The sequence below is a fragment of the Clostridium sp. AF02-29 genome (assembly GCF_934835585.1).
Lineage (GTDB): Bacteria > Bacillota > Clostridia > Lachnospirales > Lachnospiraceae > Otoolea > Otoolea fessa.
In genome coordinates this window covers 1-57,671 of sequence record NZ_CAKVZK010000008.1, presented here as the reverse complement: position 1 = coordinate 57,671, position 57,671 = coordinate 1, and the positions used below count along the sequence as shown (strand labels likewise).

The 57,671-nt window shown below is 46.4% G+C and carries 55 protein-coding genes, 1 pseudogene and 1 other annotated feature (1 of these 57 running past the window's edge); of the genes and pseudogenes, 5 read left to right on the top strand and 51 right to left on the bottom strand.

Annotation, left to right across the window (positions count from 1 at the left end; translation table 11 throughout):
* From PUQ60_RS03695 to PUQ60_RS03615, 17 genes are all read right to left on the bottom strand, one after another.
* A protein-coding gene (locus PUQ60_RS03695; protein ID WP_117796079.1) for a replication-associated recombination protein A crosses the window boundary here: on the bottom strand, window positions 1-469 show its beginning. Its footprint begins 854 nt before the window's first position; 469 of the gene's 1,323 nt are visible here — the first part of the coding sequence; the start codon lies at window positions 467-469; its stop codon lies off the left edge, out of view.
* Window positions 470-478: 9 nt separating this feature from the next.
* Entirely contained in the window at window positions 479-1,195 is a 717-nt protein-coding gene (locus PUQ60_RS03690) for a polysaccharide deacetylase family protein (RefSeq protein WP_273379222.1), read from the bottom strand.
* A 234-nt stretch (window positions 1,196-1,429) separates the two neighbouring features.
* Window positions 1,430-2,269 (bottom strand): undecaprenyl-diphosphate phosphatase, encoded by an 840-nt coding sequence (locus PUQ60_RS03685; protein WP_022360611.1) that lies wholly within the window; start codon window positions 2,267-2,269, stop codon window positions 1,430-1,432.
* A gap of 12 nt (window positions 2,270-2,281) precedes the next feature.
* Window positions 2,282-2,956, bottom strand: a complete 675-nt coding sequence (locus PUQ60_RS03680; RefSeq protein WP_273379220.1) for a uracil-DNA glycosylase — start codon at window positions 2,954-2,956, stop codon at window positions 2,282-2,284.
* 165 nt (window positions 2,957-3,121) lie between these two features.
* The gene (locus PUQ60_RS03675; protein WP_273379218.1) at window positions 3,122-3,784 is read right to left on the bottom strand and encodes a hypothetical protein; all 663 of its coding nucleotides are present in this window, start codon (window positions 3,782-3,784) and stop codon (window positions 3,122-3,124) included.
* A gap of 165 nt (window positions 3,785-3,949) precedes the next feature.
* On the bottom strand, window positions 3,950-4,321 hold the full coding sequence (rplL, locus tag PUQ60_RS03670; protein ID WP_107001383.1) for a 50S ribosomal protein L7/L12: 372 nt from the start codon (window positions 4,319-4,321) through the stop codon (window positions 3,950-3,952).
* Window positions 4,322-4,425: 104 nt separating this feature from the next.
* Window positions 4,426-4,914, bottom strand: coding sequence for a 50S ribosomal protein L10 (gene rplJ / locus PUQ60_RS03665; RefSeq protein WP_022360614.1), 489 nt, complete (start codon window positions 4,912-4,914; stop codon window positions 4,426-4,428).
* A 47-nt stretch (window positions 4,915-4,961) separates the two neighbouring features.
* Window positions 4,962-5,096, bottom strand: a sequence feature (ribosomal protein L10 leader region).
* 37 nt (window positions 5,097-5,133) lie between these two features.
* A complete protein-coding gene (gene ispD, locus PUQ60_RS03660; protein ID WP_273379215.1) occupies window positions 5,134-5,901 on the bottom strand; it encodes a 2-C-methyl-D-erythritol 4-phosphate cytidylyltransferase in 768 nt (255 codons plus the stop codon).
* Window positions 5,902-6,015: 114 nt separating this feature from the next.
* Entirely contained in the window at window positions 6,016-7,185 is a 1,170-nt protein-coding gene (tsaD, locus tag PUQ60_RS03655) for a tRNA (adenosine(37)-N6)-threonylcarbamoyltransferase complex transferase subunit TsaD (RefSeq protein WP_273379213.1), read from the bottom strand.
* 5 nt (window positions 7,186-7,190) lie between these two features.
* Window positions 7,191-8,102 carry a ribonuclease Z gene (locus PUQ60_RS03650; protein WP_022360617.1) on the bottom strand — a complete coding sequence of 304 codons (912 nt, stop codon included), beginning with the start codon at window positions 8,100-8,102 and terminating at the stop codon, window positions 7,191-7,193.
* 221 nt (window positions 8,103-8,323) lie between these two features.
* Window positions 8,324-8,566, bottom strand: coding sequence for a hypothetical protein (locus tag PUQ60_RS03645; RefSeq protein WP_181357235.1), 243 nt, complete (start codon window positions 8,564-8,566; stop codon window positions 8,324-8,326).
* Between the two features lie 116 nt (window positions 8,567-8,682).
* Complete coding sequence (locus PUQ60_RS03640) at window positions 8,683-9,087, bottom strand: ACT domain protein (protein WP_022360619.1); 405 nt, start codon at window positions 9,085-9,087, stop codon at window positions 8,683-8,685.
* Window positions 9,088-9,172: 85 nt separating this feature from the next.
* Window positions 9,173-9,661 carry a ribosomal protein S18-alanine N-acetyltransferase gene (gene rimI / locus PUQ60_RS03635; protein ID WP_273379209.1) on the bottom strand — a complete coding sequence of 163 codons (489 nt, stop codon included), beginning with the start codon at window positions 9,659-9,661 and terminating at the stop codon, window positions 9,173-9,175.
* Window positions 9,661-10,410, bottom strand: coding sequence for a tRNA (adenosine(37)-N6)-threonylcarbamoyltransferase complex dimerization subunit type 1 TsaB (gene tsaB / locus PUQ60_RS03630; RefSeq protein ID WP_273379207.1), 750 nt, complete (start codon window positions 10,408-10,410; stop codon window positions 9,661-9,663). Before tsaB ends, rimI begins: the two co-directional genes overlap by 1 nt.
* Before the next feature lie 23 nt (window positions 10,411-10,433).
* Window positions 10,434-10,859, bottom strand: a complete 426-nt coding sequence (tsaE, locus tag PUQ60_RS03625; RefSeq protein ID WP_022360622.1) for a tRNA (adenosine(37)-N6)-threonylcarbamoyltransferase complex ATPase subunit type 1 TsaE — start codon at window positions 10,857-10,859, stop codon at window positions 10,434-10,436.
* A complete protein-coding gene (locus tag PUQ60_RS03620) occupies window positions 10,856-11,353 on the bottom strand; it encodes a YcxB family protein (protein WP_273379204.1) in 498 nt (165 codons plus the stop codon). The genes tsaE and PUQ60_RS03620 overlap by 4 nt, the downstream gene beginning before the upstream one ends.
* A 93-nt stretch (window positions 11,354-11,446) precedes the next feature.
* Window positions 11,447-13,600 (bottom strand): Tex family protein, encoded by a 2,154-nt coding sequence (locus PUQ60_RS03615; RefSeq protein ID WP_118652073.1) that lies wholly within the window; start codon window positions 13,598-13,600, stop codon window positions 11,447-11,449.
* Between the two features lie 232 nt (window positions 13,601-13,832).
* Between PUQ60_RS03615 and PUQ60_RS03610 the strand changes: the two genes are divergently transcribed.
* Window positions 13,833-14,213 (top strand): hypothetical protein, encoded by a 381-nt coding sequence (locus PUQ60_RS03610; RefSeq protein WP_118492426.1) that lies wholly within the window; start codon window positions 13,833-13,835, stop codon window positions 14,211-14,213.
* Window positions 14,214-14,306: 93 nt separating this feature from the next.
* On the opposite strand, the gene PUQ60_RS03605 is transcribed toward PUQ60_RS03610, so the two are convergent.
* The 5 genes from PUQ60_RS03605 to PUQ60_RS03585 form a co-directional block, all read right to left on the bottom strand.
* Window positions 14,307-15,524, bottom strand: a complete 1,218-nt coding sequence (locus tag PUQ60_RS03605) for a homoserine dehydrogenase (protein WP_273379201.1) — start codon at window positions 15,522-15,524, stop codon at window positions 14,307-14,309.
* A 5-nt stretch (window positions 15,525-15,529) separates the two neighbouring features.
* Window positions 15,530-15,973, bottom strand: coding sequence for an ACT domain-containing protein (locus tag PUQ60_RS03600; protein WP_273379200.1), 444 nt, complete (start codon window positions 15,971-15,973; stop codon window positions 15,530-15,532).
* A gap of 204 nt (window positions 15,974-16,177) precedes the next feature.
* Window positions 16,178-17,305 (bottom strand): peptide chain release factor 2, encoded by a 1,128-nt coding sequence (gene prfB, locus PUQ60_RS03595; RefSeq protein WP_273379198.1) that lies wholly within the window; start codon window positions 17,303-17,305, stop codon window positions 16,178-16,180.
* A 212-nt stretch (window positions 17,306-17,517) separates the two neighbouring features.
* The gene (gene secA, locus PUQ60_RS03590) at window positions 17,518-20,100 is read right to left on the bottom strand and encodes a preprotein translocase subunit SecA (RefSeq protein ID WP_022360628.1); all 2,583 of its coding nucleotides are present in this window, start codon (window positions 20,098-20,100) and stop codon (window positions 17,518-17,520) included.
* A 145-nt stretch (window positions 20,101-20,245) separates the two neighbouring features.
* Window positions 20,246-20,629: a hypothetical protein gene (locus tag PUQ60_RS03585; RefSeq protein WP_273379196.1), complete on the bottom strand. Its 384-nt coding sequence runs from the start codon at window positions 20,627-20,629 to the stop codon at window positions 20,246-20,248.
* Between the two features lie 372 nt (window positions 20,630-21,001).
* On the opposite strand from PUQ60_RS03585, the gene raiA reads away from it, so the two are divergent.
* Window positions 21,002-21,529, top strand: coding sequence for a ribosome-associated translation inhibitor RaiA (gene raiA / locus PUQ60_RS03580; protein ID WP_022360630.1), 528 nt, complete (start codon window positions 21,002-21,004; stop codon window positions 21,527-21,529).
* Window positions 21,530-21,641: 112 nt separating this feature from the next.
* Here the strand turns inward: raiA and PUQ60_RS03575 are convergent, their stop codons facing one another.
* The 4 genes from PUQ60_RS03575 to trxB form a co-directional block, all read right to left on the bottom strand.
* Entirely contained in the window at window positions 21,642-23,309 is a 1,668-nt protein-coding gene (locus PUQ60_RS03575; protein WP_118652079.1) for a formate--tetrahydrofolate ligase, read from the bottom strand.
* Between the two features lie 128 nt (window positions 23,310-23,437).
* On the bottom strand, window positions 23,438-24,082 hold the full coding sequence (locus tag PUQ60_RS03570; protein ID WP_273379194.1) for a cyclodeaminase/cyclohydrolase family protein: 645 nt from the start codon (window positions 24,080-24,082) through the stop codon (window positions 23,438-23,440).
* A 255-nt stretch (window positions 24,083-24,337) separates the two neighbouring features.
* Complete coding sequence (locus PUQ60_RS03565; RefSeq protein WP_337955591.1) at window positions 24,338-25,885, bottom strand: SH3 domain-containing C40 family peptidase; 1,548 nt, start codon at window positions 25,883-25,885, stop codon at window positions 24,338-24,340.
* Between the two features lie 211 nt (window positions 25,886-26,096).
* A complete protein-coding gene (gene trxB / locus PUQ60_RS03560) occupies window positions 26,097-27,014 on the bottom strand; it encodes a thioredoxin-disulfide reductase (RefSeq protein WP_273379235.1) in 918 nt (305 codons plus the stop codon).
* Between the two features lie 237 nt (window positions 27,015-27,251).
* On the opposite strand from trxB, the gene PUQ60_RS03555 reads away from it, so the two are divergent.
* Window positions 27,252-27,983, top strand: coding sequence for an SDR family oxidoreductase (locus PUQ60_RS03555; protein ID WP_118629342.1), 732 nt, complete (start codon window positions 27,252-27,254; stop codon window positions 27,981-27,983).
* Here PUQ60_RS03555 and PUQ60_RS03550 read toward each other — a convergent pair.
* The 7 genes from PUQ60_RS03550 to PUQ60_RS03520 form a co-directional block, all read right to left on the bottom strand.
* The gene (locus PUQ60_RS03550; protein ID WP_337955608.1) at window positions 27,980-29,353 is read right to left on the bottom strand and encodes an MBOAT family protein; all 1,374 of its coding nucleotides are present in this window, start codon (window positions 29,351-29,353) and stop codon (window positions 27,980-27,982) included. The two genes, PUQ60_RS03555 and PUQ60_RS03550, sit on opposite strands and share 4 nt — an antisense overlap.
* Before the next feature lie 506 nt (window positions 29,354-29,859).
* Entirely contained in the window at window positions 29,860-30,915 is a 1,056-nt protein-coding gene (locus tag PUQ60_RS03545) for an electron transfer flavoprotein subunit alpha/FixB family protein (RefSeq protein WP_022360637.1), read from the bottom strand.
* 29 nt (window positions 30,916-30,944) lie between these two features.
* Window positions 30,945-31,736, bottom strand: a complete 792-nt coding sequence (locus tag PUQ60_RS03540; protein WP_022360638.1) for an electron transfer flavoprotein subunit beta/FixA family protein — start codon at window positions 31,734-31,736, stop codon at window positions 30,945-30,947.
* Window positions 31,737-31,807: 71 nt separating this feature from the next.
* On the bottom strand, window positions 31,808-32,959 hold the full coding sequence (locus tag PUQ60_RS03535; RefSeq protein WP_107001362.1) for an acyl-CoA dehydrogenase: 1,152 nt from the start codon (window positions 32,957-32,959) through the stop codon (window positions 31,808-31,810).
* Window positions 32,960-33,089: 130 nt separating this feature from the next.
* On the bottom strand, window positions 33,090-33,926 hold the full coding sequence (locus tag PUQ60_RS03530) for a 3-hydroxyacyl-CoA dehydrogenase NAD-binding domain-containing protein (protein ID WP_273379186.1): 837 nt from the start codon (window positions 33,924-33,926) through the stop codon (window positions 33,090-33,092).
* A gap of 40 nt (window positions 33,927-33,966) precedes the next feature.
* A complete protein-coding gene (locus PUQ60_RS03525; protein WP_022358585.1) occupies window positions 33,967-34,743 on the bottom strand; it encodes an enoyl-CoA hydratase-related protein in 777 nt (258 codons plus the stop codon).
* Window positions 34,744-34,844: 101 nt separating this feature from the next.
* Window positions 34,845-36,026: an acetyl-CoA C-acetyltransferase gene (locus PUQ60_RS03520; RefSeq protein WP_022358586.1), complete on the bottom strand. Its 1,182-nt coding sequence runs from the start codon at window positions 36,024-36,026 to the stop codon at window positions 34,845-34,847.
* A 505-nt stretch (window positions 36,027-36,531) separates the two neighbouring features.
* Between PUQ60_RS03520 and PUQ60_RS03515 the strand changes: the two genes are divergently transcribed.
* Entirely contained in the window at window positions 36,532-37,875 is a 1,344-nt protein-coding gene (locus tag PUQ60_RS03515) for a butyryl-CoA:acetate CoA-transferase (protein WP_273379183.1), read from the top strand.
* A 165-nt stretch (window positions 37,876-38,040) separates the two neighbouring features.
* Here PUQ60_RS03515 and PUQ60_RS03510 read toward each other — a convergent pair whose 3' ends face one another.
* The 6 genes from PUQ60_RS03510 to PUQ60_RS03485 form a co-directional block, all read right to left on the bottom strand.
* Window positions 38,041-39,720 (bottom strand): DUF5722 domain-containing protein, encoded by a 1,680-nt coding sequence (locus PUQ60_RS03510; protein WP_273379181.1) that lies wholly within the window; start codon window positions 39,718-39,720, stop codon window positions 38,041-38,043.
* Window positions 39,721-40,006: 286 nt separating this feature from the next.
* Window positions 40,007-42,010 carry a heavy metal translocating P-type ATPase gene (locus PUQ60_RS03505; protein WP_273379179.1) on the bottom strand — a complete coding sequence of 668 codons (2,004 nt, stop codon included), beginning with the start codon at window positions 42,008-42,010 and terminating at the stop codon, window positions 40,007-40,009.
* A 168-nt stretch (window positions 42,011-42,178) separates the two neighbouring features.
* The gene (locus PUQ60_RS03500) at window positions 42,179-42,397 is read right to left on the bottom strand and encodes a cation transporter (protein WP_273379177.1); all 219 of its coding nucleotides are present in this window, start codon (window positions 42,395-42,397) and stop codon (window positions 42,179-42,181) included.
* A gap of 127 nt (window positions 42,398-42,524) precedes the next feature.
* Window positions 42,525-42,884: a metalloregulator ArsR/SmtB family transcription factor gene (locus PUQ60_RS03495; protein WP_022358591.1), complete on the bottom strand. Its 360-nt coding sequence runs from the start codon at window positions 42,882-42,884 to the stop codon at window positions 42,525-42,527.
* Between the two features lie 503 nt (window positions 42,885-43,387).
* A complete protein-coding gene (locus tag PUQ60_RS03490) occupies window positions 43,388-43,585 on the bottom strand; it encodes a tautomerase family protein (protein ID WP_117796107.1) in 198 nt (65 codons plus the stop codon).
* Window positions 43,586-43,602: 17 nt separating this feature from the next.
* The gene (locus PUQ60_RS03485) at window positions 43,603-44,772 is read right to left on the bottom strand and encodes an iron-containing alcohol dehydrogenase (protein ID WP_022358593.1); all 1,170 of its coding nucleotides are present in this window, start codon (window positions 44,770-44,772) and stop codon (window positions 43,603-43,605) included.
* A 716-nt stretch (window positions 44,773-45,488) separates the two neighbouring features.
* On the opposite strand from PUQ60_RS03485, the gene PUQ60_RS03480 reads away from it, so the two are divergent.
* Complete coding sequence (locus PUQ60_RS03480; protein WP_273379173.1) at window positions 45,489-45,755, top strand: phosphopantetheine-binding protein; 267 nt, start codon at window positions 45,489-45,491, stop codon at window positions 45,753-45,755.
* Here the strand turns inward: PUQ60_RS03480 and PUQ60_RS03475 are convergent.
* The 12 genes and pseudogenes from PUQ60_RS03475 to PUQ60_RS03420 form a co-directional block, all read right to left on the bottom strand.
* Window positions 45,752-45,976 (bottom strand): annotated as a pseudogene (locus PUQ60_RS03475) (SAM-dependent methyltransferase); the annotation flags it as partial. The gene PUQ60_RS03480 and the pseudogene PUQ60_RS03475 sit on opposite strands and share 4 nt — an antisense overlap.
* 45 nt (window positions 45,977-46,021) lie before the next feature.
* Window positions 46,022-46,489 (bottom strand): low molecular weight protein-tyrosine-phosphatase, encoded by a 468-nt coding sequence (locus tag PUQ60_RS03470; RefSeq protein WP_118522463.1) that lies wholly within the window; start codon window positions 46,487-46,489, stop codon window positions 46,022-46,024.
* Window positions 46,490-46,668: 179 nt separating this feature from the next.
* Window positions 46,669-47,703, bottom strand: a complete 1,035-nt coding sequence (locus PUQ60_RS03465) for a hypothetical protein (protein WP_273417083.1) — start codon at window positions 47,701-47,703, stop codon at window positions 46,669-46,671.
* Window positions 47,704-47,756: 53 nt separating this feature from the next.
* Entirely contained in the window at window positions 47,757-48,398 is a 642-nt protein-coding gene (locus tag PUQ60_RS03460; RefSeq protein ID WP_273417084.1) for an MAE_28990/MAE_18760 family HEPN-like nuclease, read from the bottom strand.
* A gap of 2 nt (window positions 48,399-48,400) precedes the next feature.
* Window positions 48,401-49,438, bottom strand: coding sequence for a DUF262 domain-containing protein (locus tag PUQ60_RS03455; protein WP_273417085.1), 1,038 nt, complete (start codon window positions 49,436-49,438; stop codon window positions 48,401-48,403).
* Window positions 49,439-49,627: 189 nt separating this feature from the next.
* Window positions 49,628-50,899 (bottom strand): tyrosine-type recombinase/integrase, encoded by a 1,272-nt coding sequence (locus tag PUQ60_RS03450; protein WP_273417086.1) that lies wholly within the window; start codon window positions 50,897-50,899, stop codon window positions 49,628-49,630.
* Between the two features lie 185 nt (window positions 50,900-51,084).
* Window positions 51,085-51,474, bottom strand: coding sequence for a hypothetical protein (locus PUQ60_RS03445; RefSeq protein WP_273417087.1), 390 nt, complete (start codon window positions 51,472-51,474; stop codon window positions 51,085-51,087).
* 297 nt (window positions 51,475-51,771) lie between these two features.
* Window positions 51,772-54,915: an N-6 DNA methylase gene (locus tag PUQ60_RS03440; protein WP_273417088.1), complete on the bottom strand. Its 3,144-nt coding sequence runs from the start codon at window positions 54,913-54,915 to the stop codon at window positions 51,772-51,774.
* The gene (locus PUQ60_RS03435; RefSeq protein WP_273417089.1) at window positions 54,899-55,084 is read right to left on the bottom strand and encodes a DUF1778 domain-containing protein; all 186 of its coding nucleotides are present in this window, start codon (window positions 55,082-55,084) and stop codon (window positions 54,899-54,901) included. The genes PUQ60_RS03440 and PUQ60_RS03435 overlap by 17 nt, the downstream gene beginning before the upstream one ends.
* Window positions 55,085-55,535: 451 nt before the next feature.
* Complete coding sequence (locus PUQ60_RS03430) at window positions 55,536-55,931, bottom strand: hypothetical protein (protein WP_273417090.1); 396 nt, start codon at window positions 55,929-55,931, stop codon at window positions 55,536-55,538.
* A 27-nt stretch (window positions 55,932-55,958) separates the two neighbouring features.
* Entirely contained in the window at window positions 55,959-56,963 is a 1,005-nt protein-coding gene (locus PUQ60_RS03425; protein WP_333493364.1) for a PDDEXK nuclease domain-containing protein, read from the bottom strand.
* A gap of 110 nt (window positions 56,964-57,073) precedes the next feature.
* A complete protein-coding gene (locus tag PUQ60_RS03420) occupies window positions 57,074-57,628 on the bottom strand; it encodes a type IV toxin-antitoxin system AbiEi family antitoxin domain-containing protein (protein WP_273482843.1) in 555 nt (184 codons plus the stop codon).
* Window positions 57,629-57,671: the final 43 nt, after the last annotated feature.

The window sequence follows — 57,671 nt, the reverse complement described above, 5'->3', positions numbered from 1 at the left end:
TCAGCGCCCCATTGACCTCAAAATACGGATTTTCCGTCGTCGCACCAATGAGCAGAATCGTACCATCCTCAACAAACGGCAGAAGATAGTCCTGCTGCCCCTTATTAAAGCGGTGAATCTCGTCGATAAACAGGATCGTGCGCTTTCCGTACATCCCCAGCGCATCCTTGGCATCCTGCACGACCTGTTCCATATCTTTTTTCCCCGCCACCGTCGCGTTGAGCTGCTCAAAACGCGCGCTCGTCGTGTTGGCAATCACGCGCGCCAGCGTCGTTTTGCCCGTTCCGGGCGGTCCGTAAAAAATCAGCGATCCGAGCTTATCCGCCTTGATCGCCCGGTACAAAAGCTTATCCTTTCCTATGATATGCTTCTGTCCCACCACCTCGTCAAGCGTGGACGGGCGCAGCCTGGATGCCAGCGGTGCCTCCTGCTCGATCGTATTTTTCCGCATATAATCAAATAAATCCATCGTATCCTCTCAATCAATCAGACATTCTTCTATTGTAACAAAAGTATATCCCTCCGCCGTCAATGTGTCAATCGTTTCAAGCGCTGCATCGACCGAAGTCTGATATGCATCATGCATCAGCACCACCGTGTGAACCGCCGCATTTTTACAGATATGCTTCACAATCCGCGCCGTATTCCGGCTTTTCCAATCCAGCGTATCGACGTCCCAGAACACCGGCGTCATCGACACTCTCTCCTGAAGTTCCGTACTCCATGAACCATACGGCGGACGTATGTATTCCGGACGTTTTCCCGTGACCGCCTCGATCCAATCGGCCGTCTCCCGAATCTCCTCCACGCTCTTTTCAATCGGCTGGTGCGCCAGATCCACATGTGCCATGCAGTGAACCCCGATGAGATGACCGTCTTTAGACATCTGTCGCACCAGTTCCTCATTACCCGGAATATTTTCCCCGACCAGAAAAAAAGAGGCTTTCACGCCCCTCTCGCGCAAGCCGTCCAGCAGCTTTTTCGTGTACACCCTGTGCGGTCCGTCGTCGAAGGTCAGCGCCAGCTCCCCGCCGGAAAAGCATTCCGGGGAGGAAACCGTTTGGTTCGTCTGGTCCGCCTGCTCCACTTCCGCCAAATCTTCCCACTGCATCCCCACTGCCAGCCTGCACACGATTCCTAAGAAACACAGATCCAGCAGCACTGCCGTGCACAGGCAGAGCAGTTTTTTCCTCATGGAACCCTTATTTTGAATGATCCGATTTACCATTTTAGATGTATCAGCCCTGAACTGTGACAGGGCATCCCCTTTATATTTGCGTTTCCGCTTCCATGTATTATATGAACGCAAAAAAGGATCCAGACCTCCGCATTTCTGTCAGGTCTGAATCCTCTTTTTCTATTTAATGTGCTCTCGGAATCTTTCCGCCAGCCGCAAAAGCAAGTGCAGGAAAGACTCCGAGCGTACATTTTAACCTACTAGCGCCGAAATACCAAAGTAGGACAGCACCACGATACCAAGCACAATCCGATAATATCCGAAAAACTTGAAATCATGCTTGCGGACATATCCCATCAGGAACTTGATCGAGTACACGGACACGCCAAATGCGACCACCATACCAAGAACCAGATAAATGAACTCCGCGAAAGAAAATCCGCCGCCCTGAATGAAAAATTTCACAATCTTTAAAAAACTCGCACCGAACATAACCGGAATCCCAAGGAAGAATGAAAACTCTGCCGCCGCCGGACGTGAACAGCCGATCAGCATCGCGCCCAGAATCGTCGCGCCCGAACGGGAAGTACCCGGAATCATCGCCAGCACCTGGAAACAGCCGATCAGCGCCGCTGTCTGGAACGAAATCTGCGTCACGCGCTCAATCGGAAAATGACGGTGCACGTTTCGATTTTCCAGTACGATAAACAAAACGCCGTAGAGAATCAGCATCGCTGCTACGACATAGCCGTTCATCAGCTTATCCATGAAATGGTCAAGCGGAAGCCCAATCACCGCTGCCGGAATGCAGGCTATAATAATTTTTATCCACAAACGGATTGTACCGCGCTTCTGCGCCATCGATTTGTGCGGTGAAAACGGATTCAATTTATTGAAATACAGCACCATAACCGCCAGAATCGCACCCAGCTGGATGACAACCATAAACACTTCCCGGTACGCCTCGCTGACATCCAGATGGATGATCTCATCCACCAGAATCATATGCCCGGTACTGCTGATCGGAAGCCATTCCGTGAAACCTTCCACGATTCCCAGTACAATTACCTTTAAAATCTCAACAAAACTCATGTCTGCTCCTTCCTACACGTTTTCTATCTGCCAGTCGATCGGGGCAACACCATGCTCTTTTAAAAATTCATTGGTCTTGCTGAATGGGCGGCTGCCGAAAAATCCGCGGTACGCAGACAGCGGGCTCGGATGCGGTGCTTCGAGAATCAGATGCTTCGGATTATTAAGCATCGATTTCTTCGCTTGTGCCGGACGTCCCCACAGAATAAATACCATCGGACGGTCCTGCTCATTTAAGATCTTGATCGCAGCGTCCGTAAACTTCTCCCAGCCGATTCCACGGTGGGAATTTGCCTGATGTGCGCGGACGGTCAGAACTGTGTTCAGCAGCATGACTCCCTGCTTCGCCCATTTCGTCAGATAGCCATTGTTCGGGATGTAGCAGCCGAGATCATCGTGCAATTCCTGATAAATATTCACCAGGGACGGCGGGATTTCCACATCCGGCTTTACCGAAAAGCAAAGCCCATGCGCCTGTCCCGGACCATGGTAGGGATCCTGACCTAAAATAACCACCTTTACCTCGGAAAGAGGGGTAAAATCAAATGCATTGAAAATATCATTCGCATCCGGATATACAACATGCGTCTCATATTCCCGTTTCACAGTATCGTATAACTTTCTGTAATATGGCTTTTTAAACTCTCCGCTGAGCGGAGCCAGCCAGTCATTACTGATTGCTCCCATTGCCCTATCCTCTCGTCCATGTCATTTTCTGTCGTTTTCTGTCAAACGATGGTTCCATTTTAGCACAATCGAAGCGGTTTCTCAAGTTTTGCTTCCCAAATGTCCCCTCCGCAGATAAGTGGACGTTACTGTTCACGCATACGTGCCCAGTAACTAAGTGGACTCTCAATCGCAGGAAGCAAAATTGCGGATAAAGCCGACCGAATTCTGCGGAATCGATACGGTCCTCTCCTGAATATCTCCGACAATCTGGTAAAACTTCTGGTTTATCCGATACATATGCGATTTGCGGTTAAAAAAGACCGTCTTTTCAAAGGGCCAGCGGATGACGGTCGGCGTCTTGAAATCCACTCCCAGCTCGAGAATCAGAAGCGCATGGTTTAAGGTTCCAGCCAGCCATTCCCGGTAGAGATTCCAGCTTTTCAAATAACCTTCCTCGATATACGGATTCGCCAGAACTGTGTTTTCTGTCAGCGGTGCCCCACAGTGCGGGCAGATACCATCCGCCACCTCGCCGCGCTCCCAGATATCCTTCGTACAGCCTTTCGAACACTGAAGCCAGTTCACATTACCGCACGGCGCCGTGATTTTCGCTTCATCCAACGAGCTTTCAAAGATGCGCGCATCCTTTGCGGTTGTCACGATAAAATAATCCTTCCCCTCTGTCATCGATGCCAGCGCCCGGTATGCCTCCTGTACCTCCGCGCCTCCCGCCTTTTCCCATTCGCTTCCAAGCCCAATCAGCAGAAGTTCGCACGCCTTAAGCCGTTCCCGAAGCGTTTTAAGTTCCTCATCTGCTGCCGTTTCATTTCTTGTCTTCTCTGCCATCTTGATTTGATTCCCCCGTTTAAAAAAGAGTCTGCATCTTCGCGGAGCGTTTTTTTATTTCATAGGACGCAATTTCCCATGAAATAAAAAGAGCCTGGCATGCGCTCACGCACACGCCAGACTCCCCATCTGTAATGCAATTAGCTCTATGCGAAATTACTTAAATTACTTTAAGGTAACTTTAGCGCCTTCAGCCTCTAATTTAGTCTTGATGTCCTCAGCCTCTTCCTTGGAAGCGCCAGCCTTAACTACCTTCGGAGCACCGTCAACTACTTCCTTAGCCTCTTTCAGACCAAGACCTGTAGCTTCACGAACTACCTTGATAACTTTAACTTTGTTCGGGCCAACCTCTGTCAGCTCTACGTCGAACTCAGTCTTCTCTTCTGCTGCCTCAGCTGCACCTGCTGCTGCTACAACAACGCCTGCTGCTGCGGATACACCGAACTCTTCCTCGCAAGCTTTTACTAAATCGTTTAACTCTAATACGGATAATTCTTTGATTGCCTCAATGAACTCAGCTGTTGTTAACTTTGCCATTTTAATATTCCTCCTGTGATTGAATTTTAAATCGGCCTTATGCGGCCTCTTGCTTTACTATGCGGCTCTCACGCACCTTACACCCTGCTTTGCAGGTAAGGGTCTTATGCCTCCTGCTGCTCTGCGATCTGTTTGATAACACGAGCGAAGTTTGTGATCGGAGACTGCATGCTTCCAAGAAGTTTTCCAAGAAGAACTTCTCTGGACGGGATGGTTGCGATAACCTGCATGCCCTTTGCATCGTAGTAAGTATCCTCTACAACGCCGCCCTTGATCTCAAGCTTGTCTGCTTTTTTAGCGAACTCAGCTAAAATTCTTGCCGGAGCTGTAGCATCCTCTTTGGATACAGCCAGAGCGGTCGGACCCTCCAGATTCGGCTCCAGAGCCTCGAACGCGGTACCCTTAGCAGCGAAACGAATCATGGTGTTCTTATATACTTTATAAGTAACACCAGCTTCTCTTAACTGCTTACGGAGCTGTGTGTCCTGCTCAACTGTCAGTCCACGGTAGTCAACTACTACTGCGCCCTTAGCGCCGTTGAATAATTCTGCGATTTCAGCAACAACCGGCTGCTTTAATTCAACTTTTGCCATGATTGGTTTACCTCCTGTTTTATTTCTATAACCGCCTGGTAAACGTTTTCTGTAAAATAAAATCCCTCCGTCACTCGCAGGACAGGGGGATAGAAATATACAACGATATCAGTTCCCTCGGCAGGCGTATTAACCTTATGCCTTTCGGCACCTGCTGTCTTCGGCAGTTAAACACGATAAGTACTATAACATAGAAGTCAAGGGTTGTCAATAGACCTATTAACTTTTTTTATTTTTTAAAAATGCAGCCGCAACCTCCATATCCTCCGGCGTTGTCACCTTGATATTCCGGTAAGACCCTTCGGTCAGGCGTACCTTGTGATCGGTCATCGTCTCGACCACCATCGCATCATCCGTCACTCCCTGCTGGTACTCTTCCCGACTCATCATCTTGTCATACGCCGCGCGGATCAGCGGGTAAGTAAATCCCTGCGGTGTCTGAATCATCCAGACATGCGCCCGTTCCGGCGTCACAGAGGCAAATCCGTCCGCATCCGCCAGCTTGACCGTATCCTTTGACGGCATGCCTGCCACTGCTGCGCTATAACTTCGTATATCTGATACGATACGTTCAATCATCGACTCATCCACAAACGGACGCGCCCCGTCATGAATCAGGACGCAGTCCCCCTCCCCATAGGAAAGCTGGCTGCCGAGCGCCTTTAAACCCTCGTAGACCGAATGGTAGCGCTCTTTTCCGCCCGCAACGATAGCGCGCACCTTGGAAAATCCATATTTTCCTACAATCTCGTCCCGGCAGTACGCGATCTCATCCGCCCCGGTCACCAGAATCACATCATCGACCCGGCTCTCCTCAAACGCGTGAAGTGCATACCAGATGACCGGCTTTTCCTCCAGAAGGAGAAACTGCTTCTGAATCTTGCTTTTCATCCGTTTTCCCTGCCCGGCTGCCAGAACGATAGCGGCGGTGCGGGTCGGATGCGGTGTAATTTTCTCTTTCCCAAATTGATCCAATGTATGTTCCATCTCGTTTCTCCTCCATGCCAGAACGATCTCTTAAAACACTCTTTTTCCACTTTTTGTCAAATCAATATTTTAAAAAAACTAACCGCAAAACAATTCTTCCTGAAAAAATTTGTATTATCTCTCGCCCAGCTTCAAATTCGGCACCGCATTCAGATCCCAGCCTGCACGCGCGCCCTTCTTATATTCATAGTACGCCGCCGCGCCGATCATCGCCGCATTGTCCGTACAGAAGATCGGTGACGGATGGAAGAACTGGATGCCCGCCTCTTTACAGGCCTTCTCCATGCCCGCCCGGAGAGCGGAGTTGGATGCCACACCGCCGGCGATCGCCACGCGCTTATAGCCGTGCTGTTTCGCCGCCTCGATCGTGCGCGATACCAATACTTCCACAACCGCATTCTGGAACGAAGCCGCCAGATCCGGCACGTTGATCTCCTCACCCATCATTTTCGCATGGTTAATATAATTTAAGACCGCCGATTTTAAGCCGCTGAAGCTGAAATCATATGGATTGTCGCCCACTTTTGCCCGTGGAAACTCAATCGCATGTGGATTTCCCTCTTTTGCCGCCTTATCGACCTTCGGGCCGCCCGGATAACCGAGCCCGACCGCGCGTGCCACCTTGTCAAACGCCTCGCCTGCTGCATCGTCTCGGGTGCGTCCCAGAATCTCAAATTCGCCATAATCTTTCACAATCACCAGATGTGTATGTCCGCCTGACACGATCAAGCACATGAACGGCGGTTCCAGATCCGGATTTTCGATGAAATTTGCCGATACGTGCCCCTCGATATGGTGTACGCCGACCAGCGGCTTCTTCGCCGCATACGCGAGTGCTTTGGCTTCCGCCACACCGACCAAAAGCGCGCCAACCAGCCCTGGACCGTAGGTAACTGCAATCGCCGTCATCTCCTCCAGACTCATATGTGCCTCTGTCAGCGCCTCTTCAATAACCTGGTTGATCTTCTCGATATGCTTTCTCGACGCAATCTCCGGCACAACGCCGCCAAACAGCGTGTGAAGATCGATCTGGGAAGATATGATATTGGAAAGAACGGTACGTCCGTTTTTCACGACTGAAGCTGCCGTCTCATCACAGGAACTCTCGATTGCAAGAATGTAAACATCTTCTGATGGGTGTCCGTTTTCTGTATCATGCACGGAAATCTCTGCCCCCGATACCGGAGCTTTCCCTAGTCCCCGTTCCAATGCTCCTGAAACTGGCATTTCCATCCGTTCGTCCTTCTTTTCTTCTATATTCTCTCTCTTTTCTTCCGTCTGCATCGCCCTTACTCCTCATCAAATCCCAGCTCTGCCGTCCAGCCATCGCGGGCGGCTTTCGCTCTCGGGAATATCTCACGCACTTTATCCATATAATCATCCGGACGGATGAGCGACGGGCTGTAATGAGTCAGCCACATTTCCTTCGGCTGGGCCTCCTTCGCCAGGTGCGCCGCCTCCTGGAATGTCATATGCTTGTATTCTCTCGCCTTGGCTTCTTTCCCGTCCTCGCCGTACATGCCTTCACAGATAAACAGATCCGCATCCTTCGCGTACTCCGCAATTACCGGAAGCGGTCTCGTATCGGTACAGTATGCCACCTTGATTCCCTTCCGGTCACCTCCGAGCACCATATCCGGTGTCAGCGTTCTGCCTTCCTCCTCGATCGTCTCCCCCTTCTGCAGGCGGCTCCAGAACTTCTGCGGAATCTCCTGCGCCCGCGCGCGTTCCACATCGAACCGTCCCTTTCTCGGAATCGAAATCGAGTACCCATAACAGGTCACATTATGGTTGACCCGGTACGCATCGATCACATACGGTCCAATCTGAAGCTGCTGTCTCGGCTCCGTCAGCTCGATAAACTCAAGCGGAAACGGCAATTCCGGCGCGATCGTCCGCAGTGCCGTCACCACGCGTTCCAGTCCCTTCGGTCCAATCATCGTGATCGGCTCCGTCCGCTCCGCATTTCCCATCGTCAACAAAAGTCCCGGCAGACCGCTGATATGATCCGCGTGATAATGTGTAAAACAAATCACATCCACCGGCTTTGGGCTCCAGCCCTTTTCTTTCAACGCAATCTGCGTGCCTTCCCCGCAGTCTATCAGCAAATTGCTGCCCGAGCAGCGGACCATCAAAGCCGTCAGCCACCGATACGGCAGCGGCATCATCCCGCCCGTTCCCAGCAAACATACATCTAACATGAAGCATCCTCTTTTCTATTAAATAAATGATTCATAATAAATCTTTTTAATTAAAAGTCACGCAAAAAGCTGTCAAAACACCTTTTCTCCTAACTCCCATATCATTTAATAATATCATAAAGAAATACTATGTTGCAAGCCAGAAATTCAGCAATCCAATTCACAGGAGAGACGCAGATAGCGCACCGCCTGTCCCGCGTTTCTCCGTCCCCCTCACGACTCTACAATAGCTCCGTCCTCTCCTCCTTATCTGCCTCAATCAGAAATTCCCGCGTCACTCCATCATAGCACTCCTCGCACAGATCAAAATGATGCACCTCCCCATCTTTCTCCGAAAAATAGTCCCATGCCACATCAAAATGCGCCGCTCCTTCGCGCAGAATGCCTTCTTTCACCGCCAGCTTCTTCCCGCACCGGTTGCAGACAACCGACAGAAGAATGCCGCTCTCTCCATATTTTCTCATGCTCTCCTCGCCTTTCTCTTCTATATACGCAAAATGGAGAAGCCATGTCCTCCACAGCTTCTCCATCATTATACTGTTTTTTATACCGGTTTTTAAGCGGAAAGTGCTGGAAATACTTACAGTACCTTATATCCCTTCGATGTCAGGCAGATGCTGACCTCCCTCACATCGTCCGTGTGAAGCACCATAACCGGCTTGCCAGAATCACGATTGAAGGAGAGATACAGGTAATCCACATTGATATTGCTCTCTTCGAGGGAAATTAACAGACGGTTGAGTGCTCCGACCTCGTCATCCAGTTCGACGCCAAGCACCTCTGTCAGACGGCAGAGATAACCAGCTTCCGCCAGCACTTTCTCCGCGTGCTCTGGATTAGAAACAACCATACGGATAATACCGTACTCCGCACTGTCATTCGTGATCGAACCCCAGATGTTAATATTCTCCTTCTGAAGAAGGGATGTAATATTCTGTAAACGTCCTTTCTTATTCTCTGCAAAAATAGATACCTGACTCAGCATATGAACCTCCTACCGTTCTTTTCTTTTAATTTAACACTGTAAAGTGTTACGCTTTTATCTGTTAAACAGTATACTCATTTCCATTTCATCTGTCAATGCTTTTTCCGCTTCTTTTCCAATAAATCAGCGCATCTTCCGTCGGCCCGCTGTAATAATTCTTCCGAACCGCCTCTTTCTGAAAGCCATACGCCTCATACAGCGCAATCGCCGGGGCATTGGATGCACGCACCTCCAAGGTGATATCCTCGACGTTTTCTTCCTCTGCTTCCCTTAACAGCCGTTCCATCAGAAGCCGCCCATAGCCGCGCCCCCGGCTCGCGCCGTGAACCGCGATCCGCATCAGCTCGCCTTCCCCGGCAATGACGCGGAAATTGCTGTAGCCACAGACGGTTTCATCCTCTTTCAGCACCCAGGCTTTATCCCAGCTGCTCGTCAGCAGATCCTGTAAAAGCTTCTCCGACCATGCATCCGAAAAGCATTCCAGTTCCAGTGCCCGGACCGCAGGAAGATCCCCCGGCTGTAAATCCATTATCTGAACACGAAGCTCTTTTTGCGTTCCCGTTCCTGCCGCCATTATTTCTTCTCCACAACCACAATACCGGCTGCCAGCTTATCCATCTCGCCCTGGCGCTCTGCGACCTCGCGCTCGCGCTCCGCCTGCGATTTCCGCAGATAATCCGGCTTGTGCTCGGCTGCCGTCTCAGTCTTTCCCTCTGCCAGATACACTGCGCCAAGCGCTGCCACCGCCGAAGCTCGCTGACGGCTCGCCTGTGCCGGTGCAAACGAATACGGCACCTTCATCTCTTCCTCGATCACCGCCCGGTTGACCGGCACACCGTCCCCCAGGAAAATCACGCGCTCGCCGCGCTCATTTAACTCGGCAATCAACGCATGGATATCCGTAATGTACTGTTCTTTCACAATCTCGAACTTCTCTTCATACCGATAGAGTCCCGTGTACACCTGCTGCCGTCTCGCATCCAGCATCGGGCAGATGAGCGCCGAAGCCCCGTACAGACAATATCCCATCGCATCCATCGTCGGCACATGGATCAGCGGCTTCTTGAGCGCCAGTCCCAGTCCTTTCGCTGTCGCAGAGCCAATCCGAAGCCCCGTAAAAGAGCCCGGACCGCCGGATACTGCGATTGCATCGATGCTTTCCAACGGCACCTCCAGCATTTTCACAATCTCATCAATCATCGGAAGAAGTGTCTGCGAATGCGTTTTTTTCAGATTCACCGTATATTCCGCCGTGATCACATCATCCGTAACAATAGCAACCGATGCCACCAGGGATGCGCTTTCGATTCCCAAAATTCTCATTTTCTCTTTCCTCCTGTCGCCGGCTACTGCTCGTTTACTGAAATTTTCCGGTAATCAAAGCCCTTTTCCAGATCCTTTTCAATCGTGATCTGGATCGGATGTTCCGGCAGGATCTCGCGGATGCGCTCCGACCATTCGATCAGGCAGATACCCTCGCCGTAGAAATAGTCCTCATAGCCAATCTCATCCATCTCGTCCACATCGCCGAGACGATATACATCAAAATGGTAAAGCGGCAGGCGCCCATCGTCGTACTCCTGCACGATCGTGAAAGTCGGGCTGTTGACCGGTTCCTGAATTCCAAGTCCCGCGGCAAACCCCTGCGTAAAAACCGTCTTTCCTACGCCCAGATCACCATTCAAACAATACACCTGCCCTGCCTGCGCTTCCATTCCAAGCTTTTTTCCAAACGCATACGTCTCTTCCGGGCTGTTTGTTTCTATCATCATGCTCGAATTCCTCTTCTCTTTTCCTGCGGCAGATTTCTTGTAAGCATACTGAGAAAAATCTGCTCCTCCGAACCTCTGAACACGCGCTTCGGCATCAGGTACGCCTTGTCTCGACCCAGGTAAAGCACATATATTCCCGCGATCTTTTTCACTTTTACCAGCTTATCCCAGCTGATCTCACCCTTGCAGTTCGCCTGGCGGGCACGGATGCCCTCGTCTCCAATGTGAAATACAATCTCAGCTCCCGTTTTCGCATCCCCGGCGGTGCGCTCTGCCTGTTTCCAGATTGCAAAAATCTGAAAGCCTGTCAAGGCAATCACTCCCAGAATCACCAGATTCGTCACCTGCGTTCCCAGACGTTCCTCGCTGGCTGCCGCTGCAATAATAACGAGCACCGTCAGTATGATGCATCCGATTCCACGCAGTCCCGCCCAGAAATTGTACATCGAATAAATAAAAATCTCTTTTGGCTGTATTTTTACACGTAAGTCCATTTTATCTTCTCCCTAATTTTCTATGCCTTATCCGCCGCCCCATTTCAGTCAGCGCTCCTGCATCCTATAACCAACGACTGAATCTGCCGTGGTTTACTTCGTCTCCCGGATTTTCATCGTCAGCGAAATGCGCTTCTTCGCCACATCAACCGCCAGCACCTTGACCTCCACGATATCCCCGACGCTGACCGCCTCCAGCGGATGCTTGATATAGCGGTCTGTCATCTGGGACACGTGAACCAGACCATCCTGATGCACGCCGATATCCACAAACGCACCGAAATCAATGACATTCCGCACGGTTCCTTTTAAAATCATGCCCGGCTTCAAATCCTTCATTTCCAGCACATCCGTGCGGAGAATCGGCTTCGGCATCTCCTCACGCGGGTCGCGCGCCGGTTTTTCCAACTCGCTCACGATATCGAGTAAGGTCGGCTCGCCGATCGAAAGCTCTTTTGCCAGCTTTGCCGTATCCGCGATCTCCTTGCGGATATTGCGGATGCCGCCCGCCGCGATCTCCTTCGGATCATGTCCAAGCTGCTTTAAAAGTGCCTCCGCTGCTTTATAGCTCTCCGGGTGCACACTCGTCGCATCGAGCGGATTCTTGCCGCCCTGGATCCGCATAAATCCGGCGCACTGTTCATACGCCTTCGGTCCCAGCTTCGCCACCTTCAAAAGCTCACGGCGCGTTGAAAATGCGCCATTCTCCTCCCGATATGCCACGATATTTTTCGCAATCGTCTTGTTAATGCCGGAAATATAGGCAAGCAGCGGCGCCGATGCCGTATTCAGATCCACGCCGACCTTATTTACGCACGTTTCCACCACGCCCTGCAGCGCCTCGCTTAAATTTTTCTGGTTCATATCATGCTGGTACTGACCGACTCCAATGGATTTCGGATCAATTTTTACCAGCTCCGCCAGCGGATCCTGCAGGCGTCTCGCGATCGATGCCGCACTTCTCTGTCCGACGTCAAACTGCGGAAATTCCTCCGTCGCCAGCTTGCTCGCCGAATAAACCGACGCGCCCGCCTCATTGACGATGACATACTGAACTTTCTCCGGAATTTCTTTTAAGAGTTCCACGATGATCTGCTCAGATTCTCGGCTTGCCGTACCATTCCCCACTGAGATCAGGGAAATGCCGTACTTGCGGATCAGCTTTTTCACGATCTCCTTCGACTCTTCCACGCGGTTCTGCGGCGCAGTCGGGTAAATGACCGTCGTATCGAGCACTTTTCCCGTCTCATCCACAACTGCCAGCTTGCAGCCCGTCCGGAATGCCGGATCCCAGCCGAGCACCACGCATCCTGCGATCGGCGGCTGCATCAGGAGCTGTTCCAGGTTCTTGCCAAATACCTGAATCGCGCCGTTCTCTGCCGTTTCTGTCAGCCCCGCGCGGATCTCGCGCTCGATCGCCGGTCCGATCAGGCGGCGGTAGCTGTCCAGAATCACTTCTTCCATCACGCGCGCCGCATCCCCATCCGGGCGGATAATCAGCTGTTTCTCCATATACCGGACAATCTGCTCCTCCGGCGCTATAAGCTTCACGCTCAGAATCTTCTCTTTCTCACCGCGGTTGATCGCCAGCACACGATGTCCCGCCAGCTTTTTGACTGGTTCGGAGAAATGATAGTACATCTCGTACACCGACTGTATCTTCTCATCCTTTGCGGATGCCTCCAAAAGACCGTCCTGCATCGTCTTTTTACGTGCGTAGTTGCGGTATTTTGCCATCTCGCTGATCTGCTCAGCCAGAATATCACGCGCGCCGTCTATTGCCTCTGAAACATCTGCAACACCCTTTTCTTCCGACACGTACTTCGCCGCCTCCGCCTCCAGGCTGCCGCCCGCTTCCTGCTTGTAAATCCAGACTGCTAACGGTTCCAGCCCTTTCTCACGGGCAATTCCGGCACGGGTGCGCCGTTTCGGGCGGTACGGAAGATAAAGATCTTCCACCGCAACCAGCGTCGCCGCATCGCGGATCTGTTTCTCCAGCGCCGGAGTCAGCTTCTCCTGGGCGCGGATCGCACCGATCACCTGCTCCTTTTTATCCTCCAGATTCCGAAGATAACGCAGTCGCTCATCTAGCTGGCGCAGCACCTCATCATTCAGGGAACCGGTCGCCTCCTTGCGGTAGCGCGCGATGAACGGGATCGTGTTTCCCTCATCGATCAGCTTTACCGCCGCTTCGACCTGATTTCTCCCTATCTGAAGCTCTTCTTTCAATGCCTGTATAATATCCATGCAAAAACTCTCCTTCAATATCAATACGCTGTTTAATCATACCATTCCAGCGCATATTTCGCAAGTCAATGCCTAACTGGACAAGCGGCTTTATTCATGATACACTTTTATCGGATTCAATCCGCCAGATGGGCATAGATTTTGTTTTGCCCTATTCAGCGGCTGTCTCTAATTTTCAGAAAAGGATGTAGCTGTTTTCTTTTTTCACAGTTATGAAAGGATTAGATATACGATGAGTTATTACGATGAAACACCTTCTCCGAAGGAACATTCAGATACAAATGAAACCCGGCGCAATCGTTCGCGCCGCTATGCTACGATGTCAATGATGTGCGGCATCTTCGCATTTTTCTCCCTGTTTTTGAGTTTTTCCGCCGCGATTCTGCTCGGAATGTCGGCGAATGTACTGTTTGTCCTCTCCAAGGAGGAAGGACAGCCGCGGCGCGGCAGCGCAGTGGTCGGGCTGATACTGGGAGTTATGTCTACCATCTTTGGAGTAGTTGAGTTTTTCTGCCTGATCCAGGTGTACCATATGATTACGGATCCGCAATATGCGCCGTTTTTTGATCAGGCAATGGAGTTGTATGAGAGTTTGATTGGTCCGTTACAATAAAATGATTGGCAAGGGGACCTTTTTCTGTGTATTTCTTGCGTTAAAAAGCACACCGCGTCATGAATGACTTTGGCGTGCTTTTTACTTTATATCCTATTTTGTATAGCGAATTGTCTGGCGGATATCTTCCTCGAATGCCGCTGCCAGTTTCCGGAAGCGTGCTTCGGTCATTTCTCCGGTTACGACCGCAAATTCGTCCATCTCCGGGAGTTCGATGGTTTCTGCCTCACCGAAGGCTGCACGCACATCGGCAAGTTTGTCGGCTGATTTGCCTGCCAGTCGGAGGAAGTAGCTGAAGGTTACTTCGCCCATCGGTGCAACTGGCTGTTTTTCGTCGGTCCAGCCGGTCGGGATGTTGTCTTCCATGTGTCCGGCGATCTCTACGATGTCGCTGACGACTGCACTGGCGGTCGGGAGTTTTCCGGCGCCGCTGCCGTAGAACATGACGGTTCCAAGTGTATTGCCGCGAACCATGACTGCATTGTATACGTCATTGACTGCAAAAAGCGGATGATCCGGTCCGATCATCATCGGGCATACATAGACACTGGCTTTATTGCCTTCCATGCGGCTGGTTCCAAACAGTTTAATCGAGGTTCCCAGCTTTGCCGCATATTTGAAATCGGTATCGGTAATCTTTGTGATGCCCTCGGTCGGCACATCTTCGTAATTTACTTCTTTTCCAGTTGCCAGTGAGGTAAGAATCGTGATCTTGCGGCAGGTATCGTAGCCTTCTACGTCTGCCTCCGGGTTGCGCTCTGCATATCCGAGTTCCTGCGCTTTCTTCAAGGCTTCCTCAAAGGTCTGACCTTCTCTTGCCATCTTGGTAAGGATGTAGTTGGTTGTACCGTTTAAGATACCGCTGATTTCCTCGATCTTCTCGCCTGCAAGAGACTGGGTCAGCGGACGCAGAAGCGGGATGCCGCCGCCTACGCTGGCTTCGAAGAGGAAGTTTAAGTTCTTCTCGCGTGCAATCGCCAGAAGCTCGGTGCCGTGTGCCGCTACAAGTGCCTTGTTGGAAGTCACAACGTGCTTACCGGCTAACAGGCACGCTTTTGCAAACTTGTATGCCGGATTGACGCCGCCCATCGCCTCCACAACAATCTCTACTTCTTCGTCTTTTTCAATGATCTCAAAATCATGAACAATCTGCGCTTCGTGCGGATCACCCGGAAATTCACGCAGATCCAGAATATATTTTACTGCAATCTCTTTGCCGGTTTTTTCTGTGATTTTGTCTTTGTTGATTTCTAATACTTCTACGACTCCGGAACCAATTGTTCCATAGCCCATCACTGCTACCTGAATCATAATCTTTACTCCCTGGCTATAATTTTTACGTTGTGTACTCCCGAATTTTCTTCCATCTCTTCGACCATATGCGATATATTTCCGGTATCCGGGCGGACTTCCACGCTGAGTGTCAGCGTCGCCACATTGTTGACCGGAATACTCTGATGAATCGTCAGAATATTCGCCTTGTAAATCGCTACGATATGAAGAAGATCCGATAAAAGTCCCTGTTCATCATCCATCTGCAGCACCATGGTAATCGTTTTGCCCTTGGCGTTGTCGTAAAATGGAAAAATATCGTCCTTATACTTATAAAAGGAACTCCGGCTGATCCCAAGCTGGTCGGTCGCCTCCTGAATCGTCATCGCCTTTTCCGACGCAATGAGCTTCTTCGCTTCCGCCACCTTCAAAAGGACTTCCGGCACTGCTTTCTGCTTTAACAGATAATACTTTGTCTTTTCTTCCATTCCATCTCCGCTTATGTACGCACCAGAAATACATTTGTGTTTACCAGGAAGATATTATCACATTTATTGACACTCTGCAATCTATTTTTTTCATAATAATCGAATTGTATCTGTAAAAAAACAGCCTGAACTGACGGCACTCGACAGAGTGTTTTCTTCTCTGTCAAACTTTTGTGCCGCCAATCCAGGCTGATTTATCTTCTTTTACGCCTCTTCTGTCTTCTGGTTTTTCAGGCTGATCCACTTTAAATACGCACTGATAAACAGATCAATATCTCCATCCATCACCGCGTTCACATTGCCATTTTCAGCGTTCGTCCGGTGATCCTTGACGAGCGTGTACGGCTGCATAACGTAGGAACGGATCTGGTTTCCGAAGTTGATGTCCTTGACATCGCCGCGGATGTCGGACAACTTCTCGGCATTCTCCTGTTGTTTGAGCAGGTACAGCTTTGCCTTTAACATCTGCATCGCCTTGTCCTTGTTCTGGAACTGGGAACGCTCATTCTGGCACTGTACGACGATACCAGTCGGCAGATGCGTGATACGGATCGCGGAGGACGTCTTGTTGATATGCTGTCCACCGGCACCACTCGAGCGATAGGTATCGATCCGCAGATCGTCCGGATTAATCTCCACATCCAGATCTTCTTCAATATCCGGCATGACATCACAGGAGACGAACGAGGTCTGACGCTTGCCAGCCGTGTTGAACGGGGAAATACGGACCAGACGATGGACGCCTTTCTCCGATTTCAGGTAGCCATAGGCATTTTCGCCGTTGACCTGCAGTGTGATGGACTTAAGTCCCGCCTCGTCGCCATCCAGGAAATCAAGCACCTCGGTCGTAAAGCCCTTTTTGTCCGCCCAGCGCTGGTACATACGATACAGCATACTGCACCAGTCCATCGCCTCGGTACCACCCGCGCCCGCGTTCAGCTTGAGGATCGCGTTGCAGCCGTCGTACTCGCCGGACAGGAGTGTCTTTGTGCGGAGTTCTTCCAGCTCTTTGACGAACTCATCTAACATCTCCTGAATCTCCGGAATCATCGCCGGGTCATTTTCCTCATAGCCCATCTCGATCATGACCTGGATATCCTCATACTGCTGTTCAAGGTGCTTGTAGCCATCCACGGTATCTTTGAGATTTTTCGCCTCACGGACCGTCTTGGTCGAGCGCTCCGGATCATCCCAGAAGCCCGGTTCTTCCATTGATTTGTCAAGCTCCGTGATGCGGCGCTCCTTATTTTCCAGATCCAGGGAATCCTTGACCTCTTTCAGCGTCTCATCGTAGGTTGATAATGTATACTTAAACTGATCTAATTCAACCATGCTCTCACCTTCTCCATTCTCATCTATCTGCTGCCATTTTCCTCAACGGTTCAGCATTCTTTCAGTTATATTTTGTTACGGATCACACACATATAGACCGTAACTCTTTTTTATATTTGGAAAAATTCCCGGAACCAGGTATTTCGCCATAGTTTCGGGAATTTTCTGCACAGACTGCTGCAAAATCACGGCAGCCTGCCTTCTTTCATCTATTAATTCTTCGCGTACAGCTTCCGTCCACAGCACTGTTTGTACTTCTTGCCGGAACCGCATGGGCACGGATCGTTCGGGTAAATCTTCTTCTCCTCACGCTTCTTCGGTGCCTGCACGGTGCTGTCGTCACGGTTGGTTCCCGTTACCTTGGCAGCCGGTTCACGCTCGACCTTCTGCTCTGCACGGATGTGGAACAGAATACGGACGGTATCCTCACGGATCGCTGCCGTCATGCTGTCGAACATCTCATAGCCGCTCATCTTATACTCAACCAGCGGGTCTCTCTGACCATATGCCTGCAGACCGATGCCTTCGCGCAGCTGATCCATATCGTCGATATGAGCCATCCACTTTGCATCAACCACTTTCAGAAGGATCACGCGCTCCATCTCGCGTACCTGTTCCGCGCTTGTAAACTCTGCCTCGCGTGTCTCATAAAGCTTCGTTGCCGCCTCTTTGAGCATATGTTTCAGCTCATTTTTCTTCATATGCTGCTGGTCTTCCGTCAGCTGAATCGGCTCTAACGGGATAACCGGAAGCAGCAGGGAATTTAACTCGGACAGATCCCACTCAGCCGGTTCCTGCTCATCAGAGATGGACATATCTACGGCGTTTTCTACGATATCCGTGATCATCTTCATGATAACGGAACGCATATTCTCGCCATCCAGTACACGGCGGCGCTCTGCGTAGATTGCCTCACGCTGCTCGTTCATAACCTCGTCGTATTTTAACAGGTTCTCGCGGATACCGTAGTTGTTGGTCTCAATCTTCATCTGTGCTTTCTCAATCGCCTTGGAAAGCATCTTGTGCTCGATCTGCTCATTCTCCGGTACGCCCATCGCGTTGAACATATTCATCAGACGCTCTGAACCAAAGAGACGCATCAGGTCATCCTCCAGGGACAGGTAGAAACGTGATTCACCCGGATCGCCCTGACGTCCGGCACGACCGCGCAGCTGGTTATCAATACGTCTGGACTCATGACGCTCTGTACCGATAATCTTTAAGCCTCCCAGTTCTCTGGAAATCTCATCCAGCTTAATATCCGTACCACGACCTGCCATATTAGTCGCGATCGTAACGGCACCGTGGATACCTGCATCTGCTACGATCTCAGCCTCCAGCTCATGGAACTTTGCATTTAATACCTTATGCGGAATGCCGCGTCTTGTCAGCATCTTGCTCAAAAGCTCGGAAGTCTCGATCGTAATGGTACCAACCAGAACCGGCTGTCCCTTTTCATGGGCTGCTGCCACTTCCTCGACAACCGCATGGAATTTCTCTTTTTTCGTCTTATAAACCGCATCCTCGTAATCAATACGCTGTACCGGGCGGTTCGTCGGGATGGAGATAACGTCCATCTGGTAAATGTTACGGAACTCCTTCTCCTCGGTCTGTGCCGTACCGGTCATACCAGCCTTCTTGTTGAACTTGTTGAAGAAGTTCTGGAAGGTAATGGTTGCCAGCGTGCGGCTCTCACGGCGCACATGTACGTGCTCCTTCGCCTCAATCGCCTGATGGAGACCATCGGAATAACGGCGTCCCGGCATGATACGTCCGGTAAACTCATCGACGATCAGAACCTCGTCATCTTTTACCACGTAGTCCTTATCGCGGAACATCAGGTAGTTGGCACGCAGTGCCAGGATGATGTTGTGCTGGATCTCCAGGTTCTCCGGATCCGCCAGGTTCTCGATGTGGAAGAAATCTTCAACCTTCTTCACACCAGCCTCGGTCAGGTTGACTACTTTATCTTTCTCATTGACTACGAAATCGCCAGTCTCCTCGATCTCCTCGCCCATGATGGCTGCCATCTTGGAAAATTCTGCTGATTCCTCGCCCTTTTCCAACTGACGTGCCAGAATATCGCACACCTCATAGAGCTTCGTGGACTTGCCGCTCTGTCCGGAAATGATAAGCGGGGTTCTCGCCTCATCGATCAGGACGGAATCGACCTCATCGATGATCGCATAGTCCAGATTCCGCATAACCATCTGCTCTTTGTAGATCGCCATGTTGTCACGCAGGTAATCGAAACCAAGCTCATTGTTGGTAACGTAGGTAATATCACAGTTGTAAGCTTCCCGGCGCTCGTCGGAATTCATTGAATTTAAAACCACGCCGACAGTCAGACCGAGGAATCTGTGAACCTCGCCCATCCACTCTGCATCTCGTTTTGCCAGGTAGTCATTGACGGTAACGATAAATACGCCCTTTCCAGCCAGCGCATTTAAGTACGCCGGTGCGGTGGAAACCAGGGTTTTACCTTCACCAGTACGCATCTCTGCGATACGTCCCTGATGCAGGACGATACCACCGATCAGCTGAACCGGGTAATGCTCCATATTTAATACCCGTCTCGCCGCCTCACGCACGGTTGCAAATGCCTCCGGCAGGAGGTCGTCCAGCGTCTCGCCGTTTGCAAGGCGCTCTTTGAACTTGCGCGTATTGTCGCGCAGTTCGTCATCCGATAAGGCAACCATCTGCTCGCGCATACCTAAAATCTTATCCACAATCGGGCGGATCAGCTTCAGCTCGCGTTCGCTGTGGGTACCAAACACTTTCTCTATCAGATTCATGCTTTTCTCTCCTATTTCTTGCTTTCTCGTTCTTTTTTCGTTTTTATAGCTCAATGTATGATGTGTTTTAGATCGAAAAGATCATATAGGTATAGTTATACAATCTTATTTATTCTAACACTAACAGGGATTTTATTCAATGATTTCATGATTTTTTTACATTTATTCTGCGCACGCGCCCGGCTAAGATAAGCCGAACCTGCCGTACCCGGAAAATCCCAGCCATAAAACAAGACCCTCCATACACGAACAAAGGAACCTGCTGTAAAACGCCGCCTCCCTGCCTATCCAGGTAAAACGTTTTTTCTTCTGCCAGCCCGCCAACTTTATGGTAAACCAGACAAGTTGCACAAAATATATGTTCGACTTTCTTGTTGTCCACATTATCCACATTTTGTCCCCAGTTTTGTGGATAAGTTTTGCACACCCATTTTTTCCCTTTTTTAGGGAAAATGGAGTTTTGCACCGACTTATCCACATTATCCACAATTTCCGTCTGTTCACGAAGCCCCCATTTTCCCCGGCGCATTTTGATTTCTTTTTTGTTCAGATCTCATAAACTTGCATATTTCTTCCAAAAATACAAGCAGATCTATTGACAAATGAAGAACCCTTGCATTGCCTCCAAACCCCCGTTTTTTCTAGCTTTTTCGACCTTTTTCTGTTGCAAAAACACACCCATTCTGCCCTATCCTGCAAGACTCTTTTTTCATATTTCATTGTCCGCCGCACAAACCGCGCGCAAATCCCTTATAAAACAACAGCAATTCATGAAAAATCAAACGACACAGTATTTCGACCTGTTTTTCAATTAATTGTGTTGACAATTTTGCGAAAAAGGTTGAATTTAACATCCAAAAGTGGTATACTATAGCCATCCCAATAAAAAGGAGCGATGATTATGCGTTATAAGATTACTGGAAGAAATATCAATGTTACCCCGGGGTTAAAAGCAGCTGTAGAGGAGAAGATCGGAAAGTTAGAGCGATACTTCAATCAGGACACGGAAGTGAATATCACACTTACGGTTGAGAAAGATCGTCAGAAGATCGAGGTTACCATCCCTGTCAAAGGCACCATCATCCGTGCAGAACAGGAAAGCAACGATATGTATGTATCGATTGATTTGGTAGAAGAAATCATCGAGCGTCAGCTCAAAAAATATAAGAATAAAATCGTAGACAAGAAACAGGCAGCCGTTGCATTCTCTGACCTCTTCATAAACGAAGAATATGATTCCAACGACGAAGTAGATATCGTCAAAGTAAAGAAATTCGCTATGAAGCCGATGGATCCGGAAGAGGCTTGTGTACAGATGGAACTCTTAGGACATAGTTTCTATGTATTCCTGAATTCCGAGACCGAGCAGGTCAATGTTGTTTACAAACGTAAAGGCAACACCTACGGATTGATCGAACCAGAATTTTAATTCATCGCTTCGTACTATAAGTAGACAAGTTTCCTAGCAAAAAGGGGAGCTGCCATGTGGCAGTTCCCCTTTTTGCGTTGTGTTAAGTTCCATTCATATCCTATTTCTTTTCTTAGAACAGACCCGTGATCCGTCCATTCTCATCGACATCGATCTTCTCTGCCGCCGGCACCTTCGGAAGTCCTGGCATCGTCATGATGTCGCCGGTCAGCGCTACGATGAAGCCTGCACCCGCGGATACTTTCAGGTTGCGGACAGTTACCGTAAAGTTCTTCGGTGCGCCAAGCAGCTTCGCATTGTCCGAAAAGCTATACTGCGTCTTCGCCATACAGATCGGATAGTTACCAAATCCAAGCTCAGTCAGTCGTTTTGCCTGCTTCTTTGCTGCATCCGTGAGTACAACGCCATCGCCGTGGTAGATCTTCTTCACGATCGCATCCAGTTTCTCCTCGATCGTTGTATCGGTCTCGTAGCAGTAGTGGAACTCGCTCTCAGTCTCGCACAGGCGGATGACTTCTTTTGCCAGCTCCTCGCCGCCTTCTCCGCCTTTCGCCCATACCTCGGACAGAGCTACATTGACACCGACCTCATGGCACTTGTCCTCGATCAGCTTTAATTCTGCCTCGGTATCCATTGGGAAGCGGTTGATCGCTACGACACACGGAAGTCCATATACCTTGGTAATATTTTCTACATGCTGCATCAGGTTCGGAAGTCCCTTCTCCAGTGCTTCCAGATTCTCTGCGTTTAAGTCAGCCTTCGCCACGCCGCCGTGATGCTTCAGGGCACGTACCGTCGCTACTACAACGACCGCCGACGGTTTCAGCTCTGCCATCCGGCACTTGATATCCAGGAATTTCTCCGCACCCAGGTCAGCGCCGAAGCCAGCCTCTGTGATCGTGTAATCACCCAGCTTTAATGCCATCTTTGTCGCAATGACGGAGTTACATCCATGCGCGATGTTCGCGAACGGACCGCCGTGGATAAATGCCGGTGTATGCTCTAAGGTCTGTACCAGGTTTGGTTTCAGGGCATCCTTTAAAAGAGCCGTCATCGCGCCCGCTGCTTTCAGATCACCGGCAGTGACCGGTTCCTCGTCATAGGTATAACCTACAATAATCTTGGAAAGGCGTTCTTTCAGATCCGTAATATTGCGTGCCAGGCACAGAACTGCCATGATCTCGCTGGCAACCGTGATGTCATATCCGTCCTCACGGGTCACGCCATCCACGCGGCGTCCCAGACCATCTACGATGTTGCGAAGCTGACGGTCATTCATATCGACAACACGCTTCCAGGTAATGCGCTTCGGATCGATGCGGAGTGCATTGCCCTGATAGATATGATTGTCCAGCATCGCTGCCAGCAGGTTGTTTGCTGCGCCGATCGCGTGGAAATCACCGGTAAAATGGAGGTTGATATCCTCCATTGGAATGACCTGTGCATATCCGCCGCCAGCTGCACCACCTTTGACACCAAAGACCGGTCCCAACGACGGCTCACGAAGCGCTACGGTTACCTTTTTGCCAAGACGTTTCAATCCGTCTGCCAGACCGACCGTGGTCGTGGTCTTTCCTTCTCCGGCTGGAGTCGGGTTGATCGCGGTCACCAGAATCAGTTTTCCATCCTTGCCCTCGGTCTCTTTCAGAAGATTGTAGTCAACCTTTGCCTTATAATTTCCATACTGCTCCAGATACTTCTCGTCTACGCCTGCCGCCTGTGCAATCTCACCGATTTTCAGTGGATTCGCTGCCTGTGCAATCTCAATATCTGTCATCATTACTCCTGTACCTCCCTGTTTTTGCGGTTTTGCCTGTTCCGGAAGTTTTCACACAGTGAATGTTATCTGCTTTATCTTCTGTAAAGAAGATCCCCCCCCCTGTGAATTTCCCGGAAAGGCTGTGAATGTTATCTATTATATACTGTGTCTGACAATTTGGAAAGACACAAAATTGATTTTTCACAAAAAATTGCATCCGATTCCAGTTTTTCTACTCTTTTCTCAAGTTCGGATACATAACTTTCGTCCTTGATCGATGCCAGATTGATCTTCACATTAAAGAGCGCACCCACAACCGCTGTCCGGGCTAACATCGCCGCAATCAGACCGTCGGAAACGGCACCTTTATTGCCCCTCTTTACGACCGCTTCCGCCATCGGAAAAATCTTTGCCGCTGACTCCGCAATCGCAAGCGGCGCTTCGGTCGCCTCTTTTAACCCCTGCTGCAGGGCGGCAGTGCGGATTTTTTTCTCCTCCTCCGTCTCCTTCGGAAGCTTCAGCGCTCTCATATATCCATTGAACGATTCGCTGTCCTTTTTGATCCCTGCCAGCAGCTCCTCATGCAGCGCAGCGCCCTCAGCTGCCAGCGCCTGCATTTCCGCCTGCACCCCGGCATATTTTTCCTTTCCGATCGTCAGATTTGCCACCATTTCCATCAATGCCGCACCCAGCGCCCCCACCATCGCCGACACGCTTCCGCCGCCCGGTACAGACGCCTTCGAAGCAGTTTCTTCTACAAACTGGTTTACAGAAAGTTCTCTTAATTCTGCCATGATTTTTCTCCTTTTTTATGAAAAAGAATGTGCCTTGGCACATTCTTGCGCCGAGCGCGGTCGCTTGCGACATGTTTCTGCTTCGCGCGAGTGCACACATTTTCCTATGAAAATGAAAAAATACCGCAAAATTGCTTGTCTCACCGATCAGAAATCTTCTGCCCCGCTGGCAACGTAATTTTGCGGTATTCCCACCGCGCCCTACGGATATGAAATCGCTCCGTAAGAACCGATATACTCCTTTATCTGCGTTTACTAATTTAAGAATGAAACTGCCTTACACGGTGTTCGGTAGTTGGACGGCGAAATCTTGATGCCGCTCTTTGCCGTACTTGCGTGGATAACCTGTCCATTGCCTATGTAAAGTGCTACGTGATTGATATAATTGCCGCTCGCATAAAAAAGCAGATCGCCCGGCTGTACTGCGCTGACCGCAACCTCCTTGCCCTTTGCCGCCTGATCTCTCGAGCTTCGTCCGGTTGAAATACCGAAATGTGCAAATACACTCATTGTAAATCCGGAACAGTCCGCGCCGTTTGTCAGACTGGTTCCGCCGTATACATACGGATTTCCAAGGAACTGCTTTGCATATGCCACAACCGCAGAACGGGTAGCATTTGTTACTTCATTTCCAGAAGAGGACGTACCGCCTGTGCCTGGTCCACCGCCCGGTCCAACGCCGCTTGCAGTGGTCGCTTTCGTCGCTGCCGCGGTAGTCGGCGCTTTCGTCTCAGCTGCCTTTGTCGTCTCCTTGGCTGCCGCTTTCGTCTCAGCTGCCTTGCTTTCGCTCGGATTCGCCTCTATTGTTCCGCTGTAGGAAGTCTCCGATGCTTTGGTCGTCTCTTTGGCAGCTGCCGTGGTTTCCTTCGCCGCTGCCGTGGTTTCCGCTGCCCTCGACTCTTCCTCGGCTTTCTTCTTTACCTGTTCCAGGTTCTCGATCGCCGCATTCGCTTCCTGTTTCAGTTTTTCTTCTTCCGCTTTCTGCTGCTGTTCCTCAGCTACGGAAACTGCCTGCTTAAAGTCTACCTGTGTCGTAATATAATCTTTATACACATATCCGACCAGATCATTATCGACGGAAATCTTGGCAAAATCGCCCTCTTCTCCGATCACCTCATACTCTGCATCGGCAGAAAGAAGATCCAGCGTCTTGCCCTCTAAGCTCGGCGTCTCTCTCAGGCGAAGCGTAGAGGTATTTGTAACCTTCGCGTAGGTTGTGCCGACTTCCCTGGCAATCTTGGACGCCTCCTCGCCGGTCACAAAATACTGTGCTTTAATATAACCGGTCACGGAACCCGACTGGATATGGTACCATTTGCCGCCCTCGCCGTCCACCGTATCCAGAATTGTCGCCGCACAGTTATTGTAAATCTTTCCGACTACCTCGCTGCCTGTGCTCGCCTGTGCGCGAACATTGACATAATTGGTCACACGGGAAATCGCGATATTATCGTAGATCGACTTGGACATCGCGCGGACAACCGCCTCAGTCTCGCCAGTTGTCTCCTTTGGCTGGGCTTTCGTCTCTGCTGCCACCTGTGCCGGTTTGGCTGTCTGCGCGCCGCCTGCCACGCCCGTCTGACCGGCTCCCGCCACTGCCAGAACTTCTTTAGAAACAAATGCCTCCGCCAGCTCTTTTTCCGGGTTCAAGCTGCTCGCATAGTAATTATTGATCGCCACTGACGCACCAGCGACCGGGGCATCCGTCTCCAGATTCATCGCCGCCTGGGCGCTCATCTGTCCCGTCCCTACCATCACAAGGCACGCTCCTGATGCTATCAGAAATTTCAGCGTTTTTCTCATAAGAACCTCCTACTCTTCTGTCCGTTCTGTTCCGTCGTTTTATCTCAAACTGTAACTGTTCAGTACCTTCACAGTCACGCGCAAAAATCCATTAAAAATTGCCTACGGCAATGGGATTTTTGCCTGCTGACCCATGTTTTCGTACGGTCAGCGCAGTAAATGCGCAGACCTACTAAACAGTTACTCTGTTTTCTTCTATGTTAAAAATGAGTTATGCCTGAAGATATCGCTCTGCAGATGCCACGCAGTTTGCACCGTCCGATGCCGCTGTCAGAATCTGGCGCAGCGCCTTGGTCCGGACATCTCCGGCTGCAAATACGCCCGGAACGCTCGTCTGACCGCTCTCATCCGCCCGGATATAGCCCTGCTCATCAAGCTCTAACTGACCCGCATACAGCTCACTCTCCGGTGCGATTCCGACCGCAATAAAGACACCATCCACGTCCAGCCGCTTCTCTTCTCCGGTTTTGGTCTGTCTCAGCCGCAACGCCTCCACCTGAGCGTTCCCTTCAATCGCAACCGTCTCGCTGTTCCAGACAAATTCAATATTTTCAAGCGCCTGTAAGCGCTCCTGCAGCCGTTTTGCCCCGCGAAGCTTGTCTCTGCGATGGACGATATATACTTTTTCACACATCCGTGCAAGAAAAATTGCATCTTCCAGCGCCGCGTCGCCGCCGCCCACAACGGCAACCGTCCTTCCCCGGAAAAATGCCCCGTCGCAGGTCGCGCAGTATGAAACGCCTGCCCCGCGAAGTTCCTCTTCTCCCGGCACCTCCAACGTCCTGTGATGTGCTCCGGATGCCAGAATCACACAGCGTGCCTCATACGTCTCTTCCTCGCAGACTACTTTCTTCACATTTCCTGAAAGCTCGACCTGCACGACCTCATCCTGTACAACTCTTGCTCCCAGCTTGTTTGCATGCTCCCGGAACTGTCTGGAAAGCTCAAAGCCGGTCACACCCGGAAATCCCGGATAATTGTCCACCTCCCAGGTATTCAGCACCTGTCCGCCGCTGATTCCATTCTTCTCTATCACAATCGTGTCCAGACATGCCCGCTGTGCATAAATCGCCGCACTCAAGCCAGCTGGTCCGGAACCAATGATTATTATATCATACATGGTATACAGTCCCTTTCTTCCGAATCTGTTCGGTAATTGATCCGCTCTATCGCTGTGTCAGATCCATTTGGTTTTAGTATAACACATTTTGGCACTTTCATACAATGCTGTAAAACACTCAGAACAGCAAAAAATGGATGAAAATTTCTTACGATTTTATGACAGGCGGAAAAATGAAACTATTTCATGAATTTTAAATACATGCTATAATTCAATCAAATATACGCATATAAGGAGTTTACTGCCATGAATCATAAAACTATCCTCGTAACCGGCGCTTCCCGCGGAATCGGGAAAGCGATTGCATTAACCTACGCCAGGAATGGCTGGGATGTCGTGATTACCTGCCTGAGGCGGGAAGAAGAATTAAAAAAGACCCAGCGCGAAATCGAAGCGCTGGGCGTTTCCTGCCTTGCGTGGATGGGCGATGCGGGCGATTTTGAGAGCTGTTCCCGCCTGTTTGACGCGATCCGGGAGCGCTTCGGTTCCCTGGATGTCCTCGTCAACAATGCAGGGATTTCCTACATCGGTCTGTTCCAGGATATGACGCCGGACGAGTGGAACCACATTCTCAATACCAACCTGACCTCCGTCTTCAACTGCTGCCGCCTCGCCGTTCCGATGATGGTGTCACGCAAATCGGGACGCATTCTCAATATTTCCTCCGTCTGGGGCGTCTGCGGCGCTTCCTGCGAAGTCGCCTATTCTGCCACCAAAGGCGGCATCAACGCCATGACGCGCGCCCTCGCGAAGGAACTTGCGCCGAGCAGCATCCAGGTCAACGCGATCGCCTGCGGCGCTATTGACACCGAAATGAACCAGTTTCTCGATGAAGAAGAACGGAATGCCCTGCTGGAAGAAATTCCAGCCGGACGTATGGGGCGTGCCGAGGAAGTCGGAAAACTGGCATACCAGCTGGGGAGCGAGGACTCCTATTTAACGGGACAGATAATTCAACTGGACGGCGGCTGGATCTAAAACCTGAAATAAATAAACGGATTATACGTGCTGCTGACGAGATACATGGTACACAAAAACAGCAGCACAGCCATAATCACAATATCCACTGTCTTTGTCACCTCTTTCTCATACAAATGCTCCCGCAGCTTCGGGCATATACTCTGCACGATGCCCGAAAGCAGCACGCCCAGCACCGCAAGAAAAATCACCTTCCGATTCACGAACAGCGACGCCGGATAGATGCCATTCTCCCAGGTAAACATCTGATGCAGGATCACCTTCGCATCCGCCAGCGTATCAGCGCGGAAGAACACCCAGCCAACCACTACAACCAACGCCGTATAGATGTGATTCAGTCCCCGGAAGCAGTTCTTCTCCAATAGCTTCCCAAGTCCCATGCGTTCCACCACCAAAAACAGCCCATGGTACAATCCCCAGATGATAAAGGTTGCCCCAGCGCCGTGCCAGAGCCCGGTCGCAAAAAAGACAATCAGCAGATTAATATACGTCCGCACCTGCCCTTTCCGGTTGCCGCCCAGCGGGATATAAAGATATTCCCTAAACCAGGTCGAGAGTGAAATATGCCAGCGTCTCCAGAACTCGCGGATCGAGGTAGAGATATACGGATAATTGAAGTTCTCCATAAAATCAAATCCAAACATTTTTCCCAATCCGATCGCCATATCCGAATATCCCGAAAAATCGAAATAAATCTGAAGTGTGTACAAAACCGCCAACATCCACGCATTGACCGTTCCCAGCTGTGCCAGCGGTTTCTCCATCATCCAGTCCACCGTCGCCGCAAAGGTATTAGCAAACAACATTTTTTTCGCCAGTCCGTAGGAAAAGCGCTTGATTCCATACGCCATCCCCTCCGCCGTACACTGCCGGTTTCCAATCTGTTCGCAGACATCGTGATACTTGACGATCGGTCCCGCGATGAGCTGCGGAAAGAAAGAAATATAGAGCGCCAGATGAAAGATATTTTTCTGCGCCTGAATCGTCCCCCGGTACACATCCACCACGTAGGAAAGCGCCTGAAACGTGTAGAAGGATATTCCGACCGGAAGAGCAATCTCGCGGAAAGAAAGGGTATGTGCGCCGCCCGCAAAGCGGCTTAACAGAGAATTTGCAATCTCGACTGCGAAGTTAAAATATTTGAAATAGCCCAGCAGAAGGAGGTTTAAAAACACGCAGGTTGTAACAGCAAGGCGCATTCTGTGTTTACTCTGCATCCTCCCAATCCACAATCCAAAGAAATAATTCAGCCCGATCGAAACAAGCATCAGAATCACATACTTCGGCTCGCCCCACGCATAAAAAAAGAGGCTGGCAGCCAGAAGGACGCCATTACGGATATGCAGATTTTTCGTTATAAAATAAAGCAAAAATACCGCTGGCAAAAAATACCATAGGAACACAAGGGAACTAAATAACATAAATCATACCATCCTGTATTTGTTACTGTTCACACATACGTGCCCAGTAACCTGTATTTTCTTATATAGCAGATAAATCATATCTATATTCCAGACACTCTATTATACGGGTAATCCCCCTTAATCTGTCAAGTGTTTTTGACCAGAATAAAGAATGTGCCTTGGCACATTCTCGCGCCGAGCGCGGTCGCTTGCGACATATTTCTGCTTCGCGCGAGTGCGCATCCTCGCGGAGCGTTTTTTGTTTCATAGGACGCAATTTCCTATGAAACAAAAAAACCCTGCCTCCCAGGTTCATCACCTCGGAAACAGGGTTCTCTTTACTCGCTGGCACGGGACTGCGGAGTACTGGGTGGAGTAAATCCATCCAGCCGCCGCTGTCTCATATATTTATCAGAGAAAAACATACAAAACTCTACTGCTATATGGTAAGAAGATTTCTCTTCCTGTTTTAATTAGTTGTTCTTAGCTGCTGCTTTTGCTTCTTTGATCTTCTCAGTCAGCATCGGAACGATCTTGTTTAAGTCACCTACTACACCGTAGTCAGCAACATCGAAGATCGGAGCAGACTCATCTTTGTTGATAGCAACGATGATGTCAGACTCTTCCATACCTGCCAGATGCTGAATAGCACCGGAGATACCGATTGCGAAGTATACGTTCGGACGAACAGTCTTACCTGTCTGACCTACCTGAAGATCCTTCGGTTTCCAGCCAGCATCTACAACTGCACGAGAGCAGCTTACGGTACCGCCGATAGCCTCTGCCAGATCATCCAGAATCTTGAAGTTCTCCGGGCTGCCTACGCCACGGCCACCGGATACAAGGATCTTAGCATCCATGATATCAACGGTGTTGGATACAGCCTTAACAACTTCCAGAATATCAACATATTTGTTGTTCTTTGTGAATCCCGGATTGAACTCAGTAACAACAGCTTTTTTGCCAGCTTCCTTCGGAGCCTTCTGCATAACACCCGGACGAACGGTTGCCATCTGCGGACGGAAATCCGGGCAAGCGATGGTAGCGATGGTGTTGCCGCCGAATGCCGGACGAGTCATAAGCAGCTGATTGTGCTTTGTCTCTCTACCCGGAACCGGATTCATCGGGAAATCGCCGATATCAAGTTTTGTACAGTCTGCAGTCAGACCTGTATGGATTCTAGCGCAAACACGCGGACCAAGGTCACGACCGATTGCAGTTGCACCGATCAGGAAGATTTCCGGTTTGAACTCTTTGATAACAGATGCGATTGCATGTGTGTACGGCTCTGTACGGTACTCTTTTAATTCCGGATCGTCTACAACGATAACCTTATCTGCGCCGTACTCTGCTAACTGATCTGCAAGACCCTTAACGTCAGAACCAACTAAAACAGCGGTTACTTCTACTCCTAAATCTTTTGCTAATTCTTTACCTTTGCCAATCAGCTCATAAGCGATATTGCTGATAACATTATCCACCTGCTGTGCAAAGACAAATACGCCCTTATATGCTTCTAAGTTGTTCATCTTATTCACCACTCTTTTCTATAAAATAATTAGATAATGTGTTTCTCTGCCAGTTTGCCAACGATATAATCTGCGGAAGCTGCCGGATCAAGTTCTACTTTCTCGCCAGCACCCTTTCTTACCTTATCGGAAGCTTTTGCGATCTGTGTCGGTGATCCCTTCAGACCAAGGTTGGAATCCTCAACATCTTTCAGATCTTTTCTGCCCCAAACGGTGATCTCTTTTGCATATGCATCAAAGATTCCGCCTGGAGTCATATAACGCGGCTCGTTTAACTCTGCAAGAGCGGTTAAAAGACACGGAAGCTGTGCTTTTACTACATGATATCTATCATCATACTGACGCTCAACTACGATGTATTTCTCAGCTTCGTTTACTTCACGAATCTTCTGAGCGTAGCTGATTACCGGAAGGCCAAGGTGCTCGGAGATCTGCGGACCTACCTGAGCGGTATCGCCATCGATAGCCTGACGGCCAGTAATGATTAAGTCATAATCCAGGTTGCGAAGTGCGCCTGCGATTGTCTGGGAAGTAGCCCAGGTATCTGCACCACCAAGTACACGGTCAGTTACAAGAACACCATTGTCTGCGCCCATAGCCATAGCCTCGCGAAGAACCTCTTCAGCCTTCGGAAGACCCATAGTAACTACGGTAACTTCTGCACCATACTGATCTTTTAAGCGAAGCGCTGCCTCCAGACCTGCTTTATCATCTGGGTTCATGATTGCCAGCATTGCGCTTCTGTCAAGAGTACCATCCGGGTTAAATTTAACTCCGCCTTTGGTATCCGGAACCTGTTTTACACAAACTACAATTTTCACGGTATTTTCACTCCTTATTTTTTTCTTTTTTCTCTAGGACTGAGATTGTTCTGATTTCTCTGCAGACTGAATTATTTTAACAGATCAGCGGAGATAACCATTCTCTGAACCTCAGATGTACCCTCGTAGATCTCAGTGATCTTAGCATCACGCATCATACGCTCTACGTCGTACTCTCTCGTGTAACCGTAACCACCGTGAAGCTGTACAGCCTTGGTTGTAACTTCCATAGCAACCTCTGCTGCATACAGTTTAGCCATAGCTGCTTCTACAGAATAGGTTTTCTGTGTCTTCTTAGCAACGGCTGCTCTGTAAACAAGGAGCTGAGCTGCTTTAACTTTGGTAGCCATATCTGCCAGCTGGAACTGAGTGTTCTGGAACTGACCGATAGCACGACCAAACTGTTTTCTCTCTTTTACATAATCAACAGTTCTCTCAAGAGCGCCCTCTGCAAGACCAAGTGCCTGGGAAGCGATACCGATACGTCCGCCATCCAGGGTATGCATAGCGATGTGGAAACCTTTGCCCTTCTGGCCAAGCAGGTTCTCTTTCGGGATACGGCAATCTGTGAAGATCAGCTCGTATGTAGCAGATCCACGGATACCCATCTTCTTCTCTTTGGTACCGAAGGTGAAGCCCGGAGTTCCTTTCTCTACGATAAATGCAGAGATCTCTTTTTTCTTTCTGCCCTTTACTTCAACAACGCCTGTTACAGCGATGATAACGTAAATGTCAGCCTCTTTACCATTAGTAATGAAAACTTTGGAGCCGTTTAATACCCACTCGTCGCCGTCTAATACAGCCTTGGTCTGCTGACCCTGAGCATCTGTACCAGCACCCGGCTCAGTAAGACCGAAAGCACCAAGCTTCTCGCCCTTAGCAAGCGGAACCAGGTATTTCTGTTTCTGCTCTTCAGTACCGAAGGTCTGGATCGGATCGCAGCACAGAGATGTGTGTGCAGATACGATAACGCCGGTAGTACCACAAACTTTGGAAAGCTCCTCAACGCACATAGCGTATGTTAACGGATCACAGCCCTGTCCACCATACTCCTTCGGAACCGGGATGCCCATGAAGCCAAGCTTCTGCATCTTTTTAACGGTTTCCTCCGGGAAGTGCTCTGTCTCGTCAACTTCCTGTGCCAAAGGTTTTACTTCGTTCTCGGCGAAGTCATGGAATAACTTTCTCGCCATTTCATGCTCTTTACTTAATGTAAAATCCATGTGTCTATTCCTCCATCATTTTCTTATATACGCTTAAGAGGCGGCTTTAAGCGCCGCCCCGTTGCGGTTCTTAAAAATCTGGTACTCTATTATGTTTTTATCTGGTCAAGAAGCCAGACTTATATACATATTAGTTGTACTTGTAGAAGCCTTCGCCAGACTTACGGCCAAGCTTGCCGCCGCGAACCATCTTTCTAAGAAGCGGCTGCGGACGGTACTTCGGGTCACCAGTCTCAGACTGAAGTACTTCCATGATAGCCAGAACAACGTCCAGACCTACCAGGTCGCCCAGTTCAAGCGGTCCCATCGGATGGTTAGCACCCAGCTTCATAGCGGTATCGATACCCTCTACAGAAGCCTCGCCCTCAGCGTAGATACCGATAGCTTCGTTGATCATCGGGATGAGGATACGGTTTACTACGAAACCAGCGCCCTCTTCTACCTGTACCGGGATCTTGCCGATCTCTTCAGAGATCTTCTTAACTTTGTCAACAATCTCTGCCGGAGTGTTTAAGCCTGCGATAACCTCAACCAGCTTCATAACCGGAGCCGGGTTGAAGAAGTGCATACCGATAACCGGGCGGTCAAGACCTGCACCGATCTCAGTAATGGACAGAGAAGATGTGTTGGTAGCGAATACGCAGTCTGCCTTGCAGATAGCGGCCAGCTCTTTGAAGGTCTGTTTTTTGATCTCCATGTTCTCGATTGCTGCCTCAACTACGAGATCGCAGTCACTGCAGATAGTCTTAACGCCGGTATGGATTCTGGCAAGGATCTTGTCTGCATCCTCTTTTGCCATCTTTCCTTTTGCTACTCTCTTCTCAAAGTTCTTGGAAATTTTCAGTTTGCCGTTGGAAGCAAACTCTTCGTTAATATCACACAGGCATACTTCATATCCATCTACCTGGGCAAATGCCTGAGCGATTCCGGAACCCATGGTTCCTGCACCAATAATACCAACTTTCATGACAAATCCTCCTGAAATTATACAACTATAATTTAACTAACTATCTATTGTTAAACTGCTCCACTTTCCGTTTCTCAAGGAATGCTTGCATACCGTTCTTCTGATCTTCTGTCTCGAAGCATCCACCAAATAGTTTTTCCTCGATCACGATAGCCTGATCCATATCAGTCTGAAGTCCGTCGTTCATCGCCTTCTTGCTGTTTCTGACAGCGATCGGAGCCATCTTTGCGATAGCGCCTGCCAGCTTCTTCGCAGCCGGCATCAGCTCTTCCTGTGTATAAACAGCATTTACAAGTCCGACACGGTATGCCTCGTCCGCTTTGATGTTGCGGGACGCAAATACCATCTCTTTTGCCTTGCCCGGTCCGATGAGACGTGCGAGTCTCTGTGTACCGCCGAAGCCTGGTGTGATACCAAGACCTACTTCAGGCTGTCCGAATAATGCATTGTCCGAGCAGATACGGATATCACAGCTCATGGCAAGCTCGTTGCCGCCGCCGAGTGCGAAACCGTTTACTGCCGCGATAACCGGAACCGGGAAAGTTTCGATCTTGCGGAAAATATCGTTGCCGAATTTACCGAAGTGCTCGCCCTGCTCCTTGGTCATCACGCTCATAGCAGCGATGTCAGCACCGGCTACGAAAGATTTCTCTCCTGCGCCGGTCAGGATAATTGCACGAATTTCGGAAAGGTCTACTGCATCAAATGCAGCTTCAATATCCTTCAGCACATCCTCGTTTAACGCGTTCAGTGCCTTCGGACGATTAATAGTTATGACTGCGACGTGTCCGTCTACCTCATAGTCTACAAATCCCACTTCCAGTTCCTCCTAAAAAGCTCTTGAATTGAAATACGTAAAACCAGAAACAGCCGGAGCGCCGGGGATAAGCCCCGACGACTCCGGTTCTGCGTCAGAAATTAGTCTCTCTCAACGATCGTTGCGCAGCCCATGCCGCCACCGATACACAGAGTAGCCAGACCCTTCTTAGCGTCACGTTTCTGCATCTCGTATAACAGAGTTGTCAGGATACGGCAGCCAGATGCTCCTACCGGATGTCCGATAGCGATTGCACCGCCGTTTACGTTCAGGATGTCTTTGTTGAAGCCAAGGTCACGAGCTACAGCGATAGACTGAGCTGCGAATGCCTCGTTTGCCTCGATCAGGTCGAAGTCTTCTACCTTCCAGCCTGTCTTCTTCAGAACTTTCTTGGTAGCTGCAACCGGTCCAATACCCATGATGCTCGGATCTACACCGCCCAGAGCGCCTGCTACCCATGTAGCCATCGGTTTGATACCCAGTTCTTTTGCTTTCTCTTCGCTCATAACAACTACAGCTGCTGCACCATCGTTGATGGAGGAAGCGTTACCAGCTGTTACACGTCCGTCTTTCTTGAATGCCGGACGAAGCTTGCCAAGAATCTCTACAGTGGAACCCGGACGCGGACCCTCATCGGTATCTACGATAACAGTCTCTTTTTTCTTCTTAACTTCGATCGGAACGATCTCGTCTTTGAAACGTCCAGCCTCGATAGCTGCGCAAGCCTTCTGCTGGCTAGCTGCTGCAAACTCATCGAGTTCTTCTCTTGTGATACCCCACTGATCGCAGATGTTCTCAGCGGTGATACCCATGTGGTAATCGTTGAATGCATCCCACAGAGCGTCATTTACCATGGTGTCGATCATGGTCGCATTGTTCATACGGTATCCGTAACGAGCCTTCATCAGAGCATACGGAGCTGCGGACATGTTCTCTGCACCACCAGCTACTACGATGTCAGCATCGCCTGCAAGGATCATATCTGCTGCTGCGTTTACAGCATTCAGACCAGAACCGCAAACCACGTTCAGGGTAACTGCCGGAACTTCTACCGGAAGACCAGCTTTCAGAGACATCTGACGTGCTACGTTCTGACCAAGGCCAGCCTGGATAACACATCCCATGTATACGTGATCAACCTGCTCCGGAGCAACGCCTGCTCTCTTCAGAGCCTCCTTGATAACTACGGCACCCATCTCAGCTGCTGGAACAGTACTGAGCTGACCACCCATAGAACCTACTGCGGTACGGCATGCACTTGCAATTACGACTTTCTTAGACATTGAAAAAATCCTCCTTGAAAATGATCCACCACGTAAATAACACAACTGCAGTAAATAGTAAAATAGTGATAAATATGATAGTGTATTTGTATCTTAACACCCCACGCGGCTCCTGTCAAATAATTATCAATGGATTTATAAAGATTTAAGATTCTCATTTTTCCGCGTACAATCCACTTATTTCTACATCGTTTTGATCGCCTTTAGGCGGAATGCACAATTTTTTTCTTCCGTTTTCTCAATAAAAGTGATCTTCTCTGGCATTATAACCAACATGGTATTTTGTTTGTGAATTAATAGACAAACTCATTTCTCTTCCATTTACATACACTTATATCTGTAATTCATAAATATGAATATGTCGTCATTTTCCCCTATTTTGTCCTCCGCCTCTTTCGTTGACAAGGGGTAGTGGAGATGATACACTGATAAACAACGGGGGATGTCCGAATCACGCATTTGTACGGACTTCTTCATATTATTAAAAAGGACAAGGTGAATAAGTATGGATTACAAGAAACTGTATGCAGAAAAGCTGGTTTCCGCTGAAAAAGCTGCTTCCGTCGTTAAATCTGGCGACTGGGTTGACTATGGCTGGACCACCGGCACTCCGGTAGCAGTCGATGCTGCTATCGCAAAACGTCTTCCGGAACTGGAGAATGTAAACTTCCGCGGCGGTATCCTGATGTGGGTACCGGAGATCTTCAAGATCGAAAACCCGGCAGCTCATATGACCTGGAACTCCTGGCACATGAGCGGTATCGAGAGAAAGGCAATCGCACAGGGATTCAGCTTCTATGCTCCGATCCGTTATTCCGAGCTTCCGAGATACTATCGTGAGTCCGCAACCAAACCGGATGTAGCTGTATTCCAGGTCGCTCCGATGGACGAGCACGGTTATTTCAACTTCGGACCAAATGCTTCCCATATGGCAGCCTGCTGCGAGACTTCCAAGGTTGTCATCGTAGAGGTCAATGAAAATATGCCAGTCTGCCTCGGCGGATTTGAGAACGGCATTCATATCTCCAACGTAGACATGATCGTAGAGGGCAGCAACCCGACCATCGCAGAGATGGGAGGCGGCGCAGCAGCGACTGATGTCGATGAAGCAGTTGCAAAACTGATCGTAGACGAGATCCCGGATGGTGCCTGCTTACAGTTAGGTATCGGCGGTATGCCGAACGCAGTTGGTTCCCTGATTGCGAAATCTGACTTAAAGGATCTGGGTGTTCACACCGAGATGTACGTTGACGCATTCGTTGATATTGCCGCAGCCGGCAAGATCACAGGCGCTCACAAAGCACTGGACAAAGGCCGTCAGGTATACGCATTCGGCGCTGGTACCAAGAAACTGTATGACTACTTAAACAACAACCCGGCCTGCATGAGTGCTCCGGTTGATTACACCAACGACGTCCGCACCATCGCAGCCCTGGACAACTTCATGTCCATCAACAACGCGGTTGACCTCGACCTCTTCGGTCAGGTAAATGCAGAGTCCGCAGGAATCAAGCACATCAGCGGTGCAGGCGGACAGCTTGACTTCGTTCTGGGCGCTTACCTGTCCAAGGGCGGAAAGAGCTTCATCTGCTGCTCCTCCACCTTCAAGAACAAGGCTGGCGAGCTGCAGTCCCGTATTCTCCCGACCTTAAATCAGGGTTCCATCGTAACCGATACACGTGCAAACCTGCACTACCTGGTAACCGAGTACGGTAAAGTAAACTTAAAGGGTCTTGCAACCTGGCAGAAATGCGAGGCTATCATCTCCGTTGCACATCCGCAGTTCCGCGATCAGCTGATTAAGGAAGCTGAGAAGATGCATATCTGGAGACAGAGCAATAAGATCTGATAAGAACTCAAGATCTGATAAAATCGGCAGGATTCGGAGACAAAATCCAATTTTCTAAAAAAAGTGCTTTTCCTCTCAAGAAATTTTCTTCGAGAAGAAAGGCACTTTTTTATTTATACTTTTTTTCTTATAGTTTTTATTCTACAAGTCTCTGTCTACCATCCGCTACTGTTCCAGAGACTTCCACCGGAAGTTCGGAATCACATCCGACCACTTATTAATTCCGATGATTGATTTTGCAAAATTCGAAGTTTCCAGCGTGTATCTCTTCTGATCAATGTCGTGGAAAACTCTCCAGAGCTTTCGATCCTTTACCGCTACAATCTCATTGCCCTGATTCATATCACAGGACCACAGACCGAAGCTTAAGCCTGCCCTTACCTCTGACGGCGCATCGACCTGACGACTCAGAATGTACGCGTCGATATACGGGTTACTGTCCACGATATAGTAAGAATATGCAAATGCCGCCGCCTGGATATCCGACACATCGCCGCGCGTCAGACTCTGTGCAGTAAATCCTTCCTCCGTCAGAATGACATGGCGCACCTCGCCAGATGCTGTCTTCATCGAATCCTGATTCAGATAATCGGTCAGTACATGCAGGTTTGCAAAGTTGACAATCGGTGAATCTGCACTCTCGGTTACCAGCCCCGTTGCCGGATCATCCCAGAATTCCGGTTCCGTCATCGGGTACGGATACGGATGGTAGGCAATGCCCCAGTCCATCTGGCCTTCCGTTACTGCCAGGGCGTTAAACGTATCAACAATGCCTTTGCCCGTATAATGCACCTGATCGTTCAGGTTCTCATACGGAGCTCCCCACCAGAAATCAAGTGAAAAATAAACCCGGTCATTCGCGCTTGTGCTCTTGATCGCCGTGTAGAACGTGCGGAATGCCTGCTGATACGTGGATACATATGCATTCAAATCTGCCGGTCCCATGTAGTTCCAAATCTGGTTGTTGATCTCATTGCCCAGAATCCAGTTGGAAATCTTCGCATAATTTGAATTATGATTCTTGCCGCTGTAACGATCCGCCAAAAACGCGAAGATCGCACGCGTTGTCTCAAATCCTTCCTGTGTCTTCGTGTTAAACATATAATAATTGGCGCTCGAAGATTTCGCAGTTCCCGCATGAACCAGTTCCGGGTGCGCGTCATTCCAGTCATTTAAAACGATCGCCGTCACGGATATATCTTTTCCGACATATGTACTGATCACCTTGTCATAATTTTCAACCACCGACTTATTAAAATGATACGTTTTTCCATCGTACTCATAATCAATGCCACTTCCTAAAAACTGGGAAAATGCGATATTGACCGCCACATGTTTGACACCCAGTGTAAATGCATCGTTGAGCATATTTAACTGGATATTCAAGCCCTTTTTCGTCAGCGGCGTCTTAAACGCATCCTGATTGGATGCAACCACCTCCGGATTTGTGATATAATGTGCCGCGCCAACTGCCGTAAATGTAGTTCCGTCAAACACTGCCGGAACAAACCGGCTGTAAAGGCGGTCCTGGGCAGTTCCCTTGTTTAAAGGAATCGAGACGGTCCTCGTTTCCCCTGCGCCTACGCTGCTGACATAATCAGTCCGGCTTCCAATCTCCGACTCATACGGCCGCAATTCAAACAGATAAATCTTTCCGTCCGTCCCCGTTGTATCACCGTTGCTTGAAAGTGAAATATCCACTGTATTCTGCCCCGAACCAATCAGACAGGAGCCGATCGAAGCGGTTATCTGAAACGTCTGCGCCGCCAGTGCTGTGAACGCAGCCGCCACACTCAGGCAGACCGCTGCAGCCAGGACAAGCGCCGTTTTCATCCATTTTTTCATCCTGTTCCTTCCTTTCCGTCTAATATCCTATGATATTTGATCATACTTCATTCTTCCGTCAGATTCAATTACTATTTTATTAAGGATTATTACAACTATTTTGGAAATCCTGTATGATTCCCAGCATTTTATCTTTTCCAAGCCTTGATTTCTTTCTTATTCCTATTCTTTTACCACTTGCAGATATTGGTTTTATATATAAATCCCTTAGAGCCGCAAGTTTAAAAAGCTACAGTTTCCGGAACCATCAAGTATTCCTTCCGCCATAGCTTTTTGATATTAGCGATTATTTAGTTCTTAATGCCCTCATCGCATTTAAAATTGCAATGACGGAAACACCGACGTCCGCAAACACGGCTTCCCACATATTAGCCACTCCAGCCGCGCCCATCAGAAGCACAACCGCCTTAACCGCCAAGGCAAACACGATATTCTGGTGCGCGATTGCCATTGTCTTGCGTCCGATTTTAACCACACCTGCAATCTTCGCCGGGTTATCATCCATCAGGACAATGTCCGCCGCCTCGATCGCCGCGTCACTTCCCATGCTTCCCATTGCAATACCGACATCTGCGCGGGAGAGAACCGGTGCATCGTTGATGCCGTCGCCGACAAATGCCAGCTTCCGCTTTCCGGTCATCTCCGCCAGCATCTCCTCGACCTTCTGCACCTTATCCGCCGGAAGCAGCTCCGTGTACGCCTGATCGATGCCAACCTTCGCAGCCACCGCCTCGCCGACCGCTTTCCGGTCGCCCGTCAGCATAACAGTACGGCGGATTCCAGCCGCCTTCAGTCCACGGATCGCATCCTCCGTCTCCGGCTTGATCGTATCGGCAATCAGGATACTTCCGGCAAATTTTCCGTCCTTTGCCAGATAAATCACAGTGCCGATGCCGTCGCATTCCTGATACGGTATATTTTTACTCTTCATCAGGCGTCCATTACCCGCCAGAACTTTGTGACCGTCGATCGTTGTCTCGATACCATAACCGGAAATCTCGTTGGTTTCACCGATGCGGGTTAAGTCGATCAGGGGTTTGCGTACCACTCCCTGCACACCCTCTTTGGACTGCACCTCTTTTATTGTGTCATTGTCAGCATCCAGAACGATTTCTGCTGTTCCCGCATTCGCCTTTTGAGTTTCTGCTTCTGCCAAACTGCCTTTTCTCTCACGATACGCCTCCCGTATCGATTCCGCGATCGGATGCGTCGAATAATTCTCGGCATACGCCGCCAGCTCCAGAAGCTCATCCTCACTGATTCCCGCCGGATACAGCTCCGTCACTTTAAACTCGCCCTTCGTCAGGGTGCCTGTCTTATCAAATACAACCGTATCCAGCTCCGAAACTGCCTCCAGATAATTGCTTCCCTTGACTAACACACCGATGCGGGATGCAGCACCAATGCCGCCAAAGAAGCTAAGCGGAACCGAAATCACCAACGCACACGGGCAGGAAATTACCAGGAAAATACAAGCTCTCTGAATCCACTCGCCAAATTCTCCGCCCAGCACAATCGGCGGCACAAATGCCAAAGCAACCGCCGCGATCACGACCACCGGCGTATAATATCTGGCAAACCGGGTGATAAAGTTCTCCACCTTCGCCTTCTTGCTGCTGGCATTCTCCACCAGCTCCAGAATCCGCGCCACCGTCGAATCATCAAATTCTTTCGTCACGCGCACCCGCAGAAGCCCGCTGCCATTGACACATCCGCTGATGATTTCATCCCCGGCTGCCGCACGGCGCGGTACCGATTCACCAGTCAGCGCCGAGGTATCGATCATCGATTCACCCTCTACCACCACGCCATCCAGCGGAATCCGCTCTCCCGGCTGTACCACGATGATGTCATCCACTTCCACATCATCCGGATCGACCTGCTTTATCTGTCCATCTTTTTCAATATTGGCATATTCCGGGCAGATATTCATGAGATCGCTGATCGACTGGCGCGAACGGTTGACCGCATAACTCTGAAACAGCTCGCCAACCTGATAGAACAGCATAACCGCAACCGCCTCAGAAAACTCGCCCACACCGAACGCCCCGAACGTCGCTACTGTCATGAGGAAATTCTCATCAAACACCTGACCATTTTTAATCCCCCGGAACGCCTTGTATACAATATCCCATCCAATAATCAGATACGGAATTAAAAATACGACTAACTCTGTCCACGGCTGCGGCATTCCGGCAAATACATTCATTTTTTTCGCTGCTGCCGCCGCGATATATACGATTGCCGCCGCAACGATCCGCTTCAGCATCGTTTTCTGCTTCTGATTCATAAAGCCTCCCTTCATTCTGGAAACACATTCCCAGAAAAAAAGATATAGGAAAATGTGCCGGCACAGCTCATTTGCCTATATCTTTTTACTTTGCCCTTCTGTGCATTACACAATCTGATTTTATTCTTTTAAAAAGCAGCTTTTGATCCGATTATGCCTTTTCCAATTTTACATATTAATAATGCAGTCCGGTTCCACCTTCTTGCACACTTCTGCAACCTCTTTCATGATCTCGTCGAAACGTGCGTCATCCGCATCGATCGTCATTTTCTGCATCATAAAGCTGACACTCGCATCATTGACTCCATCCAGCTTCTTGATCGCATCTTCCATCTTTGCTGCACAGTTTGCACAATCCAGATCAGTTAATTTAAATTTCTTCTTCATGATAATCCTCCTCTTTTTATTGAGTTATAAATTTTTAATGTTTGCTTTTCGAGACCTGCAATTTTCTCTTTACAGATAGCACCGCTTTCACATTCATTCAATCCATTATCATCATTCAAGGAACTTGCTATTCTTTAATATGCTCAAAGCCCTGGTTGATAATCCGGTAAACATGGTCGTCTGCCAGCGAATAGAACACCGACTTTCCGTCCCGGCGGCTCTTGACAAGCTGCGACTGCTTGAGAATCCGAAGCTGATGCGAAATCGCCGACTGCGTCATATTAAGCAGCTGTGCAATGTCGCAGACACACATCTCCGACTCAAACAGAACAAACAAAATCCGGATCCGCGTCGAATCACCAAATACCTTAAACAGCTCCGCCAGATCATACAAATCATCGTCATCCGGCAGCATTCCCCGGACCGACTGCACAACCTCATCGTGAACAGCACACTCCTCACAGCACTCTACATCATGAATTGCCATCCGATTTCTCCCTTCATGCTACGCGTTTCTGCCCTGCTTCACTGCTTCTTTCATGAAAGCAGTTTGCAGAATTTTATCAAGATTTCTTTGAAATATTTTTATTTATATGAATCATTGTTCATATGTTCATTATATGAATGTAACTGGGAAATGTCAAGAAATATTTGTGGGAATTTAAAAGGAGTAAATGAAATGTTTTCTCAATTATAAAATGCTGCAAAAAAGACTGTTCATACAGACAAAATCCACTAAGTAATGCGCGTAAATGTGCTTCTTTCTGCCCGGTTTACAGATGATACTCTGTAAACCGGCACAGTTCAAATATCTATTCTCTACATCCTATGCTTTTTTGTCTATTTATGAACAGTCCGTTCTTTTTTATTCATTATTATATATCTTTTGCAGTTTATTTTTTCGACACTGCTTGAGCTATATTATCCATTGGTATATATATCCATCGTCTGATGATCTTTTGCCTCTTTCTGCAACCCCGACTTAGACTTCTAATAGAATCTCTCCTCGCCCGGAATCGCATCCAAATGTTCCTGCCATTTCTCAGCCGGTACATCATGAACCGATACCGTCACAACCTTCGGATCCTTCTTTAATTCTTCTGATACCAGCGTTCTGACCTTCTCAGCCAGTGCTGCCTTCTCTTCCCGGCTCCGTCCCGGGTACATAGATATTGCAATGTGTGGCATGATTTTCCTCCTTTGTACTAATAGCACTCTTCCAAAATATCCAAGATTTCCGCGTGCGTCAGCTGCCGATACCCGCCGTCATTGCGGATACATGAATCAGCAATCGTTTTCAGTAGGCTCTGATCTGTGATCCCCAGTTCCCGCAGCGTCCCCGGCAAACCAATCTCATGAATAAACGCCTGCAATGCGTCAATTCCGCCAAATGCCAGTTCTTCCTCATCGCCGCCATCTGGTGACATTCCCCAGACATTTACGGCAAATTTCACAAATTTCTTGATGCCGTCCCGGCAAATTCGACGATAATACGCCGGATGGATCACGCCAAGTCCCATGCCGTGGTTGCAGTCCGTGTAAGCCCCCATCTGATGTTCAATCATATGCGCCTCAAAATCACACTGTTTTCCTAATTTGATAATGCCAATCTCCGCCATCGTGGACGCCCACATCAGGTTGCTACGCGCCTCATAATTTTCCGGTTCCCGGATCGCCACCGGCAGGTTTTCAATAATACTCCGCATCAACGCCTCCGAGATCGCATCCGAAAGATTATCCTCATCCGGTGCACTGAAATATGTCTCCATCACATGGCTGAGCATATCAAAACCGCCCGCTGCCGTCTGGAGTGGAGAAACCGTGTAGGTATATTTCGGATCCATCATCGCAAACACCGGATTGCAGCGCGGATAATTCCGGCTCGTCTTAATTTTCTGTTCCTCATGGGTGATTACACCCTCGCCGTTGACCTCGCTTCCAGTGCCGACCACGGTCACAATCACGCCCACCGGAACCGGCTCAAAATCAATCTCGCCCTTTTTGATCCAATATTCCTCCCAGACGTCCTTGTCCGTCGCAGCCGCCATTGAGATCGCCTTGCTGCAGTCCATGACCGAACCGCCGCCCACTGCCAGAATCAGATCTACCTGATTTTCCTGTACGACTTTTTTCCCTTCCATCACCTTGCTGTAGGTCGGATTCGGCATGATGCCTGAAAATTCTATCACCTGTTTTCCAGCCAGCTTTAAGACATCCATCACTTCCTGATAAATGCCATTCGTCTTGATCGAGCCACCGCCATATGCCAGCATCACCGTTTCCCCATACGGCTTCACCGCCTCCAGCAGGTGCTCTTTCACACAGCCTCCGCCAAAATAAATCTTTGTCGCATTTTCAAATGTAAACGCCCGCATCGTTCCCTGTCCTTTCTGAACCCGTTCCGGCAAATGCTTTTGCATCCGCCTGATGTTCTGCCTTCTTCTTTGTAGATATGTTTTTTTGAATCTTTATTTTGATTATTTTTCTCCTTTATCTCAGGTTCATCAAATGTTCAGCTATAATTCACACTAGATTTGACAAGTTCTCTGTAAGTGTTCATATTATATCACGATTCGCATCTTCGATGCTTACCGCTGCTGACGCAGCTATCGTGATCGCCATTCGCCGTTCGCCATAAATCTGCAAGCAGCTCTCTGGCTCACTTGCGCTCATTATATCATATTACCTTTTTACATTCTATCTTTTTCAGAAATTTCACGCATATATTTTCATTTTTATGAATAAAGTTGCACAAACTTATATCTGCGTGTCATTTTTATTCCCCCATCCACTTCCAAAATATTTTCCGAAATTTATGATTTCTTCACATTCCGAACATACTTTTATCACATTTTTTCGATATAGTAATACGCGTAAAGGCAAAAGACCTTTCATAATATACTTTTTCATACCTACGCCGACAGGAGTCCGTTCCTGTCGGCTCCTCCTATTTTAAGGGATATATCTACTCAAGCGGGCAGTTTCATGATAAAATAAACACACAGATAGAATCATCTCTCAAACACAGATTCTATGTTAAATTTACAATAAAAATAGCTGCATGAATCACATATATTAGGAGGAACTTCTCATGAAACACGAACTGACGCAGGAAGAAATCCTGGTTGAAATAAAAGACATTCTATCAGAATACATAGAAATCACCCGCCCGCTGACACCGGCTGACCGCCTGATCGACGATCTGGGGCTGGATTCATTTTTGATCGTATACTTTATCACAGAGATCGAAGACTGCTTCGAGATCGATATTCCGGAAACGGATTTTATCGAGTTTGTCACGGTCAAGGATCTCTGCGAACGGATTCAGCTGGAAATAAAAAAGCACTCCACTTATTAATACCAGCGTGTCATCGGCAAGTCATTATTAATTCCTTTTGTAAATAAAATCTGGTGCAGACGTAGATTTTCTACATCCAGGATATAAAATCCATCCGCTGAACCACAAGAAATCATTTTCCAGAGACTTAGAACCATTACGCCCGGGAAAATATATTTTTTAATCCACGAATCGCCCGGATGTTCCTCCAGCACACTGATAAATTACAGCAGAAACAGTCCGTTCCTTCCATCTTAACCTGAAATGGATACTCATCAAACTTTTGGTTATATCTGTCCCTGTTCTTTCAGATATGCCAGAAAACCTACACAGCCCTCCAGAACATCTTCATACGTCGCGTCAAAATCACCCGTATACCACGGATCCGCGATGTCACGGTCTGAACCTGCAAATGTGAGGAATTTATATATTTTCCCCTCCGGATCGCCTTTCAGCATCCGGTTTAAATTTCGGATATTGGCACTGTCCATACCTATGATATAATCAAATTTCTCATAATCCGCCCACGTCACCTGCCGCGCCCGGTGCGGCACCAGAGGAATTCCAACCTTCCTCAGCTTATTCACCGTCCCCCGGTGCGGCGGATTGCCGATTTCTTCGGTGCTTGTGGCGGCGCTGTCGATAAGGAAGTGGGCAGAAAGCCCTTGGGATGCGACTTTATGGGTGAAGACACTTTGGGCTAGGGTGGAACGGCAGATGTTGCCGTGGCAGATGAAAAGTACTCGTATACTCATATAAACTCCTTTCAAAAGGCGCTTTTTTGCTGCCATTTGCAGCATTTTGTGCGGTGTTAATTTTTCTTTATGTATTGGTCATTTCTGTACATAAAATGCAAATCTTAGCAAAATTTTGCAAGATGTGTACAGCAATCGTAGTAGAAACGGAGTAAAAGGTTGGGGGTACTACTTCTCTCTTACTGCAAATATACCATTCTTTGGGGTAAGTCAAGATACGCACCTATCTGCTTGGCTAATTTTTCTAGTTCCTTATAAATTGACTTTTTTATGGTATAATAATCCTCTCCAAATATTTTTTCTGTTAGACCAAACATTGCATCGCTAATTATCAAATTGCTCTCCTTTAACACTATTCCCAACTTGTAGTGTGCCATAGAATTTCTAAATCTATCTGATTTCCATTTCGAATTAATTTTTAAAGCGATGCCTAATTTTTGATTTATTTGTTCAATCACACTTATTAAAGAATAATATAAAAGATATCCAAATCTCAGCTTCGTAGGTATCTCATTGTTTATCCATTTTTCAATCCCATATAACAAGAAATTTATCTGGCATAAGATTGACATTAAAACAAACTTGTCACTATATACATTACCAACTGGTGATTTTATAAATCCTCCGTAATCTTGAACCCCAAACTGCAATTCATTATTTACCTGAAAATCAGTCGTTGCATGGAACAAATTAATATATCTACCACCAATTTCACTCATTACCTTTATATACTCACCATTATTCTCACTGTATGAAAAAAACGGTGAATAGCAATGGCACAGAATAGTATTCCCACAAATCACTCCATTTATAGTATCCATTCCATATATATCATATAGCTTAAGAACTTTGGCAATTGGCTTACAGACACTTCCAAAATAATTATCATTTTTACGATAAGCGTTTCCTAACGAAATATATATTTCGTTATAATCCTGCTGCCACATCTTAATGCTATTTCTGATTTGTTCATAAAAAATAGTTTGTGATTCATTAAATAATGGCATACAGAATTTACATTTACTTGAATTTTTAATAGCCTTTAGCCAATCCTCTGCTCCATCTATAACAACACCCAAATACGGAAGCATAGAAGGTATGTAATTAGATGCTTTCGGATTTATATTTTTTATAACCGTATAAATATATCGAAGGTCTTGCTGAATCAAAGAAAATGCTGCCTTCTGTACAGGATTTAATTTCAAGCTATCCACACCAATTCACTCCTTAAAACATGTTATTCTTCTTATGTTTCGGTGATTTGTGTTTAATGATTTTTCAAATACATTTGTTCCTCAATATATTTCTCATATAATTCGATAATATAGGCACACGCCTCCGAGATATGATCTAATTTACGTTGTAAATCATTAACCGAAACTTCACGTCCCACCTCTTTTGGAGTTTTATTCCCATGTGCAATATAATTCCTATTATCAACCATTTCCTTAATGTTTCCTCCAATTTCCGCCCTAGGAAGAATTGCATTATGAATACCAAAAGATTTTGCGATACTCTCTAATTGTCTATATCGTAGATTTTTGCCATCAGTAGGTACTATTTCATTTGGAATAGAAACGATAGGATTCCGAGTTAATTTATCTGAAATATTCCACCTTTTTTCCCACTTATGTTCATTACCCACACCATATATACTGTCATATTCCGCGGAAAAAATGAGTGCATACAGCTCATATATACACTCATCAATTTTTACAGATTTAGCATTTAACTCCTCTATCGTTTTCTGAACGACAGTTCTAACTGTTTCTTCATAAATCCCATATATATATACGTAAAACAAACCCTTATTAATTGCTGAAAAATCATCGCTATCATTAATATTACTAAGCCATAATCTTAGTTCGCATATTTTACGAGTCAATTCCTCTTTTATTTCATTAAACACTTTTATCCCTCAAATTTTTTTCTACAGAACTCAATTCTACCTATTACTCTCGGTTTCGAATTTGTAGCTCCTGTAATATATTTTAATAATTCTTTATCTTTTAGCCATTCATCTATTCCTACAGTGTTTATTTTTCCATTATCCATATATGCTAATGCAGCTCCTACTGACACAGCCTCAAAAAGATTAAGTGGTGTATTTTTTCTTCCTTTACTTATACCATGAGGCAAAGCATCATTCAATATTTTGAATACCATTCTGAATAATTTATCATTTTCACTATAATTAAATCCTTTGTCAGCCTTTGACATATAATTATTTAAGAAGTCTTTTACACTATGCTCAAACGAATCCAAATCATACAAATACGCAAAAAATCTCAAAACAAGTTCTTCTCTCGTACCATCATTTTCTTGACTCTCAGATAAATGCACGCAATTCTTAAAATTAGAATCTTTGGATAACTCTTTTAAAAAATCATTAAACCCACCTCGATAAACACAGCTACGAATTTCCTGAGGTGTAAGATTTACGCCTCCTTTATTCAATCGTTCAAACAAATCAAAGCGCACGTCTTTATCACTTTTATCACTCAACGTAATAACTTTAATACTAGTCAATTTAAACTTATTTTGTACACCTACCGGAAGATCAGCAAATCTCTTATCATTAAAATTAGCTAGTTTTGATAATCCTTTCAATTTTAAGGGCTCAGCTTTTTTAGCATTGACTTTCTCTCGTACATTATCATCTCCTGCAAAACAAATCATTGTACTAAGTCTCTGCACTCCATCAATCACTTCCCAAGTTCCATCCACATTTGTTGCCATAAAAAGACTTGGAACCGGAATTCCCAAAAAGAGAGATTCAACTAAACTTGACTGGCGTTCAACATCCCATCTAAACTGTCGCTGATATTCTGGCGCTATATTTATCAGTCCATCATTTACCATACTTAACAACTCTTTAACAGATAAGTCATAGGTATTAAAATCAACTTTCATTTTTTGCTCCATTAATTCTGAGTTTAAATCTATCATAAATATATTCTCCTTTAGCCGTAAAAATATACGTGAATACTCTTATGATAATTATAACATTATTCATTGATTTTTCATAGCATTTTAATCTCCATAGCATTTATGATTATTTCCACATTCACCTCTATCCTTATCAGGTAAATTCAAAAAAAGCTGAGCATTCAGCCCAGCTTAAATTTAACCATTCTCCTATATTGCTTTAAACATCTTCTGTGACACCGTTTTTTCTCCCTGTGTCCGTTCCAGTTCCTTTCTGGCATTCTGCAAGTCCTCCAGCCGCTTCAATTCATCCTCTGCATCCTCAAGGCCTAAATGCGTATAGGTGTTAAGCGTAACTCCTATATCGCTATGCCCCATAAGGTACTGCAGTGTCTTTGGATTCATGCCGGATTTCGCCATATTGCTACAATACGTGTGCCGGCAAACATGCGGCGTAATATTCGGCATCTGTACCCGATAGATATCGTTGTACCGCTTCACCATGTGGTTAAAGCGATGTTCCCAATGCATTGCCACTAATGGCAGTCCTTTGTCATCCAAAAACAGGAACCCAGTATATCCATCCACCACTTTTTCTACCTTTGGTTTCTCCCGGTCTTCGATGATGGCTTGAAAGCATTTTGTAACATCCTCTGTTACCGGGATTTTTCTTGTTCCAGCGGAAGTTTTTGTTGGCTCAATAACCAACGTCATATCGGATAATCTCTGAAGCTGGTGCTCGATATTTACAATTCGATTTTCTAAATCAACATCTTTAATTGTAAGGCCGCAAAATTCTGAAATACGCATACCTGTATGAAAAAGTATATACACAACTTCATAATACTTACAGTATACATTATCATCATGAACAAATTTAAGAAACTTTCGCATTTGGTCCCGCGTTAATGCTTCCCTGGTAACACTGTCATTTACAACTACTCCAGCAAGCTCAAATCCAAACGGATTTTTATGGAGCACATCGTCATCCACCGCCATTTGAAAAGCAGGTCTTAATACGCCACGGACTGTTTTCACTGTACTATATCTTTTCCCATCCTGCTGCAGCTTTATCAGAAACAGCTTTGCATCTGAGGTTTTGACATCGCCAATTTTCTTATAATAAAAATCTTCTTTCCTCATGAGATTCTTTACAAAATTGTAATTGGCTTTTGTATTTGGCTTTACACCAATTCTAGTAGAAAGATATCGTTCCACCAGTTCCTCTACCGTCATACTTCTTCCTTCTGGATGCATTTGAGAATCCAAATCGTAGCCGATTTGCTTTTCAAGTTCTCTAAGTGATAAGCATGGTTTCTTTCCTGCCGGAAGTTTATCTGTTGGTTCAAGGCGCCAGCTATATACAAAATGCGCCTTGCCATTTACCTGATATTTAAATTGATATTTTCCATCCCACCGAATTGACTCTCCTCTGCGTAACACTCGGTGTTTTGAGTCTCTTCTAATTCCTGTCTTTGCCATTTAACATCCGCTTTACACATATTGAATTCTGTATTCTCAACTTCTTTATCCTTCAGCGCTACTCGTTTTAGTTTTATTGCTAATTCGCATAACTTGGAAATAAATTCTGTATATGCACTCACAGCATCCGGCTCGGACGCAAGTGGAAACCAGGGAAATGAAACCTGATTCTCGGTAATAGCAACCTACAACTGCTCCACTCGGAATGCGTGTTTAAAAAGCGTTTGCTTCCCTTCTATCAACTTCTGCAAATTTTCCAGCTTACCATCTGTAAACATGTTTCTTGGAACTGATATGCTTAATACATCTGCTTCCTCAGTTTCATCCTCCCGCTGCTCTGATTGTTGAATAGGCTCGCCTTTGTAAAACCGTTCTAAAACCAATTCCAACATGCTTTCTGTCATATCCTCGGATGCATGAAACACTCCATTCTTATCCAAAACGTTGCTTCCAATCAAGTAATCAAACTTGGGGGTTCTGGTGTACTTTACCGGCATTCCAAGCAATTCACCTATGGCATAAGCCAGCTTCTTGCGTTCCTCACCTTTAACTTTAAAATCAATTTCTATAATCATTGCACATACCACCTTTCTTTTTGGTATGTACATATATCACTCTACCGAGCGAATTAGTCAACATAATATTTGAAAAAGAGCTGCCCTATTTCGAGGCAGCCCTACTTCTACACAAATCAGCAATACTTTCGCGCACAGCATTTCAATATTTTTCCTTAATCTCAGCCATTTAAGCTGCAAAGACCAAGTTCCCACAATACCCCCTGCTCAATTTCGCGAAAATATGCGTGAGAGGGGGCATCGGTCTTCAGATTCAATATTCTTGAGATTTTCATCCCCCTCCCAATAAACAATTCCTTACTCAATAAAATACTTCCTTATTAACTCTTCTTTTTTCTTCTTACTTTTTTCAGAATTTATTTCGTTAAGAATTCTTTTTTGCTCATTTATATCTTCTGGAACAAAGACTGAAATCTTTCTAATTCGGTCTGTTGAAGCTCTATTTGCTCGTGAAAATTTTTCAAGCTTACCCTCAACCTCTAATGCCATTGCCAAAAATTCAGGTATAATATCATCGATCAATATGCGAATATAGCCGCAATGATCTGTTGGATAAAATTTCTTATTAGCATCGATAATATTAACCATCCAATCTCCATCTATCCCCCATAAAATCGAAGGTCGGCTATAGTCATCCAGTATTTCTTTATCTATTTTTCCAAATACAGAACATACATTGGCACTGTAGATATTAATCCCCTTTCCCTCAGTCAATTCAGATTTCAATACTCTTCTTCCAATTCCTGTTTCGAATATTTTCTTGTTTATTAATTTATATTTTTTATATCCCGGCTTAAGAACTCGCTTTCTCGGCATAGACAATTTGATTACTTTAGAGAATTTCGCTTCATCAAAATCCAACATATCTGACATATTTGCAAAAAAACTGTACTGTTTCAATTTAGGAGCAATATATTCAATACCATCAAAAGTTCTCCAAATCATGGAAGCTAAATATCCGTCTTCATTTAATTTTCGTTTACTAAAAAGTAACCCATCATTTGTTTCTAATATACCTTCCATTTTCTTTCTATCACACCATTTATACCCCAAAAACATTTCTTGCTCTTTAGTATCTGAGGGCATGCTTACAAATAATGTATGTTGCTTGCATGTTAACGCAAAATACATTAATTTTTCTCTTTCAGAATCATGAATTCTGTCATATATCGTCTTTAATCGCCATTCTTCAAATTCATCCGATTCCATTTTTCCATCATTATATTTTTCATTCATATCCCTATACATTGGTTCTTCCATAAATGCCATTACATATTCAGCAAATGAATCTATTTCTAACAAGGCCTCCCATGATACACTTTCCTGGATTACTTTATAATAATTATTTTCTGTGCAATCTATTCGTTTCAGATATGATTCAAATATGTCTTTGTCTTCCCAATCCTCCAATTCTCTTCTGCTAAATACAGCTTCTACAATATCCTGTACCATTTCAAATTGTTTAGGTGGTTCATCTCTTTTCTTTAAAAACATGATAGCTGTAGGCTGACCTGTTTTTCCAAATGTAGAACTTTCCATTCTAACAATTGCCTTAAACTCAAAATTTTGTAATAATATTTCTCTAGAAGCTCTAAAACTATACATATCTTTTCTGACAATACTGTCCGGTAAAATAACTGCGGCTACCGCGTTTGGTTTTAATAATTGCGAAATTCGCTCAACAAACAGTGTTTCTATCTCACTTCCATCATTACTTATATATTTTAGAATTTTAAATTCATCGTCCTTTACTTTTAAGTGTGGTTTAAATGCTTCTACTGAATATGGTGGATTGGCAACTAGAATATCGAATGTATTACTTACCACTCCTTTATCCTCATGTTCTTCTAACCCATCCCCAAAAACAATATTACCATTACCTGCCCCATGCATGAATAACTCAATTTTAGAAACTCTTGCTAATCTATAATCCTTCTCAACTCCAAACAACACTTTTTCTTCCCAGTTTTCACATTCTAACATTTCTGGAGCACATTCAATAAGTCCATTCTTGATCCTAGAATATCCCTCTGTCAAAAAATGACCTGCACCACACGCATAATCAATAACTTTAGGCAAAAGATTATTTCTATCTATATTTATTATTTCTGAAGTTGGAATAGCATTCCAAATAAACCTAGTAATAGGTATTGGTGTAAAAAATTGTCCTTCATTCTGCTTAAATCCCTTTGTCAACAAATTTTCGAACAAATCACCTAGTAATTGAAGTTTTTCCGATCCAACAATTCGATATTCTTGAAATAATTGCACAACTTCAACCAGTATCTTTCCATTTTGCAAAAATAATTCTTCATTATGAACATCTTTAAAAGCAAAATCATTATTCGTATAAAACTTTAACATCTTAATAGTTTTCTTCAGATCATTGATCATATTAATTCTCTTTTGACCTGTATAACCCATTATTAGTTTTTCTGCATACTCATCAGGAATATAAACAATTTCTTCTTTCATATATTTTTCCATTCCTTTTTGATGAAGTTTTTGCAAACGCTCTTGTAATGTTTCATATGTATCAGTTCCAATTTTGTATTGAAAATCAACTATATCATTATCTTCTTTTTCTTCCTCATCAACCAATTTACATATAAATAAGGCTACCAATCTATTAAATGCATTTTCTTTATCGGAAACATTGTTGTGACGTAGTATTTCCTCAAACTTATTCACTATTTTATCGCCTTCTTCAAAATCTCTAAGACGATTTTTTGTTAGCGGTTTTATCCCAATATCATATGGTTTCGTATTATCATTAAAAACAATATCTCCAGTATACCTTTTTCCATATGTCTCACACCATACATCAAATAAATCTGATGCTTCAGAAGCGTCTTTGTATAATTTTATACTTTCATCTTTTTTTGCCAAAAGCTCATCATTTTTATCATCTTTACTGCAAATACTCTCTGTAATATAGCTGCGCTTATCCGTGAAATTAGATGCATATAAAATAAGCCATTGTGCACTTCTAGCTTGAGCAAAATATGAAAATAATTGCCCTCCATCTATATCAATATTTTTTAATTCTTTCCTATATTCATCCCCATAAGTTTTACACTCAATAATAAATAAACATTTTTTCCCCTCTGAATCAGTAACATAGATATCTGCTTTACCACTTTTTCTAGAATGCCCCAATTTCCAGCGTCTCTCCAATTCGATATGTTCTGGTCGATATCCTTTAGTTAATAGTCTATCTACACATTCTAGTACAACAAAGTTCTCATTTTCATCAAAATTAGATGTTGTACGGTCATTTACTTGAAATCCCTTTTCTTCAGGATATATTATCAATTCCTTATTGTAATCAACCGTTATAGAACAGTCAAAATCCGGATATTTTTTTTCATATACTCCTGTATCGACTTCACCATATCCCATATCTAATAACAAGTCACAAAGATTATCTTTCGTTATCATTTTCTACATTATGCCTCCCTTTTTGATTTATTACCTTATCTGCCTCAATTAGTACAGTTCTCCTTATAAATTCACTGTATGAAGCGTATGCTTCAAGCCTTGCGGCCTGTTTCAATTTATCCAATTCATCTTCACTAACCCTAATACTCATAGAAATTGTCTTGTTCATTGCAAATCCCTCCTATATACAAAATTATATCATCTGTGTGCAACATTTACAATACAAATCGCCACGTTGCAACATAAAATTAGCAGGTCCTTTTGCACCTGCTACTTCCACATTTATTCATAGAACAACTGCACATTTCATCTCATTAATTTGCTATTCTCGTCCGTATAAAAACCGTAGTTCCTAATCTATCGCTCCACCACAATTTGCCCCCTTTTATCGCACTTCATCGCCACTTATAACTGTACCCAAAGCCCTGCCGTGGCAAACAAAAAGTACTTTTATCATAATTTTGTTTCTCCTTGTTTTGCCCCGAAATGCCCTGTTTTGCAAGGGTTTCCGGGATTATGGTGATATGCTCTGGAATTACAGATTGTGGCAAATCAGAGCAGAATAGAGCATGTTGTTACTACCTATTAGTAGTAAAAGGGATGGGTTACTACTAAGGATTCTAAATACACATATCAAACTCCGTAATTATCTTAGAGAATTCTTGCAATTCTGCCAGTATTGCAAATTTTTTGAATGACTTTTCTTCACTTCTCGGATGTTGCTGAAGAATTGCATCAAACAAAGTTTCCAAACTTACTCTAGAATTTTTCCACAACATTGTTTCCTCAAATTTATTACAATATAAAAACATTTTTACATCATAAAATTCAGACCATTTTTTTCTCTGCTCATCTTCATTTTTTGCCAAATTTATAATTGTAAATGGAGCAATATCTTTCATCTGGCTTAAATGATTGGCTGATTTCATCAATTCCACCGCTTCAACATCCGTAACAGGAGCACTATAACCATATACTGTGATTCCCGCAGCTCTAGACAGCACAGATTTTGCCAAACTCCATTCATTAACGATTTCTTATGTTTATTTAATCCGTTTCTGAATATCTTCAACAGATGGCAGTTGCTTTTCCAGAGCATCCGGCAAACTACTGGTTATTTTGTATTCGCTTACACCAATCGGCTTTGAAATATCTTTGAGCGAATATTCTGCGACCACATTATTTTTGCTTTTGCACAGAAGCAAACCAATGGACGGATTATCCTGCTCTTTTTTCAAAATGCCGTCCACGGCTGACAGATAAAAGTTTAGCTGACCAGCATATTCCGGCTTGAAATCACCGGTTTTCAATTCGATAACTACATAACAGCGAAGATTCAGGTTATAGAACAACAAATCAATGTAAAAATCATCGCCGCCTACATTCAGGTGATACTGGTTTCCCAGAAATGCAAAACCTGTTCCAAGCTCCAGAAGGAGCTTGGTGACATCCCTAACAAGTGCCTGCTCAATATCCCGTTCGAGCATATCTTCCCGGAAAGGAATAAAATCAAATACATATGGGTCTTTCATTGTCTGCACCGCAAGTTCACTTTGCGGAGACGGTAAGCGGTGATCAAAATTTGTAACTTTATCTGCCAGAACCTGTCTCTGATACAAGTTGCTTTCAATCTGATGGACAAGAACATTTCGAGACCAGCCGTTTTCCGCTGACTTTTTAATATACCATTTACGTTCATCCATATCAGCGACCTTATCCAGAAGAACTATATTGTGACCCCATGGAATTTGTGCAACAACCTGTTGCACAAATTCTCGGTCTGGATAAATCTCTGCGAATTTTGCCATATACTTCAAATTACGAACAGAATATCCTTTGCTTTCTGGAAAAGCAATCCGAATATCTGCTGCAAGGTTATCAATAAACTTGTTTCCCCATGATTTATGTTCATTGATTACGCAACCAATATCATAATAAAGAAGCAGCATATCTGCATTTACATGAACTGCCGCACGATATTGTGCCGCAGTAATTTCACTCTTAATATTTTCAATAATGGAAATATACTCAGCCGTATTCATTAACATACTCATCGTCTCGCTTTCACATAATTCCTATCATTATTTTCTCTATATAAGATGCTCATATACAATTTTTAAATAATTCAGGTAACCACATGAGCACAGATACAACAATATCAGCCATCCAGCAACACCGACATCAATTCGTTGACCTTCTTGTACACCCTTAGCTTTTTTGCATATATGGAAAGATTTTGCAGATTCTTCTTCTCATCCTTTACATAAGCATTCAATGCCTTGCTAAATATTTCATGATCAAGCCTTGAACGATATTTGAAGCAATCACAAATTGTGCGCTCCCGATCATATACGGAAAGCTTAACCCCTGAAAAATCATCCGTTACTCTCCCCAGCTCATATATTTCTGGTTGAACATAATATGTTTGCAAAGCCAGTGCATCTACTTCCAGTTTTGTCCGAGACATAGATCTTGGTACAGCAATAGACCATTTACGAGGTGCAAAGTCACTATAGCCATAATGAAAAAGAGCCGATTCCACACAAATAATTGCCTTTGGAATCAACGCTGCAATGAGTTGTTCTTCAGAAGATGTATCTGCCTCAGCAAGTTGATAATATCCGTGTCGAATGCGATCAAGGTATCCGGCATTGCACATGTTTACTACATCAGCAGCATGAATTCCTGCCTGAACAAAATCTGATGTTGTCAAGATTGGTTGACACATTTTTCTCAAGGACATCATGGACTATGCT

Bases quoted from the DNA above. Each gene is read 5' to 3' on its own strand.
- rplL (WP_107001383.1), bottom strand. From the start codon at position 4,321: ATGGCAAAGTTAACAACAGCTGAGTTCATTGAGGCAATCAAAGAATTA.
- PUQ60_RS03555 (WP_118629342.1), top strand. From the start codon at position 27,252: ATGAATCATAAAACTATCCTCGTAACCGGCGCTTCCCGCGGAATCGGG.
- PUQ60_RS03615 (WP_118652073.1), bottom strand. From the start codon at position 13,600: ATGGATATTATACAGGCATTGAAAGAAGAGCTTCAGATAGGGAGAAAT.
- PUQ60_RS03445 (WP_273417087.1), bottom strand. From the start codon at position 51,474: ATGATTATAGAAATTGATTTTAAAGTTAAAGGTGAGGAACGCAAGAAG.
- PUQ60_RS03470 (WP_118522463.1), bottom strand. From the start codon at position 46,489: ATGAGTATACGAGTACTTTTCATCTGCCACGGCAACATCTGCCGTTCC.
- PUQ60_RS03645 (WP_181357235.1), bottom strand. From the start codon at position 8,566: ATGAGAAAATATGGAGAGAGCGGCATTCTTCTGTCGGTTGTCTGCAAC.
- PUQ60_RS03425 (WP_333493364.1), bottom strand. From the start codon at position 56,963: ATGTTAATGAATACGGCTGAGTATATTTCCATTATTGAAAATATTAAG.
- PUQ60_RS03675 (WP_273379218.1), bottom strand. From the start codon at position 3,784: ATGGCAGAGAAGACAAGAAATGAAACGGCAGCAGATGAGGAACTTAAA.
- PUQ60_RS03520 (WP_022358586.1), bottom strand. From the start codon at position 36,026: ATGTCTAAGAAAGTCGTAATTGCAAGTGCATGCCGTACCGCAGTAGGT.
- PUQ60_RS03515 (WP_273379183.1), top strand. From the start codon at position 36,532: ATGGATTACAAGAAACTGTATGCAGAAAAGCTGGTTTCCGCTGAAAAA.
- raiA (WP_022360630.1), top strand. From the start codon at position 21,002: ATGCGTTATAAGATTACTGGAAGAAATATCAATGTTACCCCGGGGTTA.
- PUQ60_RS03640 (WP_022360619.1), bottom strand. From the start codon at position 9,087: ATGCTGAGTCAGGTATCTATTTTTGCAGAGAATAAGAAAGGACGTTTA.
- PUQ60_RS03680 (WP_273379220.1), bottom strand. From the start codon at position 2,956: ATGGGAGCAATCAGTAATGACTGGCTGGCTCCGCTCAGCGGAGAGTTT.
- rimI (WP_273379209.1), bottom strand. From the start codon at position 9,661: ATGGCGGCAGGAACGGGAACGCAAAAAGAGCTTCGTGTTCAGATAATG.
- tsaD (WP_273379213.1), bottom strand. From the start codon at position 7,185: ATGCAGACGGAAGAAAAGAGAGAGAATATAGAAGAAAAGAAGGACGAA.
- PUQ60_RS03600 (WP_273379200.1), bottom strand. From the start codon at position 15,973: ATGGAAGAAAAGACAAAGTATTATCTGTTAAAGCAGAAAGCAGTGCCG.
- PUQ60_RS03650 (WP_022360617.1), bottom strand. From the start codon at position 8,102: ATGTTAGATGTATGTTTGCTGGGAACGGGCGGGATGATGCCGCTGCCG.
- PUQ60_RS03575 (WP_118652079.1), bottom strand. From the start codon at position 23,309: ATGATGACAGATATTGAGATTGCACAGGCAGCGAATCCACTGAAAATC.
- PUQ60_RS03510 (WP_273379181.1), bottom strand. From the start codon at position 39,720: ATGAAAAAATGGATGAAAACGGCGCTTGTCCTGGCTGCAGCGGTCTGC.
- PUQ60_RS03455 (WP_273417085.1), bottom strand. From the start codon at position 49,438: ATGATAGATTTAAACTCAGAATTAATGGAGCAAAAAATGAAAGTTGAT.
- PUQ60_RS03480 (WP_273379173.1), top strand. From the start codon at position 45,489: ATGAAACACGAACTGACGCAGGAAGAAATCCTGGTTGAAATAAAAGAC.
- PUQ60_RS03570 (WP_273379194.1), bottom strand. From the start codon at position 24,082: ATGGCAGAATTAAGAGAACTTTCTGTAAACCAGTTTGTAGAAGAAACT.
- rplJ (WP_022360614.1), bottom strand. From the start codon at position 4,914: ATGGCAAAAGTTGAATTAAAGCAGCCGGTTGTTGCTGAAATCGCAGAA.
- PUQ60_RS03485 (WP_022358593.1), bottom strand. From the start codon at position 44,772: ATGCGGGCGTTTACATTTGAAAATGCGACAAAGATTTATTTTGGCGGA.
- PUQ60_RS03585 (WP_273379196.1), bottom strand. From the start codon at position 20,629: ATGCGCCGGGGAAAATGGGGGCTTCGTGAACAGACGGAAATTGTGGAT.
- PUQ60_RS03685 (WP_022360611.1), bottom strand. From the start codon at position 2,269: ATGAGTTTTGTTGAGATTTTAAAGGTAATTGTACTGGGAATCGTGGAA.
- PUQ60_RS03490 (WP_117796107.1), bottom strand. From the start codon at position 43,585: ATGCCACACATTGCAATATCTATGTACCCGGGACGGAGCCGGGAAGAG.
- PUQ60_RS03620 (WP_273379204.1), bottom strand. From the start codon at position 11,353: ATGGACTTACGTGTAAAAATACAGCCAAAAGAGATTTTTATTTATTCG.
- PUQ60_RS03530 (WP_273379186.1), bottom strand. From the start codon at position 33,926: ATGAAAGTTGGTATTATTGGTGCAGGAACCATGGGTTCCGGAATCGCT.
- PUQ60_RS03605 (WP_273379201.1), bottom strand. From the start codon at position 15,524: ATGATTCAGGTAGCAGTGATGGGCTATGGAACAATTGGTTCCGGAGTC.
- PUQ60_RS03535 (WP_107001362.1), bottom strand. From the start codon at position 32,959: ATGGATTTTACATTAAGTAAAGAGCATGAAATGGCGAGAAAGTTATTC.
- prfB (WP_273379198.1), bottom strand. From the start codon at position 17,305: ATGGTTGAATTAGATCAGTTTAAGTATACATTATCAACCTACGATGAG.
- tsaE (WP_022360622.1), bottom strand. From the start codon at position 10,859: ATGATGATAGAAACAAACAGCCCGGAAGAGACGTATGCGTTTGGAAAA.
- PUQ60_RS03565 (WP_337955591.1), bottom strand. From the start codon at position 25,885: ATGAGAAAAACGCTGAAATTTCTGATAGCATCAGGAGCGTGCCTTGTG.
- PUQ60_RS03440 (WP_273417088.1), bottom strand. From the start codon at position 54,915: ATGATAACGAAAGATAATCTTTGTGACTTGTTATTAGATATGGGATAT.
- ispD (WP_273379215.1), bottom strand. From the start codon at position 5,901: ATGGAACATACATTGGATCAATTTGGGAAAGAGAAAATTACACCGCAT.
- tsaB (WP_273379207.1), bottom strand. From the start codon at position 10,410: ATGAGAATTTTGGGAATCGAAAGCGCATCCCTGGTGGCATCGGTTGCT.
- PUQ60_RS03435 (WP_273417089.1), bottom strand. From the start codon at position 55,084: ATGAACAAGACAATTTCTATGAGTATTAGGGTTAGTGAAGATGAATTG.
- PUQ60_RS03500 (WP_273379177.1), bottom strand. From the start codon at position 42,397: ATGAAGAAGAAATTTAAATTAACTGATCTGGATTGTGCAAACTGTGCA.
- PUQ60_RS03545 (WP_022360637.1), bottom strand. From the start codon at position 30,915: ATGAACAACTTAGAAGCATATAAGGGCGTATTTGTCTTTGCACAGCAG.
- PUQ60_RS03505 (WP_273379179.1), bottom strand. From the start codon at position 42,010: ATGAATCAGAAGCAGAAAACGATGCTGAAGCGGATCGTTGCGGCGGCA.
- secA (WP_022360628.1), bottom strand. From the start codon at position 20,100: ATGAATCTGATAGAGAAAGTGTTTGGTACCCACAGCGAACGCGAGCTG.
- PUQ60_RS03495 (WP_022358591.1), bottom strand. From the start codon at position 42,884: ATGGCAATTCATGATGTAGAGTGCTGTGAGGAGTGTGCTGTTCACGAT.
- PUQ60_RS03450 (WP_273417086.1), bottom strand. From the start codon at position 50,899: ATGGCAAAGACAGGAATTAGAAGAGACTCAAAACACCGAGTGTTACGC.
- PUQ60_RS03610 (WP_118492426.1), top strand. From the start codon at position 13,833: ATGAGTTATTACGATGAAACACCTTCTCCGAAGGAACATTCAGATACA.
- PUQ60_RS03690 (WP_273379222.1), bottom strand. From the start codon at position 1,195: ATGAGGAAAAAACTGCTCTGCCTGTGCACGGCAGTGCTGCTGGATCTG.